The organism is Streptococcus oralis (genome assembly GCF_001983955.1).
Taxonomy (GTDB): Bacteria; Bacillota; Bacilli; order Lactobacillales; family Streptococcaceae; genus Streptococcus; species Streptococcus jiangnanensis.
This window is the reverse complement of record NZ_CP019562.1, coordinates 1094290-1151960: the sequence shown is the minus strand read 5'-3', so window position 1 is coordinate 1151960 and position 57671 is coordinate 1094290. Positions and strand designations below refer to the sequence as shown.

General features: G+C 41.4%; 53 protein-coding genes, 2 tRNA genes and 1 pseudogene (2 of these 56 only partly in view). 48 read left to right on the top strand and 8 right to left on the bottom strand.

What is annotated here, in order from left to right:
* Window positions 1-3145, top strand: partial view of a Cna B-type domain-containing protein gene (locus tag BWR56_RS05590; RefSeq protein WP_076984607.1) — the 3' portion only. It extends 1559 nt beyond the left edge of the window; only the last 3145 of its 4704 coding nucleotides appear in the window; the start codon falls outside the window, past its left edge; it ends in the stop codon at window positions 3143-3145.
* Window positions 3146-3231: 86 nt separating this feature from the next.
* On the opposite strand, the gene BWR56_RS05585 is transcribed toward BWR56_RS05590, so the two are convergent.
* Window positions 3232-3768 (bottom strand): biotin transporter BioY, encoded by a 537-nt coding sequence (locus BWR56_RS05585; RefSeq protein WP_049505579.1) that lies wholly within the window; start codon window positions 3766-3768, stop codon window positions 3232-3234.
* Window positions 3769-3912: 144 nt separating this feature from the next.
* Window positions 3913-5259, bottom strand: coding sequence for a glutathione-disulfide reductase (gene gor, locus BWR56_RS05580; RefSeq protein WP_049505580.1), 1347 nt, complete (start codon window positions 5257-5259; stop codon window positions 3913-3915).
* 266 nt (window positions 5260-5525) lie between these two features.
* Between gor and BWR56_RS05575 the strand changes: the two genes are divergently transcribed.
* The 4 genes from BWR56_RS05575 to metG all read left to right on the top strand — a co-directional run bounded on the left by BWR56_RS05575 (window position 5526) and on the right by metG (window position 10786).
* Window positions 5526-6710, top strand: a complete 1185-nt coding sequence (locus BWR56_RS05575; RefSeq protein WP_049505581.1) for an efflux RND transporter periplasmic adaptor subunit — start codon at window positions 5526-5528, stop codon at window positions 6708-6710.
* Window positions 6694-7392: an ABC transporter ATP-binding protein gene (locus BWR56_RS05570; protein WP_049505582.1), complete on the top strand. Its 699-nt coding sequence runs from the start codon at window positions 6694-6696 to the stop codon at window positions 7390-7392. The genes BWR56_RS05575 and BWR56_RS05570 overlap by 17 nt, the downstream gene beginning before the upstream one ends.
* A complete protein-coding gene (locus BWR56_RS05565; protein WP_049505583.1) occupies window positions 7393-8652 on the top strand; it encodes an ABC transporter permease in 1260 nt (419 codons plus the stop codon).
* Between the two features lie 136 nt (window positions 8653-8788).
* Window positions 8789-10786 (top strand): methionine--tRNA ligase, encoded by a 1998-nt coding sequence (gene metG, locus BWR56_RS05560; protein WP_076984606.1) that lies wholly within the window; start codon window positions 8789-8791, stop codon window positions 10784-10786.
* Between the two features lie 16 nt (window positions 10787-10802).
* Here the strand turns inward: metG and BWR56_RS05555 are convergent, their stop codons facing one another.
* From BWR56_RS05555 to coaA, 3 genes are all read right to left on the bottom strand, one after another.
* Window positions 10803-11336 carry a DNA topology modulation protein gene (locus BWR56_RS05555; protein WP_076984605.1) on the bottom strand — a complete coding sequence of 178 codons (534 nt, stop codon included), beginning with the start codon at window positions 11334-11336 and terminating at the stop codon, window positions 10803-10805.
* Between the two features lie 52 nt (window positions 11337-11388).
* Entirely contained in the window at window positions 11389-11625 is a 237-nt protein-coding gene (gene rpsT / locus BWR56_RS05550; protein WP_001274000.1) for a 30S ribosomal protein S20, read from the bottom strand.
* 67 nt (window positions 11626-11692) lie between these two features.
* The gene (gene coaA, locus BWR56_RS05545) at window positions 11693-12613 is read right to left on the bottom strand and encodes a type I pantothenate kinase (protein WP_000180519.1); all 921 of its coding nucleotides are present in this window, start codon (window positions 12611-12613) and stop codon (window positions 11693-11695) included.
* A 201-nt stretch (window positions 12614-12814) separates the two neighbouring features.
* Between coaA and BWR56_RS05540 the strand changes: the two genes are divergently transcribed.
* The 9 genes from BWR56_RS05540 (at window position 12815) to BWR56_RS05500 (ending at window position 21171) form a co-directional block, all read left to right on the top strand.
* Window positions 12815-13219: a hypothetical protein gene (locus BWR56_RS05540; protein ID WP_049504491.1), complete on the top strand. Its 405-nt coding sequence runs from the start codon at window positions 12815-12817 to the stop codon at window positions 13217-13219.
* A 202-nt stretch (window positions 13220-13421) separates the two neighbouring features.
* Window positions 13422-14012, top strand: a complete 591-nt coding sequence (locus BWR56_RS05535; protein WP_076984604.1) for a class I SAM-dependent methyltransferase — start codon at window positions 13422-13424, stop codon at window positions 14010-14012.
* Window positions 14009-15286, top strand: a complete 1278-nt coding sequence (locus tag BWR56_RS05530) for a pyrimidine-nucleoside phosphorylase (protein ID WP_076984603.1) — start codon at window positions 14009-14011, stop codon at window positions 15284-15286. The genes BWR56_RS05535 and BWR56_RS05530 overlap by 4 nt, the downstream gene beginning before the upstream one ends.
* A 19-nt stretch (window positions 15287-15305) precedes the next feature.
* Complete coding sequence (gene deoC / locus BWR56_RS05525) at window positions 15306-15968, top strand: deoxyribose-phosphate aldolase (protein WP_076984602.1); 663 nt, start codon at window positions 15306-15308, stop codon at window positions 15966-15968.
* Window positions 15955-16344 (top strand): cytidine deaminase, encoded by a 390-nt coding sequence (locus tag BWR56_RS05520; protein WP_000246096.1) that lies wholly within the window; start codon window positions 15955-15957, stop codon window positions 16342-16344. Before deoC ends, BWR56_RS05520 begins: the two co-directional genes overlap by 14 nt.
* Before the next feature lie 89 nt (window positions 16345-16433).
* On the top strand, window positions 16434-17489 hold the full coding sequence (locus BWR56_RS05515) for a BMP family lipoprotein (RefSeq protein ID WP_049504505.1): 1056 nt from the start codon (window positions 16434-16436) through the stop codon (window positions 17487-17489).
* A gap of 136 nt (window positions 17490-17625) precedes the next feature.
* A complete protein-coding gene (locus BWR56_RS05510) occupies window positions 17626-19161 on the top strand; it encodes an ABC transporter ATP-binding protein (RefSeq protein ID WP_049504506.1) in 1536 nt (511 codons plus the stop codon).
* Complete coding sequence (locus BWR56_RS05505) at window positions 19154-20212, top strand: ABC transporter permease (RefSeq protein WP_042902164.1); 1059 nt, start codon at window positions 19154-19156, stop codon at window positions 20210-20212. Before BWR56_RS05510 ends, BWR56_RS05505 begins: the two co-directional genes overlap by 8 nt.
* 2 nt (window positions 20213-20214) lie before the next feature.
* Window positions 20215-21171 (top strand): ABC transporter permease, encoded by a 957-nt coding sequence (locus BWR56_RS05500; RefSeq protein ID WP_000029132.1) that lies wholly within the window; start codon window positions 20215-20217, stop codon window positions 21169-21171.
* Between the two features lie 34 nt (window positions 21172-21205).
* Here the strand turns inward: BWR56_RS05500 and plsY are convergent, their stop codons facing one another.
* Entirely contained in the window at window positions 21206-21847 is a 642-nt protein-coding gene (gene plsY / locus BWR56_RS05495) for a glycerol-3-phosphate 1-O-acyltransferase PlsY (RefSeq protein ID WP_049504512.1), read from the bottom strand.
* 135 nt (window positions 21848-21982) lie between these two features.
* Here plsY and parE point away from each other — a divergent pair, with 135 nt between their 5' ends.
* The 21 genes and pseudogenes from parE to BWR56_RS05385 all read left to right on the top strand — a co-directional run bounded on the left by parE (window position 21983) and on the right by BWR56_RS05385 (window position 41938).
* Window positions 21983-23926 carry a DNA topoisomerase IV subunit B gene (gene parE, locus BWR56_RS05490; protein WP_049504514.1) on the top strand — a complete coding sequence of 648 codons (1944 nt, stop codon included), beginning with the start codon at window positions 21983-21985 and terminating at the stop codon, window positions 23924-23926.
* 33 nt (window positions 23927-23959) lie between these two features.
* Window positions 23960-24367: a YkvA family protein gene (locus BWR56_RS10100; protein WP_049504516.1), complete on the top strand. Its 408-nt coding sequence runs from the start codon at window positions 23960-23962 to the stop codon at window positions 24365-24367.
* 141 nt (window positions 24368-24508) lie between these two features.
* Window positions 24509-24685: pseudogene (locus tag BWR56_RS05480) on the top strand (aminoglycoside 6-adenylyltransferase); the annotation flags it as partial.
* 132 nt (window positions 24686-24817) lie between these two features.
* Complete coding sequence (locus tag BWR56_RS05470; protein ID WP_049504519.1) at window positions 24818-25330, top strand: hypothetical protein; 513 nt, start codon at window positions 24818-24820, stop codon at window positions 25328-25330.
* Window positions 25320-26174 (top strand): aminoglycoside 6-adenylyltransferase, encoded by an 855-nt coding sequence (locus tag BWR56_RS05465; protein ID WP_049504522.1) that lies wholly within the window; start codon window positions 25320-25322, stop codon window positions 26172-26174. Before BWR56_RS05470 ends, BWR56_RS05465 begins: the two co-directional genes overlap by 11 nt.
* 205 nt (window positions 26175-26379) lie before the next feature.
* Complete coding sequence (parC, locus tag BWR56_RS05460; RefSeq protein ID WP_076984601.1) at window positions 26380-28860, top strand: DNA topoisomerase IV subunit A; 2481 nt, start codon at window positions 26380-26382, stop codon at window positions 28858-28860.
* A 130-nt stretch (window positions 28861-28990) separates the two neighbouring features.
* Window positions 28991-30013, top strand: coding sequence for a branched-chain amino acid aminotransferase (locus tag BWR56_RS05455; RefSeq protein ID WP_049490137.1), 1023 nt, complete (start codon window positions 28991-28993; stop codon window positions 30011-30013).
* 112 nt (window positions 30014-30125) lie between these two features.
* A complete protein-coding gene (locus BWR56_RS05450) occupies window positions 30126-30356 on the top strand; it encodes a DUF2969 domain-containing protein (protein ID WP_000037107.1) in 231 nt (76 codons plus the stop codon).
* Between the two features lie 49 nt (window positions 30357-30405).
* Window positions 30406-30486: transfer RNA gene (locus BWR56_RS05445), tRNA-Tyr, on the top strand.
* A gap of 8 nt (window positions 30487-30494) precedes the next feature.
* Window positions 30495-30566 (top strand) — tRNA-Gln (locus tag BWR56_RS05440).
* A 162-nt stretch (window positions 30567-30728) separates the two neighbouring features.
* On the top strand, window positions 30729-31931 hold the full coding sequence (rpsA, locus tag BWR56_RS05435; protein ID WP_001001617.1) for a 30S ribosomal protein S1: 1203 nt from the start codon (window positions 30729-30731) through the stop codon (window positions 31929-31931).
* An 82-nt stretch (window positions 31932-32013) separates the two neighbouring features.
* Window positions 32014-32511 carry a GAF domain-containing protein gene (locus tag BWR56_RS05430; RefSeq protein WP_049505940.1) on the top strand — a complete coding sequence of 166 codons (498 nt, stop codon included), beginning with the start codon at window positions 32014-32016 and terminating at the stop codon, window positions 32509-32511.
* A complete protein-coding gene (dnaX, locus tag BWR56_RS05425) occupies window positions 32511-34169 on the top strand; it encodes a DNA polymerase III subunit gamma/tau (protein ID WP_049505938.1) in 1659 nt (552 codons plus the stop codon). Before BWR56_RS05430 ends, dnaX begins: the two co-directional genes overlap by 1 nt.
* 27 nt (window positions 34170-34196) lie before the next feature.
* A complete protein-coding gene (locus tag BWR56_RS05420) occupies window positions 34197-34391 on the top strand; it encodes a DUF3272 family protein (RefSeq protein ID WP_000198269.1) in 195 nt (64 codons plus the stop codon).
* Between the two features lie 151 nt (window positions 34392-34542).
* Window positions 34543-35313: a Fe-S cluster assembly ATPase SufC gene (gene sufC, locus BWR56_RS05415; protein WP_000114489.1), complete on the top strand. Its 771-nt coding sequence runs from the start codon at window positions 34543-34545 to the stop codon at window positions 35311-35313.
* Window positions 35314-35340: 27 nt separating this feature from the next.
* Window positions 35341-36603 (top strand): Fe-S cluster assembly protein SufD, encoded by a 1263-nt coding sequence (gene sufD / locus BWR56_RS05410; protein WP_049505936.1) that lies wholly within the window; start codon window positions 35341-35343, stop codon window positions 36601-36603.
* Window positions 36604-36613: 10 nt separating this feature from the next.
* Window positions 36614-37840: a cysteine desulfurase gene (locus BWR56_RS05405; protein WP_049505935.1), complete on the top strand. Its 1227-nt coding sequence runs from the start codon at window positions 36614-36616 to the stop codon at window positions 37838-37840.
* Window positions 37827-38267, top strand: coding sequence for a Fe-S cluster assembly sulfur transfer protein SufU (gene sufU / locus BWR56_RS05400; protein WP_001218473.1), 441 nt, complete (start codon window positions 37827-37829; stop codon window positions 38265-38267). The genes BWR56_RS05405 and sufU overlap by 14 nt, the downstream gene beginning before the upstream one ends.
* Window positions 38268-38324: 57 nt before the next feature.
* On the top strand, window positions 38325-39737 hold the full coding sequence (sufB, locus tag BWR56_RS05395; protein WP_076984600.1) for a Fe-S cluster assembly protein SufB: 1413 nt from the start codon (window positions 38325-38327) through the stop codon (window positions 39735-39737).
* Window positions 39738-39756: 19 nt separating this feature from the next.
* Window positions 39757-40326 carry a hypothetical protein gene (locus BWR56_RS05390; RefSeq protein WP_076984599.1) on the top strand — a complete coding sequence of 190 codons (570 nt, stop codon included), beginning with the start codon at window positions 39757-39759 and terminating at the stop codon, window positions 40324-40326.
* 214 nt (window positions 40327-40540) lie between these two features.
* Window positions 40541-41938: an APC family permease gene (locus tag BWR56_RS05385; protein WP_061852397.1), complete on the top strand. Its 1398-nt coding sequence runs from the start codon at window positions 40541-40543 to the stop codon at window positions 41936-41938.
* Window positions 41939-41960: 22 nt separating this feature from the next.
* Here the strand turns inward: BWR56_RS05385 and BWR56_RS05380 are convergent, their stop codons facing one another.
* A complete protein-coding gene (locus tag BWR56_RS05380) occupies window positions 41961-42809 on the bottom strand; it encodes a YitT family protein (RefSeq protein WP_000619787.1) in 849 nt (282 codons plus the stop codon).
* A 141-nt stretch (window positions 42810-42950) separates the two neighbouring features.
* Here BWR56_RS05380 and BWR56_RS05375 point away from each other — a divergent pair, with 141 nt between their 5' ends.
* The gene (locus tag BWR56_RS05375) at window positions 42951-43787 is read left to right on the top strand and encodes a DegV family protein (RefSeq protein WP_076984598.1); all 837 of its coding nucleotides are present in this window, start codon (window positions 42951-42953) and stop codon (window positions 43785-43787) included.
* 107 nt (window positions 43788-43894) lie between these two features.
* Window positions 43895-44170: an HU family DNA-binding protein gene (locus tag BWR56_RS05370; protein WP_001284636.1), complete on the top strand. Its 276-nt coding sequence runs from the start codon at window positions 43895-43897 to the stop codon at window positions 44168-44170.
* 128 nt (window positions 44171-44298) lie between these two features.
* Here the strand turns inward: BWR56_RS05370 and BWR56_RS05365 are convergent, their stop codons facing one another.
* Complete coding sequence (locus tag BWR56_RS05365) at window positions 44299-45285, bottom strand: L-lactate dehydrogenase (RefSeq protein WP_076984597.1); 987 nt, start codon at window positions 45283-45285, stop codon at window positions 44299-44301.
* 193 nt (window positions 45286-45478) lie between these two features.
* Between BWR56_RS05365 and gyrA the strand changes: the two genes are divergently transcribed.
* From gyrA to BWR56_RS05310, 11 genes are all read left to right on the top strand, one after another.
* The gene (gene gyrA / locus BWR56_RS05360) at window positions 45479-47947 is read left to right on the top strand and encodes a DNA gyrase subunit A (protein WP_049505928.1); all 2469 of its coding nucleotides are present in this window, start codon (window positions 45479-45481) and stop codon (window positions 47945-47947) included.
* Window positions 47947-48702: a class A sortase gene (locus BWR56_RS05355; RefSeq protein ID WP_076984596.1), complete on the top strand. Its 756-nt coding sequence runs from the start codon at window positions 47947-47949 to the stop codon at window positions 48700-48702. Before gyrA ends, BWR56_RS05355 begins: the two co-directional genes overlap by 1 nt.
* A 197-nt stretch (window positions 48703-48899) precedes the next feature.
* The gene (locus BWR56_RS05350; RefSeq protein WP_076984595.1) at window positions 48900-49697 is read left to right on the top strand and encodes a formate/nitrite transporter family protein; all 798 of its coding nucleotides are present in this window, start codon (window positions 48900-48902) and stop codon (window positions 49695-49697) included.
* Window positions 49698-49847: 150 nt separating this feature from the next.
* The gene (locus BWR56_RS05345; protein ID WP_000196319.1) at window positions 49848-51128 is read left to right on the top strand and encodes an O-acetylhomoserine aminocarboxypropyltransferase/cysteine synthase family protein; all 1281 of its coding nucleotides are present in this window, start codon (window positions 49848-49850) and stop codon (window positions 51126-51128) included.
* 94 nt (window positions 51129-51222) lie between these two features.
* Window positions 51223-52497 carry a DUF2130 domain-containing protein gene (locus BWR56_RS05340; protein ID WP_076984594.1) on the top strand — a complete coding sequence of 425 codons (1275 nt, stop codon included), beginning with the start codon at window positions 51223-51225 and terminating at the stop codon, window positions 52495-52497.
* A 25-nt stretch (window positions 52498-52522) separates the two neighbouring features.
* The gene (locus BWR56_RS05335) at window positions 52523-53770 is read left to right on the top strand and encodes a glutamyl-tRNA amidotransferase (RefSeq protein WP_076984593.1); all 1248 of its coding nucleotides are present in this window, start codon (window positions 52523-52525) and stop codon (window positions 53768-53770) included.
* Between the two features lie 28 nt (window positions 53771-53798).
* Complete coding sequence (truB, locus tag BWR56_RS05330) at window positions 53799-54677, top strand: tRNA pseudouridine(55) synthase TruB (protein ID WP_076984592.1); 879 nt, start codon at window positions 53799-53801, stop codon at window positions 54675-54677.
* Between the two features lie 114 nt (window positions 54678-54791).
* Window positions 54792-55430, top strand: a complete 639-nt coding sequence (gene udk, locus BWR56_RS05325) for a uridine kinase (protein ID WP_042902181.1) — start codon at window positions 54792-54794, stop codon at window positions 55428-55430.
* A gap of 128 nt (window positions 55431-55558) precedes the next feature.
* On the top strand, window positions 55559-56899 hold the full coding sequence (xseA, locus tag BWR56_RS05320) for an exodeoxyribonuclease VII large subunit (protein ID WP_076984591.1): 1341 nt from the start codon (window positions 55559-55561) through the stop codon (window positions 56897-56899).
* Window positions 56877-57089: an exodeoxyribonuclease VII small subunit gene (locus BWR56_RS05315; RefSeq protein ID WP_076984590.1), complete on the top strand. Its 213-nt coding sequence runs from the start codon at window positions 56877-56879 to the stop codon at window positions 57087-57089. The genes xseA and BWR56_RS05315 overlap by 23 nt, the downstream gene beginning before the upstream one ends.
* Window positions 57086-57671: the 5' portion of a polyprenyl synthetase family protein gene (locus BWR56_RS05310; protein ID WP_076984589.1), read on the top strand. 290 nt of this gene lie beyond the right edge of the window; only the first 586 of its 876 coding nucleotides appear in the window; it begins with the start codon at window positions 57086-57088; its stop codon lies off the right edge, out of view. The genes BWR56_RS05315 and BWR56_RS05310 overlap by 4 nt, the downstream gene beginning before the upstream one ends.

The window sequence follows — 57671 nt, the reverse complement described above, 5'->3', positions numbered from 1 at the left end:
AGACCAATTACCGGAACTTGATACAGATGGCAGCAAATTAGTTTACTCTGTTCGTGAGTTGGAAGACGGAACAGGTATCCCACTTGCTGAAGGTGCTACTATTAATGGTGCTAGTGGTGCAACTTATACTGTTAAGTATAACACTAACGGCAAAGAAATCACTAACGAAGGCCCAACGCCAGTAAATGCTCAAATCCAAGCAATTAAAAAATTGACTGGTCGTGTTATGAAAGCTGGTGAGTTTGAATTTGACTTGTTCGATGACAAGACAGGTAAAGTTGTTGAAACAGTAACAAATGATGTGGATGGTAATATCATTTTTGCCGAATTAACATTTGACAAAGCTGGTACATACAACTACCACATTGTTGAGAAAAAAGCGAACACAACTGAAAAAGGTGTTACTTACGATGCCAACCCTGTTGGCGTAACAGTTACTGTATCAGCAGATGCTGAAGGCAAATTATCTGCAGCTGTCGCATACGAAAACGATGATAAGACTTTTGAAAACACATACGCTCCTAAGAAAACGTCAGCTCCTATTGAAGTAACAAAAGCTCTTTCAGGTCGTACCTTGAAAGCTGATGAGTTTGAGTTTGTCTTGAAGAATGACGCAGATGGTTCAGAAGTTCAAAAAGTGAAGAACACTGCTGACGGTAAGGTCACATTTGCACCAATCGAATACACTAAAGCTGGAACATACAAGTACACTATCGTTGAAACAAACGCTGGACAAACTATTGACGGTGTAACATACGATAGTCTCGAAGTTAAAGTCACAGTAGAAGTAACAGACGATGGTGAAGGAAAACTTACTGCTAACGTAACTTATCCAGCTGACAAAGAGTTCAACAACAGCTACGGAGCTTCAAAAATTCCGGCTACTCTTGCAGTTAAGAAAACACTTACTGGTCGTGAGTTGAAAGCTGATGAGTTTGAATTTACTTTGACAGACCAAGATGGTAACGTGAAAGAAACAGTCAAGAATGACAAAGATGGAAACGTTAAGTTCTCAGCCTTGGAATTCGATAAAGCTGGAACTTTCACTTACAAGATTGCTGAAAAAGCTGGAACTGCTACAGGCATCACGTACGACTCGAAAACAATCACAGCTACAGTTACTGTAGCGGACAATGGTAAAGGTGCCCTTGAAGCAACTGTTACTTACGACGATGAAAAAGCATTTGAGAACACTTACACTCCAGCAGGGGCTACAAGTGTAACTCTTGGAGCTAAGAAAGTTCTTGAAGGTAAAGACCTTGAAGCTGGTAAATACAGCTTTGAATTGAAGAAAGAAGACGGAACTGTTGTTGAAACGGTGAAAAACGCTGCTGATGGAACAGTGACATTCTCACCAATCTCATATGATGAGAGCCAAGTGGGAACTCACAAGTATACCATCTCTGAAGTTGCTGGAACTGAAACAGGCATCACTTACGATAAGACAGTTCAAGAAGTTGAAGTAACTGTTGTGAAAGTAAGTGCAACTGAATTGAAAGCAACTGCTTCAAAAGAAGCTAACGATCTTGTATTTACAAACAAATACACTCCAGCGAAAACTGAAGTTCCTGTGAAGAAAGTATGGAAGGACGCAAACAACCAAGACGGTAAACGTCCAACTTCTATCACAGTTAAATTGCTTGCAGATGGTCAAGATACAGGTAAAACACTTGAATTGACTGAAGCAAACGGTTGGGCAGGAAGCTTCACAAATCTTGATGCTGATAAAGGCGGAACACCTATCCAGTACACTGTAGTAGAAGTAACTGTTACTGGTTACACTTCTGACGTTACTGGTGACGCTGCATCAGGATTCACCATCACAAATAGCTATTCTCCAGAAACAGTTGATGTAAAAGCAACTAAGAACTGGGATGACGCAAACAACCAAGACGGTAAACGTCCAACCAAGATTACAATCAATCTTTTAGCAGACGGTCAGAAAGTTGAATCGAAAGAAGTTCAAGCAGCCGCAGACGGAACTTGGACTGTCGAATTCACGAAATTAGCAAAATATAAAGATGGTAAAGAAATCAAATACACTGTAACAGAAGATGCCGTAGCAGAATACGAATCAACGATTACAGACTTTACGATCACAAACAAATATGCTCCTAAAGCAATCGACTACAAGGTAACAAAAGTATGGAACGATGCGAACAACCAAGACGGCAAACGTCCTGAGTCCGTAACGGTTCAACTTTATAAAAAAGTAGGAGATGCAGATCCAGTAGCTGTTGAAGGTAAGAAATTGACCTTGACAGCTAGGGATAAGACAGACGCTAACACTTGGGTAGCATCCTTCACAAATCTTCCACAATACGAAGCTGGTAAAGAAATCACTTACTCTATCAAGGAAGTAGACGTACCGGCTGGTTATGAATCCTCTGTAACTGGTCAGGTCGTGACAAACACTCACACACCAGAAACAGTCGTTCTTTCAGGAACTAAGGTTTGGAAAGATAACAACAACCAAGACGGCAAACGTGCAGATAAAGTGAAAGTTCAAATTCTTAACGGCGACAAAGTTGTTCAAGAAATTGAAGTTTCAGAAGCAACTGGCTGGAAGTTCGAATCAAAAGCACTTCCTAAGTATGAAAATGGTAAAGAAATCAAGTACACTGTCAAAGAAGTAGCTGTGAAAGAATATACCTCAACAGTTACTACGGACAAAGATGGTAAGTACACAGTTACCAATACACATGCTCCAGAGAAAACATCTGTAAAAGGTCATAAGATCTGGAAAGATGAAGAGAACAAAGACGGTATCCGTCCAGCATCTATCACAGTGAAACTTCTTGCCGATGGTCAAGACACTGGTAAGACTGCGGTAGCCTCAGAAGCAACTGGTTGGACTTATGAGTTCACAGACCTTGATCGTTATAAAGACGGTCAAGCAATCGAATACTCTGTAGTAGAAGTTCCAGTTGAAGGTTATTCATCTAAAGTAGAAGGCTTCAATATCACAAATACACACACTCCAGAAAAACCAACACCAGGTAAACCAAATGAACCAGGAAAACCAGGTCCAAAACCTCAACTTCCTAACACTGGTGAAAAAGCATCTAGCGCAGCAGTAGTTGCAGGACTTGCTTTGATGGCAGTGACTGGTGGATTGTACTTTGTAAGCCGTAAAAATAAATAATCTCTATATTAGAGTTGATTTTCAGTTAGTTCTTAGGAAGTAATTGGAAAGGAAATAGTCCAGAACAATGGTTCTGGACTATTTTTTTATCTTGAAAAATATGGAAGGCTTTTCAATCGTTCGAGTAGGGGACGACTAATGAAACTAATGGCAATAATCTTACCAAGGTCAGGGAGGATAAAGGGAAGGACACCGACAGCGAGTGCCTTATCGAATGGCATCCCGGCAAGGAAGTGGAGGCTGAGAATACCTCCGACAAAGACGAGGGAGTCACCCAAGAGGTTGGCTAGGAAAATGCGAATGTAGCCACTGTTTTGATGGATGAGATAAGATGTAAGTCCAGCATAGACAAGGTCGAACCAAAGATAGCCTGCACTTGGGCCGACTAAAACGTGAAATCCAGCTCCTCCCCCTGCAAAAACAGGTAAACCAATGGCACCCAGCAAGAGATAGAGAGCTACAGATAGAACAGCTTCTCTGGGTCTAAAAACAGTAGCAATCAGACCGATTGCAAAGTTTTGCAAAGTGAAAGGTACAGGACCGATAGGGAGACTGATTTGTGCCAATACGGCGATGAGAGCAGCGCCGATAGCAGGGATAGCATAGATATGAGCTTTTTTCAAAACTGTTAACCTCTTTTCAAAATTATAGTAACTATTATACTAATTCAGAAACAAAAGTCAACCTATTTTTTAATTAAGGGTAACATTTTTTGTAACAGCCGATTTTACATGTAAAAAGAGACCTCTTCAGGTCTCTTGCGATAATTAGCGCATGGTCACAAATTCTTCAGAAGCAGTTGGGTGGATAGCTACTGTAGCGTCAAAGTCTGCCTTGGTCGCTCCCATCTTGATAGCGACTGCAAATCCTTGAATCATCTCATCCACTCCGTATCCTAGTCCGTGAAGACCAACAACTTTTTCATCAGCACCAGCGGTGATGAGTTTGAAGCGTGATTCTTGACGATGGTTTGTAACAGCAGAGTACATAGATGCAAAACTTGACTTGTAGACTTTGATGTTATCTTGGCCGTATTCTTTGATAGCTTGATCCTCGGTTAAACCAACCGTTCCGATTGCTGGGTGTGAGAAGACAACAGTAGGGATAGTCGTGTAGTCCATCTTGGCATTTGTTTTCCCGTTGAAGAGGCGTTCAGATAAGGTACGTCCTGCCTTGATGGCTACTGGGGTCAGTTCCTTCTCACCAGTAACATCTCCAAGAGCATAGATGCCATCTACAACTGTATTTTGATATTCATCCACTTGGATAAATCCACGTTGGTTGAGTGTGACGCCAGCCTTTTCTAACTCCAGACCGTCTACATTTGGACGGCGACCGGTAGCCCAGATTACTTTGCTGGCAGTGTGACTAGAACCGTCTTCGAAATGAATGGTAATACCTTGCTCCGTTTCTTCGAGCTTGACGGGTACCTTGTGTGTGTGTAAAGGTAGACCTGTTTTTTCCATTTCATTGACAAGTCCTTCAACTATGTAGCTGTCAAAACCACGCAAGGGACGATCGCGACGGACAAACAAATCCGTTTTTACTCCTAGCGCGTGGAGAACACCTGCTAATTCAACGGCGATATAACCAGCTCCAAGAATCGCAACGGATTCAGGAAGTTGCTCCCAAGCAAAGACATCGTCTGAGCTACCACCGAGTTCAGCTCCAGGAATAGTTGGGATGCTTGGACGAGCGCCAGTCGCAATCACGATATGCTTGGCACGAATCAATTCACCATTGACGCTAACGGTGTGGGAATCAACAAAATGAGCACGACCTTCAATCAAATCAACACCGTTGCGCTTGAAACTTCCATCATAAGACGAGCGGGCACGATCGATGTAGGCTTCACGATTTTGACGAAGTTTTGCGAAATCAAATTGCACATCTGAACTTGTAAAACCATAGTCAGGGCCGTAGTGGTGGAAGCTTTCAGCGATTTGCGCTCCATACCACATGATTTTTTTAGGAACACAGCCGACATTGACGCAGGTTCCACCTAATTTTTTCTCTTCGATAACAGCAGCTTTAGCACCGTGTTCGCCAGCGCGGTTCATAGTGGCAATGCCGCCGCTTCCTCCACCGATGGCGATGATATCATATTCTCTCATAAAAAACTCCTTATAGCTTTGATAGTCATATTCTATCGTTTTTATTTTTTGAATGCAAAAATCTGCTACGATAAAAAAATTATAAAAACGCTTGCCAAATTCAAAAAGATATTGTATTATATATCTAGCACAATAATCCAATAAACGAATACCGAACGAAATAATGATCCTGAATTGTCATTGTTTCCATCTGAACTGTCATTGTTTGGGCTTGGTGTTTCTGATATAATGGTTTTTGTAAGGCAAAAGATTAAAGGAGTTTAAATATGAAAAGAAATAAGAAGGCAAAAAAATGGCAATTATACACAGCGATTGGTGTTGCCAGTGCTATTGTTATCGGTGCTGCGGGGATTTTGATTTTTAGACAACCTTCCCAGTCAGCAATCAAGGAGGAAACCTCTCATATCGTTACTGCTAAGGAAGGTTCTGTTGCTTCATCGGTTCTCTTGTCAGGTACGGTTACAGCAAAAAATGAACAATACGTTTATTTTGATGCTAGTAAGGGAGATTTAGATGAAATTCTCGTTTCGGTTGGAGACAAGGTCGAAGAAGGGCAAGCTTTGGTCAAATACAGCAGTGCAGATGCTCAAGCTGCCTATGATGCAGCCGATCGTGCAGTTGCAAAGGCAGACCGTCATATTGAGGAGTTAAACAAAGCTCGTGAGAATGCATCAGCTGCACCAGCTTCTCCACAAGTTCCAGCAGAAGCTGGACTCCCAGAACAAGCGCAAGCAGCGACTTCTTCCGTATCCTCTATCGACTCTCAAATCAGTGATGCCAAGGATAACCGTGCAGATGCTGTTGCCCAACTCAACAAGGCTCAAGCTCAGCTAGATGCTGCAACAGTCCTCAGTACACTAGAAGGGACTGTAGTTGAAGTTAATCGTAATGTTTCCAAATCGCCAACAGGTAATAGCCAAGTGGTAGTACATGTCGTAAGTAATGAAAACTTGCAGGTCAAAGGGGAGTTGTCTGAATACAACCTTGCCAACCTCTCTGTAGGGCAAGAAGTTACCTTTACTTCTAAAGTGTATCAAGATAAGAGTTGGACTGGTAAGATTAGCTATATTTCTGATTATCCTAAAAACAATGGAGAAGCAGCAAATGCAGCCCTTGGAGGAAATACTGGCTCTAAGTACCCTTATACTGTTGATGTGACCAGCGATATCGGTGAGTTGAAACAAGGCTTCTCTGTCAGTGTGGAAGTCAAAAACAAGAGTAAAGCCATCCTTGTTCCTTTGGCAAGTGTTGTTACCGAAAATGACAAAAACTATGTCTGGCTCGTTGACGACCAGAAAAAAGCCAAGAAAGTGGAAGTTACTTTGGGGAATGCGGATGCAGACAACCAAGAAATTACTTCAGGTTTGACAGACGGAGCCAAGGTCATCAGTAATCCAACATCTTCCTTGGAAGAAGGAAAAGAGGTGAAGGCTGATGAAGAAACTAATTAGTCTCAAAAATATCTGTAGGAGTTATCGAAATGGTGACCAAGAACTGCAGGTCCTTAAAAATATCAATCTAGAAGTTCATGAAGGTGAGTTTGTTGCCATTATGGGACCTTCTGGTTCTGGTAAGTCTACGTTGATGAATACCATCGGAATGTTGGATACACCAACTAGTGGAGAGTACTATCTTGAAGGTCAAGAAGTGGCAGGTCTTGGAGAGAAACAATTGGCCAAGGTCCGCAACCAGCAAATCGGCTTTGTCTTTCAGCAGTTCTTTCTCTTGTCCAAGCTTAATGCTCTTCAAAATGTCGAATTGCCCTTGATTTACGCTGGTGTTTCGGCTTCAAAACGTCGGAAATTGGCTGAGGAATTTCTGGAAAAGGTTGAACTGACGGAGCGCAGTCATCATTTGCCTTCCGAGTTATCAGGTGGTCAAAAGCAACGTGTAGCGATTGCGCGTGCTTTGGTAAATAATCCTTCTATCATCCTAGCAGACGAACCCACAGGAGCCTTGGATACCAAGACAGGAAATCAAATCATGCAGCTGTTGGTGGAGTTAAACAAGGAAGGGAAAACCATTATCATGGTCACGCACGAGCCTGAGATTGCGGCCTATGCCAAACGCCAAATTGTCATTCGTGATGGGATCATCTCGTCCGACAGTGCCCTAGAAAAGGAGGAAAACTAGATGCAGAATCTGAAATTTGCCTTTTCATCCATCATGGCCCACAAGATGCGTTCCTTCCTCACCATGATTGGGATTATCATCGGAGTTTCGTCTGTCGTCGTCATCATGGCACTGGGAGACTCCATGTCTCGTCAGGTCAATAAAAACATGACCAAATCACAGAAGGATATCCATGTCTTTTTCTCCCCTATCAAAAGCAAGGACGGCTCCTTCACGCAGAAACAATCCGCTTTGACAGTCAGTGGGAAAGAAGAGGATGTTCATGTTGAACCACCAAAACCACTAGAATCCTGGGTCAAGGAGGCTGCTAAACTTAAAGGAGTAGACAGCTACTATGTCACCAACTCGACCAACGTCACCCTATCTTATAAGGATAAGAAAGTTGAACGAGCGACTCTGACAGGCGGAAATAGCACCTACATGAACGCAGTTGAAAATGAAATCGTTGCGGGTAGAAGTCTAAGACCGCAAGACTACAAGGAATTTGCCAGTGTGATTTTGCTGGACGAAGAACTAGCCAAGAGTTTGTTTGATAGTCCAGAAGCTGCGGTTAATCAAATCATCTCTGTTAATGAATTTAGTTACCGTGTGATTGGTGTTTATACTAGTAATGAAGCTAAAACTGCTAAATCCTTTGGGATTGGTGGTCTTCCAATTACGACCAATATTTCTCTCGCAGCCAATTTTAATACTGATGAAATCTCGAACATCGTCTTTCGTGTCAATGATACTAGTCTAACGCAGACCTTGGGACCAGAGTTGGCTCGAAAATTGACTGAGATTGCTGGTCTTCAGCAAGGGGAGTACCAAGTTGCGGATGCAACTGCCGCCTTCCAAGAGGTACAACAACTATTTGGTTTTATGACAACGATCATCAGTGCCATCGCAGGAATCTCTCTCTTTGTCGGGGGAACTGGTGTCATGAATATAATGCTGGTTTCGGTCACAGAACGCACGCGGGAGATTGGTCTACGAAAAGCTCTCGGAGCTACTCGGGCTAATATCTTGGTACAGTTTTTGATTGAATCCATGATCTTAACTTTGCTAGGTGGTGTCATCGGTCTTGGGATTGCTGCTGGAATGACCATGTTAGCTGGAGTATTGCTTCAAAACATGATTGCAGGTATCGAAGTTGGGGTTTCCCTCCCAATCGCTCTCTTTAGCTTGGCTGTGTCAGCCAGCGTTGGGATGATCTTCGGAGTCTTGCCGGCCAATAAAGCCTCTAAGCTCGATCCAATCGAAGCCCTTCGTTATGAATAAGATATAGAACAGAAAAAAACAAGATGGACATTTATCTGTCTTGTTTTTGTATGGATTTTCCTGTCGAAAATCACTAAAAATATGATATAATGAAGTGTTAGAAAAACAGGTTTCATTTGCCTGGAAAGGAAAAATTATGTCTGAAAAGAATTTTTATATTACAACACCGATTTACTATCCATCTGGTAAACTTCATATCGGTTCTGCCTACACAACTATCGCATGCGATGTCTTAGCTCGCTACAAACGCCTCATGGGCTACGATGTCTTTTATCTGACTGGTCTTGATGAGCATGGTCAAAAGATTCAACAAAAAGCAGAAGAAGCTGGTATCACACCTCAAGCCTATGTTGATGGGATGGCGATTGGTGTCAAAGAACTCTGGAAATTACTCGATATCTCATACGATAAATTTATCCGTACAACTGATGATTACCATGAAAAAGTTGTAGCTCAAGTCTTTGAACGCTTGCTTGCTCAAGATGATATCTACTTAGGTGAATACTCTGGCTGGTATTCAGTTTCAGATGAAGAATTCTTTACAGAAAGTCAGCTTGCGGAAGTTTTCCGTGATGAAGCTGGAAATGTGACGGGCGGTATCGCTCCATCAGGTCACGAAGTGGAATGGGTTTCTGAAGAATCTTACTTCCTTCGCCTCAGCAAATACCAAGACCGTTTGGTAGAATTTTTCAAATCTCACCCTGATTTCATCACTCCAGATGGTCGTCTTAATGAAATGTTACGTAACTTTATTGAGCCAGGTTTGGAAGACTTAGCGGTTTCTCGTACAACCTTTACCTGGGGTGTGCCAGTACCATCTAATCCAAAACACGTTGTCTATGTTTGGATTGATGCCCTTCTCAACTATGCGACTGCTCTTGGTTATGGTCAAGACGATCATACTAACTTTGACAAGTTCTGGAACGGAACAGTCTTCCACATGGTCGGAAAAGATATTCTCCGTTTCCACTCAATCTACTGGCCAATCTTGCTCATGATGCTCAATATCAAGTTGCCAGAACGTTTGATTGCCCACGGTTGGTTTGTCATGAAAGACGGCAAGATGTCTAAGTCTAAAGGGAATGTCGTTTACCCTGAAATGCTAGTAGAACGTTATGGACTGGATCCACTTCGTTACTACCTCATGCGTAGCCTTCCAGTTGGTTCAGACGGAACCTTCACTCCTGAAGACTATGTAGGCCGTATCAACTATGAATTGGCCAATGACCTTGGAAACCTCCTCAACCGTACGGTTTCCATGATCAACAAGTACTTTGATGGGCAAATTCCAGCCTATGTAGAAGGTGTGACTGAATTTGACAATGCTCTTGCTCAAGTAGCAGAGCAATCTATCTCTGACTACCATACACACATGGAAGCAGTTGACTACCCACGTGCACTTGAAGCAGTCTGGACTCTTATCTCTCGTACTAACAAATACATCGATGAGACAGCCCCATGGGTCTTGGCCAAGGATGAAGCCCTTCGTGACCAATTGGCAAGTGTCATGAGCCACTTGGCAGCCAGCCTTCGTGTCGTAGCTCACATGATTGAGCCATTTATGATGGAGACAAGTCAGGCAGTCTTGACTCAGCTTGGTCTCGCAGAAGTTTCTAGCCTTGAGAACTTGAGTTTGGCTGACTTCCCAGCAGATGTGACTGTAGTTGCCAAAGGAACACCAATCTTCCCACGTCTGGACATGGAAGAAGAAATTGCCTATATCAAGGAACAAATGGAAGGCAACAAACCAGCTGTCGAAAAAGAGTGGAATCCAGATGAAGTCGAACTCAAACTAAACAAGGATGAAATCAAGTTTGAAGACTTTGACAAGGTTGAAATCCGTGTCGCAGAAGTCAAAGAAGTGTCTAAAGTGGAAGGTTCTGATAAGTTGCTTCAATTCCGCTTAGATGCTGGTGATGGCGAAGACCGTCAAATCCTCTCAGGAATTGCCAAATACTATCCAAATGAGCAAGAATTGGTCGGCAAGAAAGTCCAAATCGTTGCTAACCTTAAACCACGTAAAATGATGAAAAAATATGTCAGTCAAGGTATGATTCTCTCAGCTGAACATGATGGCAAATTAACCCTTCTCACAGTTGATCCAGCTGTACCAAATGGAAGTGTGATTGGGTAAAAGCAAAAAACCAACGTTATACACGTTGGTTTTTCTTGTTATGCGCGAGATTTTCTAAGAAGTGGTCCATCTCCTTTTGATACCGGAGGACAATTACTTTCTCTGGATAGGTTTCTTGAATCTGCTGATAGCGTTCTTTAGCAGTTTTGGTCCGCCCATCCCAGAGAATCCATCTGATAAATTCCCAGTCAAAGCGTTCAGGGCAACCTGCAGCCATACTTTCTCTGACCTTGCCTCGGTATGTGAGATACCGTTTAAAGGCTCGAAAGAGACAAGTCCATGGTGAAAAATTGAGAAAGATGATTTTGTCAGCTTCCAGCATTCTTTCTTCATAGCAACACCAAGAGTAGTTGCCGTCGATGACCCAAGCTTCGTGCTTTGTGAGAAAGTTTTTCATCTCGTCCAGCATCCATTCGCGGTCACTGTCTTGCCAACCAGGTTGAAATTGGAGTGTGTCCATATGCAGTTTGGGGATGGAGTAGTAGTTTGACAACTTTTCAGCTAGAGTTGACTTGCCGGCTCCAGAATATCCTATGATTGCGATTTTCATTTTCTACCTTTTCTGATTAGAGGACAAAAAAACAGCCTCTATGGACTGTTTCTTATTTAGCAAGTTTAGCTGAAAGACGAGCTTTGTCGCGGCTTGCTTTGTTTTTATGAATCAAACCTTTAGTTTCTGCTTTGTCGATAGCTGAGCTAGCAGCACGGAAAAGTTCTTCAGAAGGGTTTGCTTCGAAAGCTTTGATAGCAGTACGCATAGCTGATTTTTGAGCTGAGTTTTTTTCGTTTTGTTTAACGTTCAATTCAGCGCGTTTGATAGCTGATTTAATGTTTGCCAATGTTCTTACCTCCATATTTACTAACTATACCATTATATATGAAAACTTAGGTTTTGACAAGGGGAAATTATTTTTTTAGGTAAATTTCATCGATTTCATGGTTTTTAGTCTTGTGGAGAATGACCTCGGCGCGATTCCTTGTTGGTTCGATATAGTTTTGTAGATTTGTGAGATTAATACTGGTCCAAACCTGATGTGCAAAGGCTTCAACTTCTCCAATTGGCATTTGCGTAAAGCGGTGGTAGTAGCTGTTGGGATCATTTTGGGCAAAGCTGAGGAGTTTTAAGAAACGATCCAGATACCAACTTTCAATGTCCTCAACTGCTGCATCCACATAGATGGAGAAATCAAAGAAATCAGTGATGTAAAGGCGCTCATTTTGAGGGTTTTGAAAGACATTGATGCCCTCGACAATGACAAAATCAGCAGCTTTGACACGTTGCTTCTCTCCAGGAACAATGTCATACACTTCATGAGAATAGACAGGAATATCGACATCTTGCCCATTCTTTAGGCGGTCAAGAAAATTCAGCAAGGTTTCCATATCATAACTTTCAGGAAAACCTTTGCGATTTAAGATATCTTGGTCTATCAAGGTTTGATTGGGATAGAGAAAACCGTCAGTTGTCACCAATTCTACAGTAGCATCTGGGAGAGTGCGTGATAGTAGAATCTGAATCAAGCGACTAGTAGTAGATTTCCCCACAGCAACGCTTCCAGAAACCCCAATGATAAAAGGCTGAGATTTACTTTCGCGTTGAAGAAAAATTCCTTTTGAAAATGCCAAATCATCCTTAGTGCGCTTGTAAATATGGATAAGATGGACAAGGGGAAGATAGACGTCTGTTACGTCCTGCAGACTAATCTGGTCATTGAAACTCTTGATGGATTCTAACTCTTCCTCTGTCAAGGGAGGGGTTGTTTTGCGATGCAATGATTGCCAAGTCTGGCGACTGATTTTTTCAAAATGTAAAAATTCGTTGGTCATTTGTTTTCCCCTAGATATTTTGTTTATCATACCATAAAAAGCTAAAAAGATAAAGCGGTTTCTTGATGGTAGTAAGTCAATATCGTATAATAGAGGTAGATGGAGGTTGAATAATTTAATGATGAGATGGGGAATGGTTTCTGAAGACTTATCAGTTATTAAAAGTGGGCTTTTTAGTTCGCAACTTATAGGAGGTATACAATGAAAATCTTGAGATGTTACATATTGGAACTCTGTTTTATTTTAAGTTTTACACTACCTTTTATAAGGGGAGCGAATGCGGATAATGGTAGACGCTTTGTAGAAACCTATTACGGTTTTACCTTCTTAATGGATCATCTCCTTGTAACAGTTATCTTTATCTGTTCACTCTTGATTGCCTGGCTAGTAAAAAAGCAGTGGACGAAATGGCTTGCTGCTGGTAGTTATCTATTTTTGATTTTGTGGATTGCTACAGAAGGATATCTATTCCGTATGTCACTAGAAGATTTGATACGACTTTGGACAAGTTTGGAAATCTTGACACAAACTTATCAGTTGGGTTTTTATCTAAACATCATATTGGGAATCCTGTTGATAATAAAGTATTTTAAGGTTAAGCAATAGTGATGAAAATGTGCTTGATTACAGGCGATCTGTTTTTTCCTGACTATGATAATTTGTAGTTCCCGATAGATTGTAATGTATTTCTAATAATTGAAAGAGATTGAAGAAAAGGTTTTTTGACTAGGATTCTTCAGTCTTTTTCATTTGATCATCACTTTGTAAACGATTTACAATTCAAGCCAAATTATGGTAAAATAGTTTTATGAGTAAAATGTATTATGCAGAAAATCCTGATGCTGCTCACGACATTCATGAGTTGAGAGTGGAATTGTTGGGAGAAAACATGACCTTTTTGACGGATGCGGGTGTTTTTAGCAAGAAAATGGTTGACTTTGGGAGTCAGCTTTTATTGAAGTGTCTAGAGGTTAACAAAGGAGAAACTGTTCTTGATGTAGGTTGTGGTTATGGGCCATTGGGTTTGTCGTTAGCCAAGGCTTATGGAGTTCAGGCAACCATGGTCGATATCAATAATCGTGCCTTGGACCTAGCGCGACAAAATGCTGAACGTAATAAAGTAGAAGTAACGATTTTCCAATCCAATATCTATGAACAAGTTGAAGGGAAGTTTGACCATGTTATTTCCAATCCGCCTATTCGAGCGGGCAAACAGGTTGTTCATGAGATTATCGAAAAGAGCAGAGATTTCTTGAAAGACAGAGGAGATTTAACCATCGTCATTCAGAAAAAACAAGGGGCTCCAAGTGCTAAAAGTAAGATGGAAGAAGTTTTTGGAAATTGTGAAATCGTAAAGAAAGATAAGGGATATTATATCCTTAGAAGTGTGAAAGAATGAGAGCAGTTGATTTAATCCAAAAGAAACGAGATGGTCAAGAACTGACTTCAAATGAAATCAAATGGTTGGTAGAAGGCTATGTGGCTGGAACTGTTCCAGACTATCAAATGTCTGCCTTTGCTATGGCAGTTTATTTCAAAGGAATGACCACACGTGAGATTTCTGACCTGACGATGAATATGGTTAAGACGGGCCAAGAGTTTGATTTGTCAGCCATAGAGGGTATCAAAGTAGATAAACACTCGACAGGTGGTGTTGGTGATAAGGTGACCTTGATTTTAGCTCCTTTGGTGGCCAGTTTTGGTGTTCCAGTAGCCAAGATGAGTGGTCGTGGACTAGGACACACTGGAGGGACCTTGGATAAGTTAGAAGCAATCAAGGGCTACCAAGTGGAACGTAGTCAAGAGGATTTCATTCGTCAGGTACAGGACATTGGTGTATCTGTCATTGGGCAGTCAGATCAGCTGGTTAAAGCAGACAAACTTCTCTATGCTCTTCGTGATGTGACAGCGACAGTCGACACGATTCCTTTGATTGCTAGTTCTGTCATGAGTAAGAAAATCGCTGCTGGGGCAGATGCCATTTTGCTAGATGTGACTGTCGGTGAGGGTGCCTTTATGAAGACTGTTGAGGAGGCACGCGAATTGGCTCAAACCATGGTTGATCTTGGAAAGGCTGTTGGAAGAAAGACTGTAGCAGTTATTACCGATATGAGTCAGCCCTTGGGTCGAGCTATTGGCAATCGTCTCGAAATTCTAGAAGCAATCGAAATTCTTCAAGGAAAAGGTCGAGAAGATATCAGTCACTTTATCTGTGAACTAGCTCAGATTATGCTTAGTTTAGCAGATGTTGAGAAGACGGTAGAAGAAGTACGTCAACACCTTGAAAATGGGCAAGCCCTTGCCAAATTTGAAGAAATGGTGGCGGCTCAAGGCGGTGATCTAGAAGATCTCTACCGACCAGTAAATGTTGCACATGTAGTGGATATCCCGGCTCAAGAGACAGGTGTCATTTCAGCCCTTCCAGCTATGGATTTTGGCCTATATGCCATGCGATTAGGAGCTGGTCGTGCAGTCAAGTCTGATGACTTGGACTATGAAACAGGGATTGTTTTTGAAAAGAAAGTTGGTGACTCAGTTCAAAAAGGAGAAATTGTTGCAAAAGTTTATACAAATGGAAAAATTTCTTCTGAACTAGTTACAGAATTTCAAAAATATGTTAAAATAAATGATGGAGTGCAAAGTTTACGAGAAATTATAGAAATTATCTCATAAAACTAGGGAGAATCCGAATATGAAATTAAATAAATACATTGATCATACGCTTTTAAAACAAGATGCAAGTCAAGAACAAATTGATCGTTTGCTATCTGAAGCGCGTGAGTATGATTTCGCCAGTGTCTGTGTTAACCCGACTTGGGTTGCTTATTCAAAGGCGGGGCTTGAAGGTTCAGATGTAAAGGTTTGTACAGTAGTTGGTTTTCCTTTGGGAGCAACAACTTCAGCTGTCAAAGCTTTTGAGACCAAGGAAGCCATCCAAAATGGAGCAGATGAGATTGATATGGTTATCAACGTCGGAGCTCTCAAATCAGGAAATCTTGATTTAGTTGAATCAGACATTCGTGCTGTTGTAGAAGCAAGTGGCGACAAGCTAGTGAAAGTTATTATTGAAGCTTGCTTATTGACTGACGAAGAAAAGGTTGTGGCCTGCCAACTCTCTCAAAAAGCGGGAGCAGACTTTGTTAAAACATCTACTGGTTTCTCAACTGGAGGAGCAACTCTGCCAGATGTCAAGTTAATGCGTCAAACAGTGGGACCTGATATGGGTGTTAAGGCTGCTGGTGGAGCGCGTTCTTACGCAGACGCTCTTGCCTTTGTGGAGGCAGGTGCTACCCGTATCGGAACATCTGCTGGTGTAGCAATCTTAAAAGGAGAATTGGCAGATGGCAACTACTGAGTTGATTGAACTAGCAATTGAAACTAGCAAGAAAGCTTATGTGCCTTATTCTCACTTTCCTATCGGAGCTGTTTTAGTTGCCAAGGATGGTAGCATTTATACGGGTGTGAACATCGAGAATGCTAGTTATCCCTTGACTAATTGTGGAGAACGTACTGCTATTTTTAAAGCAGTTTCGGAGGGGCAACGGGAGTTTTCAGAATTGATTGTCTACGGACAAACTGAAAAACCTATCTCGCCATGTGGTGCTTGCCGCCAGGTCATGGTTGAATTTTTTGAACAAGATCTAAAAGTGACTTTAGTCGCTAAAGATAAATCGACGGTCGAGATGACGGTCGGGGAGTTACTTCCATACTCATTTACAGACTTAAATTAGTCTGAGTCACTCTCTGAGTGACGCGGTCCTTGTGGCCAACCAATCCATACTTGCAACATCGTTGCACATCTTATTTAGGAGGTTCAGTAATGAACAAGAAACAATGGCTAGGCCTTGGTCTAGTTGCAGTAGCAGCAGTTGGACTTGCTGCATGTGGTAACCGCTCTTCTCGTAACGCCGCTTCATCTTCATCAGAAATGAAGACCAAAGCAGCAATCGTAACAGATACTGGTGGTGTTGATGATAAATCATTTAACCAATCAGCTTGGGAAGGTTTGCAAGACTGGGGTAAAGAACACAATCTTTCTAAAGATAAAGGTTACACTTACTTCCAATCAACAAGCGAAGCAGACTATGCTAACAACTTGCAACAAGCGGCTGGAAGTTACAACCTGATCTTCGGTGTTGGTTTTGCCCTTCACAATGCAGTTGAGGAAGCAGCAAAAGACCACTCTGACCTAAACTATGTCTTGATTGATGATGTGATTGAAGGTCAAAAGAATGTTGCGAGCGTAAGATTTGCGGATAACGAAGCAGCTTACCTTGCTGGTGTTGCAGCAGCGAAAACTACGAAAACAAAACAAGTTGGTTTTGTAGGTGGTATTGAATCTGAAGTTATTTCACGTTTTGCAGCTGGATTCAAAGCTGGTGTTGAATCAGTAGACCCATCTATCAAAGTCCAAGTTGACTATGCTGGTTCATTTGGTGATGCTGCTAAAGGTAAAACAATTGCAGCAGCTCAATATGCTGCCGGTGCAGACGTTGTCTACCAAGCAGCTGGTGGTACAGGTGCTGGTGTCTTTGCTGAAGCAAAATCATTGAACGAAAACAAAAATGAAAACGAAAAAGTTTGGGTTATCGGTGTAGACCGTGACCAAGCAGCAGAAGGTAAATACACTTCTAAAGATGGTAAAGAATCTAACTTCGTTCTTGTATCTACATTGAAACAAGTTGGTACAACTGTAAAAGATATTGCCAACAAAACAGAAAATGGTGAATTCCCTGGTGGACAAGTGATTGTTTACTCATTGAAAGATAAAGGGGTTGAGCTAGCAGTAACAAACCTTTCAGAAGAAGGTAAAAAAGCTGTTGAAGATGCAAAAGCTAAAATCCTTGACGGAAGCGTAAAAGTTCCTGAAAAATAATGGATAAAAGTCATTTCTTAGGAAGCGGCCATTGGTCGCTTCTTTAAGAATTGAGGCAATTTTTGTCTCAATAGAGCTTGTTAATGTGATTAGCAGGTTTTATTGAAATAAAATAAACCTCTGAAAGGAAGAGCATATGGCACACGAAAATGTCATTGAGATGCGGGATATTACCAAGGTGTTTGGTGAATTTGTAGCAAACGACAAAATCAACTTGCAACTGCGAAAAGGTGAAATCCATGCACTTTTAGGAGAAAATGGAGCGGGTAAATCCACTCTGATGAATATGCTGGCAGGACTTCTTGAACCAACGAGTGGTGAAATTGTGGTGAATGGTCAGGTTGTAAAACTAGACTCACCATCTAAAGCCGCTGGTCTTGGAATTGGGATGGTTCATCAACATTTTATGTTGGTTGAAGCTTTTACAGTAGCTGAGAATATCATTTTAGGGAGTGAAATCACTAAAAATGGTGTTCTAGATATAGCTGGTGCTACTAAAGAAATCAAGGCTCTTTCTGAACGTTATGGTTTGGCAGTGGATCCAGCTGCTAAGGTGGCGGATATTTCCGTTGGTGCCCAACAACGTGTAGAGATCTTGAAAACACTCTATCGTGGTGCTGATATCCTTATCTTTGACGAACCTACAGCCGTATTGACTCCTTCAGAGATTGATGAGTTGATGGCAATCATGAAAAACCTTGTCAAAGAAGGGAAGTCCATTATTTTGATTACCCATAAACTGGATGAGATTCGTGCGGTATCGAATCGAGTGACGGTTATCCGTCGTGGGAAATCAATCCAGACAGTTGAAATCGCAGGGGCAACAAATGCGGACTTGGCAGAAATGATGGTTGGACGCTCAGTCTCCTTTAAAACGGAAAAACAAGCACCACAACCCAAAGAAGTGGTCTTGTCTATCAAAGACTTGGTTGTCAATGAAAACCGCGGTGTACCAGCTGTGAAGAATCTTTCTTTGGATGTTCGTGCTGGTGAAATTGTCGGTATTGCAGGTATTGATGGCAATGGTCAGTCTGAACTCATTCAAGCCATTACTGGTCTTCGTAAGATTGAGTCAGGTAGCGTTGAATTAAAAGGCGAATCAATCGTGGGAATGCATCCTCGACAAATTACAGAACTAAGCGTGGGGCACGTTCCTGAGGATCGTCACCGGGATGGCTTGATTTTGGAGATGATGATTTCAGAAAATATTGCTCTTCAAACCTACTACAAAGAACCACTCAGCAAGAATGGTATCTTGAACTATGCCAATATCACTTCACATGCCAAGAAATTGATGGAAGAATTTGATGTTCGTGCGGCAAGTGAATTTGTTCCAGCAGCAGCTCTTTCAGGAGGAAATCAACAAAAAGCGATTATCGCTCGTGAGATTGATCGTGATCCTGATCTCCTTATCGTCAGCCAGCCAACTCGTGGTTTGGATGTCGGTGCCATTGAATATATCCACAAACGTTTGATTGAAGAACGTGATAACGGGAAGGCTGTCCTTGTTGTCAGCTTTGAATTGGATGAGATTTTAAATGTCTCAGACCGAATTGCTGTTATTCACGATGGTAAGATTCAAGGTATTGTATCGCCAGAAACGACTAACAAACAAGAACTTGGTGTCTTGATGGCAGGTGGAAACTTGGGAAAGGAGAAGAGTGATGTCTAAAAAATTACAACAAATTTCGGTTCCCTTGATTTCCGTATTTTTAGGAATCTTGCTCGGAGCCATTGTCATGTGGATCTTCGGATATGATGCTATCTGGGGTTATGAGGAGTTGTTCTATACAGCTTTTGGTAGCCTCCGTGGAATTGGAGAAATTTTCCGTGCCATGGGTCCTCTTGTCTTGATAGGTCTTGGTTTCGCAGTTGCCAGTAGAGCAGGTTTCTTTAACGTTGGACTTCCTGGTCAAGCACTTGCAGGCTGGATTCTCAGTGGTTGGTTTGCCTTGTCAAATCCAGATATGCCTCGTCTCGTTTTGATTCCATTGACAGTGATCATTGCTTTGATCGCAGGTGGAATTGTTGGAGCAATTCCAGGTATTCTCAGAGCCTATCTCGGTACGTCAGAGGTCATTGTGACCATCATGATGAACTACATTGTATTGTATGTGGGAAATGCCTTTATTCATGCCTTTCCTAAAGATATTATGCAAAGTACAGATTCAACGATTCGTGTTAGTGCCAACGCTACATACCAGACACCATGGTTATCGGAGTTGACTGGAAATTCCCGTATGAATATCGGAATCTTCTTTGCAATCATTGCTGTTGGCGTGATTTGGTTCTTGCTCAAGAAAACGACTCTCGGTTTTGAAATTCGTGCAGTTGGTCTCAATCCCCATGCTTCAGAGTACGCTGGTATTTCAGCAAAACGTACAATCATTCTATCAATGATTATCTCTGGTGCTCTGGCTGGTCTTGGTGGAGCGGTCGAAGGTCTTGGTACCTTCCAAAACGTTTACGTTCAGGGATCATCATTAGCTGTCGGATTTAACGGGATGGCAGTTAGTTTGCTTGCTGGAAATTCACCAATTGGAATTCTCTTTGCAGCCTTCTTATTTGGAGTTTTGCAAGTAGGAGCACCGGGTATGAACGCAGCGCAAGTTCCGTCTGAGCTTGTTAGCATTGTAACAGCGTCTATTATCTTCTTTGTCAGCGTTCACTACATTATCGAACGCTTTGTCAAACCTAAAAAACAAGTTAAAGGAGGTAAGTAAGGATGTCTATTACAACATTACTCACCCTCTTGGTCTCTTCTATGCTGATTTACTCAGCACCACTTATTTTTACGAGTATTGGAGGAGTCTTCTCTGAACGTGGTGGTGTCGTTAACGTCGGTCTTGAAGGAATTATGGTTATGGGAGCCTTTTCTGGGGTTGTCTTTAACCTTGAGTTTGCAGAACAACTTGGAGCAGCTACTCCTTGGATTTCCTTGTTAGTTGCTGGTATCGTGGGAGCTATTTTCTCTCTCATCCATGCAGTCGCTACAGTTCATTTCCGTGCGGACCATGTTGTCAGTGGTACAGTATTGAACTTGATGGCTCCTGCCCTAGCGGTTTTCTTGGTTAAAGTTCTTTATAACAAAGGACAAACGGATAACTTAAGCCAAACTTTTGGACGTTTTGATTTCCCAGTTTTGGCTGATATCCCAGTGATTGGAGATATCTTCTTCAAGTCAACCAGTCTACTAGGTTATATCGCGATTGCCTTCTCTTTCCTTGCTTGGTTTATCCTCTTCAAGACCCGCTTTGGTCTTCGCCTTCGCTCTGTTGGTGAACACCCTCAGGCAGCGGATACCTTGGGGATCAATGTCTACAAAATGCGATATCTTGGGGTTGTTATTTCAGGTTTCCTTGGTGGAATTGGGGGAGCGATTTATGCTCAATCAATCTCAGTTAACTTCTCAGTGACAACTATTGTCGGTCCTGGATTTATCGCCCTTGCTGCAATGATCTTTGGTAAATGGAACCCAATCGGTGCTATGCTTTCTAGTCTTTTCTTTGGACTTTCACAAAGTTTGGCTGTTATCGGTTCTCAATTGCCTTTCTTACAAGGAGTACCAGCGGTTTACCTTCAAATCGCGCCTTATGTCTTGACCATTCTTGTCTTGGCAGCCTTCTTTGGAAAAGCAGTTGCACCTAAGGCAGACGGTATCAACTACATCAAGTCAAAATAAGCATACAAAAAAACGTCAGTTTCAAACTGGCGTTTTATTTTTTTGGATTTTGATGGGTTAGGTTCAATCCCCAAGGAACGAGATTTTCAGTTTTATTTTTGATACGTGTGATATTATCTTTGTGACGAATGATAATCAAGCTAGCAAGTGCTAGGATAATCAAAATGAAGAGAGGGTCATAGTTGTTCAGGATAAATCCAAATAGTGGAAATAGGAGAACTCCAATAACGGCTGCAATAGCAGCAGTAACGCTAGACAGTGAAATCATACTACCTAGATAGAGGCTTCCAAAGAATACGATTGCTAGATAGAGACAGAAAACAGGCGCAAATCCGAAAATCACTCCAGCACTGGTTGCGACAGCCTTACCACCTTTAAATCCTGCAAAGATAGGAAAGGTATGTCCAATTACGGCCAAAAGTCCAAATACAAGAGGTGATACACCTTGAAGTTGGAAAAGGATTGGAAGGAGAGTGGCCAAGGTTCCTTTAAAGAAGTCAATCACAAAGGTTGCCATACCCGCTTTCTTACCTAAAATTCGGAAAGTATTGGTTGTTCCGGTGTTTCCAGAACCATGTTCACGCAGATTTGTTTGAAAGAAGATTTGTCCAATCCAAAGACCAGATGGAATCGAACCTAGCAGATAAGCTAAAATTAATAATACAAATGTCATCATAGACCTATTATACCATGAAATGGTATAGAAAGTCAGAGAATATCCTGTGAAATTGTGACGGCTGAAAGGGAAAAGCTTTGCAAAATCGCTAGAAAACCTGTAAAATAGAAAAGATGAACAAATAGGAGGTTCCTTGTGTCAAAAAAGGAAATCAATATTAATAACTACAATGATGACGCCATTCAGGTGCTAGAAGGGTTGGATGCGGTCCGTAAACGTCCAGGGATGTATATTGGATCGACCGACGGAGCAGGTCTCCATCACTTAGTCTGGGAAATTGTGGACAATGCAGTCGATGAAGCCTTGTCTGGATTTGGTGATCGCATTGATGTGACCATCAATAAAGACGGCAGTCTAACGGTTCAAGACCATGGTCGAGGGATGCCGACTGGGATGCATGCCATGGGAATTCCAACCGTTGAGGTTATCTTTACCATTCTCCACGCTGGAGGGAAATTCGGTCAAGGGGGTTATAAGACATCTGGTGGTCTCCACGGAGTGGGATCTTCAGTCGTTAATGCCCTATCAAGTTGGCTAGAAGTGGAAATTACCCGTGATGGAACGGTTTATAAACAACGTTTTGAAAATGGTGGAAAACCCGTTACAACCTTGAAGAAAATTGGTACAGCACCCAAGTCTAAGACAGGTACCAAAGTCACTTTCATGCCGGATGCTAGTATCTTTTCTACGACAGATTTCAAGTACAATACCATTTCAGAGCGCCTTAATGAGTCAGCCTTTCTCTTAAAAAATGTGACCTTGTCTTTGACAGATAAGCGAACAGATGAAGCAATCGAATTCCATTATGAGAACGGGGTACAAGACTTTGTTTCTTACCTCAATGAAGACAAGGAAACCTTGACGCCAGTCCTATACTTTGAAGGCGAAGACAATGGTTTTCAAGTAGAAGTAGCCCTCCAATATAATGATGGATTTTCAGATAACATCTTGTCCTTTGTTAACAACGTTCGTACCAAGGACGGTGGAACGCATGAGACAGGACTCAAGTCTGCCATTACCAAAGTAATGAACGACTATGCGCGAAAAACTGGACTTCTCAAAGAAAAAGATAAAAACCTAGAAGGTTCCGATTACCGTGAAGGGTTAGCGGCAGTTCTTTCCATCCTTGTTCCTGAAGAACACCTCCAGTTTGAAGGTCAGACCAAGGATAAACTAGGGAGTCCTCTGGCTCGTCCAGTTGTAGATGGGATTGTGGCTGATAAGTTAACCTTCTTCCTCATGGAAAATGGGGAACTGGCTTCCAATCTGATTCGTAAAGCTATCAAGGCGCGTGATGCTCGTGAGGCGGCTCGCAAAGCGCGTGATGAGAGCCGAAATGGTAAGAAAAACAAGAAAGACAAGGGCTTGTTGTCTGGAAAATTGACCCCAGCCCAGTCTAAGAATCCTGCAAAAAATGAACTCTACCTGGTTGAGGGGGACTCTGCCGGTGGTTCTGCCAAGCAAGGCCGTGACCGTAAATTCCAAGCTATCCTACCTCTTCGTGGTAAGGTGATTAATACAGCCAAGGCCAAGATGGCAGATATTCTCAAAAATGAAGAAATCAACACTATGATTTATACCATTGGTGCGGGTGTCGGAGCAGACTTCTCCCTTAAAGATGCCAATTATGACAAGATCATTATCATGACCGATGCCGACACCGACGGTGCCCATATCCAAACTCTTCTTTTAACATTCTTCTACCGTTATATGCGTCCGCTAGTTGAGGCAGGACATGTCTATATCGCCCTTCCGCCTCTTTACAAGATGTCCAAAGGAAAAGGCAAGAAAGAAGAAGTGGCTTACGCATGGACGGACGGGGAGCTAGAAGAACTCCGCAAGCAGTTTGGTAAAGGTGCAACCCTCCAACGCTACAAGGGACTTGGTGAGATGAATGCGGACCAGCTCTGGGAAACAACCATGAACCCAGAAACGCGTACCCTCATCCGTGTCACCATCGAAGACCTAGCACGCGCCGAACGCCGCGTCAATGTCCTTATGGGAGACAAGGTCGAACCACGCCGTAAGTGGATTGAGGATAATGTCAAGTTTACGCTGGAAGAAGCGACTGTGTTTTAAAAACTATAAAGAAATACAAATGGAGGACAAAATATGTCTGAAAATCTTAGTGAAGAGCAAGTAAAGGAAGCTCTCGAAAGTGGCTATGCCCAGTCTGAGGCATTATTAAATGATAAGGACGAATTAGATAATTTTTTGTATCATTTAGAGCAAAAAATTAAGGAAATACCAAATGTTGGTGAACAATTATCGATGGTTCCAGTTATGATTTCCTTAGTGAAGAATTATGTTCAAGGTAAATATACGACTGTTCCTTATGGAACTATTTTGGCTATTTTAAGTGCATTAATTTATCTTTTATCTCAGATAGATTTGATTCCAGATTTCTTACCAGGTATAGGCTACTTGGATGATATCGCAGTAGTTGGATTTTGTATAACAATGGTTAAAGCGGATATCGATTCTTATGATGTATGGCGTCAAGCTCAAGGGTTAATTTAAGACAATAAATTAGATTATTAACAGTCAATTCCGTATAAACAGGAATTATCAAATCATTTTAAATCATCACTTATAGACAATACTTAATTTTATTATCTGATACCTTATTTCATTTTTATAATAAACAAAGAAGTGATAAACATGAGAACTGAAACCGAAATGCTTGATTTAATATTACAAATCGCAAAAAGTCTAAAAGTCGAGGCTGTCGCTATGTCCGGTTCACGAACTGATACAAAAGCACCAAAAGACGAGTTTCAAGATTATGATGTAGTCTATGTCGTGGACGATTTAGATAATCTGACGGATGACCTTACTCAGACCCGTTTCTTTAAGGGTATAACCTATACCAGACAGGGGAGTTGTAAAGTTCAAGTAAAGGTGATGATTATCTTTTTTAGGTAAACAATCGCTAAAACTATTGGAGGTGCTGGATTGATTACGTTATTAATGATGCCTTTTTTCCTTGTTCTCTTGGCCATTTTTGGAATTATATATGATTTAATGACCAATAAAGGTAGAAAAGAGTGTGCTCGCACAGTATCTTTGTTTATAATGAACATCCTCACTGTTGGTATCTGTCTATTAGATCTACCAATTGAAAGTAAACCATACTCAGGAATAGGGTTTATCTTATTTTATGCACTTGCCTTCACACCTTTGATGATTGTTTTCTCACTATATACCCTCTATCGGATTGGAAAACATTATAGGTATTTTAAGAGTAAGTTTGCTATAACACTCCTATTCAATGCTATTTTACTTTTCCTTCTTTCATTAGTAAATACTTTTGTATTATGGAGAAGCTTTCAAATATATCATAGAAACGATATGAATTTGTTTTATTTTATTTTAATCGTTTCGGGGATTTGTTCAACTATCCAATTAATCGTAGGCGAACTTGAGATGAAAAGAATACGAGGCATCCAAAAACAAGAGGAGCAAGACGGCAATGAAAAATAATTCTATAAAAGATATGTGCAGACAACATAGAAGTGAAGCGCAAATGCTGAGATTGATTTTACAAACAGCTAAAACTTTACAAGTTGAAGCTGTCGCCATGTCTGGTTCACGGACAAATCCAAAAGCTCCAAAAGATGAGTTTCAAGATTACGACGTGGTCTATGTTGTGGAGGATTTAGATAATCTGACGAGTGACCTTTCTTGGTTGGATCGGTTTGGCAAACGCTTGATTGAACAGTATAATGTACTGGGACACCGTCGCCTTTATCTCATGCTCTTTGAAGATGGCAATCGGATTGATTTGACCCTCTGCCCCAAAGAGCACATGCAAGAGTGGGTGGATAGTGAGGCAGGATTCACCATTTTAGAAGATCCTAATGGTTTGTTTGAACCTTATTCACCGAGTCCTCAACGTTACTGGACGAGCCCAGCTAGCCCGATTGATTTTGAAAAAGCCTGCAATGAATTTTGGTGGGTGTCAGCCTACGTAGTCAAAGGAATCTGTCGTAAACAACTACTCTATGCCATTGATCATCTTTATGGTATTTGTCAACAAGAACTCTTGAAGGTCTTAGCTTGGCAGGTAGCCAGTGATAGGGGAAGAGTCGATATCGGCAAGAACTATAAGTATCTCTTTAACTATTTACCTGCTGAGAAAGAGAAGCAATTCTCAAATCTGCTTGATTTATCCAGTTTAGAAAAAATCACTCAGTCTTTATTTGCAACAATGAAACTTTTCCACCAAGAGGCTCAATCTTTTGCTAACAAGATAGGCCTTGACTATGATAAGGCAGTGGCGGAGAGGATGATTGAGTATGCTGAGGAGAGACTTTCGAATCACTAACTAAATAAAGTATATAATTTAAAAGATTAAACTACAGAAAAGATAGTTTTGTTATATATAGTAACTGAACACGGGACTAATTTCTGTAAATTATCCCTTATTCTATAAAACCCCACTCTACATTCTTTGAAAGGAGTTGAACACGCCCTAAATACTGTGTGAAAAAGATAAATTTCCTTTGCATTTTACGGGCTTTGTATCCTATATGAGTAACATTCAAAACATGTCCCTTGAGGACATCATGGGAGAGCGCTTTGGTCGCTACTCCAAGTACATCATTCAAGACCGGGCTTTGCCAGATATTCGTGATGGATTGAAGCCTGTGCAACGTCGTATTCTTTATTCGATGAATAAGGATGGCAATACCTTTGACAAGAGCTACCGTAAGTCGGCCAAGTCTGTCGGTAACATCATGGGGAATTTTCACCCACACGGGGATTCTTCTATCTATGATGCTATGGTTCGTATGTCTCAGGACTGGAAAAACCGTGAGATTCTGGTTGAAATGCACGGTAATAACGGTTCCATGGACGGGGATCCACCTGCTGCTATGCGTTATACAGAGGCTCGTTTGTCTGAGATTGCAGGCTACCTTCTTCAAGATATCGAGAAAAAGACCGTTCCTTTTGCATGGAACTTTGACGATACCGAGAAAGAGCCGACAGTCCTGCCAGCAGCATTTCCAAACCTCTTGGTCAATGGTTCGACTGGGATTTCGGCTGGTTATGCCACAGACATTCCTCCCCATAATTTAGCTGATGTTATTGATGCCACGGTTTACATGATTGATCACCCAACGGCCAAAGTTGAAAAACTCATGGAATTCTTGCCTGGACCAGACTTCCCTACAGGGGCTATCATTCAAGGGAGTGATGAAATCAAGAAAGCCTATGAAACTGGGAAGGGGCGCGTGGTTGTTCGTTCTAAGACGGAGATTGAAAAGTTAAAAGGTGGTAAGGAACAAATCGTTATCACTGAGATTCCTTATGAAATCAATAAGGCTAATCTCGTCAAGAAAATCGATGATGTTCGTGTCAATAACAAGGTGGCTGGTATTGCTGAGGTTCGTGATGAGTCTGACCGTGACGGTCTTCGTATCGCTATTGAACTTAAGAAAGATGCGAATACCGAGCTGGTTCTTAACTATCTCTTCAAATACACTGACTTGCAAATCAACTACAACTTCAACATGGTTGCGATTGACAATTTCACCCCTCGTCAGGTTGGCATTGTGCCTATATTGTCTAGCTATATTGCCCACCGTCGTGAAGTGATCTTGGCGCGTTCTCGCTTTGACAAGGAAAAGGCCGAAAAACGTCTCCATATCGTGGAAGGTTTGATTCGCGTTATCTCGATTTTGGATGAAGTCATTGCCCTTATCCGTGCTTCTGAGAATAAGGCTGACGCCAAGGAAAACCTCAAGGTCAGCTATGAGTTTACTGAGGAGCAGGCTGAGGCCATCGTTACCTTGCAACTTTACCGTTTGACCAATACAGACGTGGTTGTCTTGCAGGAAGAAGAAGCAGAATTGCGTGAAAAGATTGCCATGCTTGCGGCTATCATTGGTGATGAACGGACTATGTACAATCTCATGAAGAAAGAACTTCGTGAGGTTAAAAAGAAATTTGCGACACCACGTTTGAGTACTTTGGAAGATACTGCGAAAGCAATCGAGATTGATACAGCTAGTTTGATTGCCGAGGAAGATACTTATGTCAGCGTGACTAAGGCAGGCTATATCAAGCGTACTAGCCCACGTTCCTTTGCAGCTTCTACGCTGGAAGAAATTGGCAAACGTGATGATGATCGTTTGATCTTTGTGCAAACTGCCAAGACAACCCAGCACCTCTTGATGTTCACTACTCTTGGAAATGTCATTTATCGACCAATCCATGAATTGGCAGATATTCGCTGGAAGGATATCGGAGAGCATCTGAGCCAGACCATTACAAACTTTGAAACGAACGAAGAAATACTCTATGCAGAAGTAGTAGATCAGTTTGATGATGCGACAACTTATTTTGCAGCAACTCGCCTCGGCCAAATCAAGCGTGTAGAACGCAAAGAGTTCTCTCCATGGCGGACCTACAAGTCTAAATCTGTCAAGTACGCTAAACTTAAAGACGAGACAGACCAAATTGTAGCAGTGGCTTCAATTAAACTAGATGATGTTCTTTTGATTAGTCAAAACGGTTATGCCCTTCGTTTCAATATCGAAGAGGTTCCGGTTGTTGGTGCCAAGGCTGCAGGTGTCAAGGCTATGAACCTGAAAGAAGATGATGTCCTCCAGGCAGCCTTCATCTGTAACACCTCATCCTTCTACCTCTTGACCCAACGTGGAAGCTTGAAACGTGTTTCCATTGAGGAAATTCCAGCGACCAGCCGTGCTAAACGAGGTCTACAAGTCTTGCGTGAGTTGAAAAACAAACCGCACCGAGTCTTCTTGGCTGGAGCAGTTGCAGAGCAAGGTTTCGTTGGTGATCTCTTTAGTACAGAAGTTGAAGAAAACGACCAAACGCTGCTTGTCCAATCTAACAAGGGAACAATCTATGAAAGCCGATTGCAAGACCTCAACTTGTCAGAACGTACTAGCAATGGAAGCTTTATTTCAGACACGATTTCAGATGAGGAAGTTTTCGATGCTTACCTCAAAGAAGTCTTTAAAGAAGATAAAGCAAATTCTTAAAAAGAATCAGTCCAGAGGGCTGATTTCTTTATGTTGAAAAAATTTTCAGAAAATTACAAATAATACTTGAAATTTCACTAGAAAAGTGTAGAATAGAACACATAGTTTGATTAGTATAAAGGAGAAACACATGACAGTTGCAATTGATTGGGAAAACCTTGGATTTGCTTATATGAAATTACCTTACCGTTATATCGCTCACTACAAAAATGGTCAATGGGATCAAGGAGAATTGACAGAGGATGCAACCTTGCATATTTCAGAGTCTTCTCCAAGTCTCCACTATGGACAGCAAGCATTTGAGGGATTGAAAGCCTATCGTACCAAGGACGGCAGTGTTCAATTGTTCCGTCCTGACGAAAATGCTAAGCGTTTGCAACGTACTTGTGACCGTCTTTTGATGCCACAAGTTCCAACAGAAATGTTTGTAGAAGCTTGTAAAGCAGTTGTGCGTGCAAATGAAGAATACGTCCCACCATATGGAACAGGTGGAACCCTTTATCTTCGTCCACTTTTGATTGGTGTTGGGGATATTATTGGGGTTAAACCAGCAGAAGAATATATTTTCACCATCTTTGCTATGCCAGTAGGTAACTATTTTAAAGGTGGTTTAGTCCCAACTAACTTCTTGATTCAGGATGAATACGACCGTGCAGCTCCAAATGGTACGGGTGCGGCTAAGGTTGGAGGTAACTATGCTGCTAGTCTCCTCCCAGGTAAAATGGCCAAGTCACGCCAATTTTCAGATGTTATCTACCTAGATCCATCTACACATACAAAGATTGAAGAAGTCGGATCAGCTAACTTCTTTGGAATTACAGCTGACAATGAATTTGTAACACCATTGAGTCCATCCATCTTGCCATCCATTACCAAGTACTCTTTGCTTTACTTGGCAGAACACCGCTTGGGATTGACTCCGATTGAAGGCGATGTTCCAATCGATAATTTGGAGCGTTTTGTAGAGGCAGGTGCTTGTGGAACAGCAGCGGTCATTTCTCCAATTGGGGGAATCCAACATGGCGATGATTTCCATGTTTTCTATAGTGAAACAGAAGTAGGTCCTGTTACACGTAAACTCTATGACGAATTGACCGGTATCCAATTTGGTGATGTAGAAGCGCCTGAAGGATGGATTGTCAAAGTGGACTAAAAGACATGAAGTAAAGAAGAACTCCGTAGCAGTTGTAATGGCTGAAATGGAGTTTTTTCTTGCTAGTTTGAACATTTTCTTGTACAATAGAAAAAGTGAAAAGAGGTACAGTATGAGTAAAAAAGATAAGAAAATTGAAATCCAATTAACGGATGCAAAAGTGACTGTTGGAAAAGACAGCTATGAAGGATACGTTTTGACGATCGGGAAAAAGGTTATTGGGGAAATTGCCGAATTAGATAGCCAATTTGCCATCATAAAGAATGGAAATGTCGATAGTTTTTATAAAAAACTTGAAAAAGCTGTGGAAATTTTGATTGAAAACTATAATTTGACAAAATAATACTTGTTTTATTGAAAATTTCATGATATAATAGTTCTCGTTAAACATTGGAGAGATAGCGAAGAGGCTAAACGCGGCGGACTGTAAATCCGCTCCTTCGGGTTCGGGGGTTCGAATCCCTCTCTCTCCATTCATCAATGGGGTATAGCCAAGCGGTAAGGCAAGGGACTTTGACTCCCTCATGCGTTGGTTCGAATCCAGCTACCCCAGTTCTTAGGTAATAAATTCAAGATAAAAAGAAAAATATCTTAGGGTATTTTATTTTTATAATTGAAAGACGTGAACGATATGAACATGTCTTTGCGGGTGCTTAGGAAAAAAATTATAAGTATGTCAAGTTTGGAAAAACTTGATTGTTGGAGGATTTTTTAGATGAACGAATTTGAAGATTTGCTAAATAGCGTTAGCCAAGTTGAGCCTGGTGATGTTGTTAGTGCTGAAGTATTGACAGTTGATGCGACTCAAGCTAACGTTGCAATCTCTGGGACTGGTGTTGAAGGTGTCTTGACTCTTCGCGAATTGACAAACGATCGCGATGCAGATATCAATGACTTTGTTAAAGTAGGAGAAGTATTGGATGTTCTTGTACTTCGTCAAGTAGTTGGTAAAGATACTGATACAGTTACATACCTTGTATCTAAAAAACGCCTTGAAGCTCGCAAAGCATGGGACAAACTTGTAGGACGCGAAGAAGAAGTTGTTACTGTTAAAGGAACTCGTGCCGTTAAAGGTGGACTTTCAGTAGAATTTGAAGGTGTTCGTGGATTTATCCCAGCTTCAATGTTGGATACTCGTTTCGTACGTAACACTGAGCGTTTCGTAGGTCAAGAATTTGATGCTAAAATCAAGGAAGTTGATCCTAAAGAAAACCGTTTCATCCTTTCACGTCGTGAAGTTGTTGAAGCAGCTACTGCAGCAGCTCGTGCTGAAGTATTCGGTAAATTGGCTGTTGGTGATGTCGTAACTGGTAAAGTTGCTCGTATCACTAGCTTTGGTGCTTTCATCGACCTTGGTGGAGTTGACGGATTGGTTCACTTGACTGAATTGTCACACGAACGTAACGTATCACCTAAATCAGTTGTAACTGTTGGTGAAGAAATCGAAGTGAAGATCCTTGATCTTAACGAAGAAGAAGGTCGCGTATCACTTTCACTTAAAGCAACAACACCTGGACCATGGGATGGCGTTGAGCAAAAATTGGCTAAAGGTGATGTAGTAGAAGGAACAGTTAAACGTTTGACTGACTTTGGTGCATTTGTTGAGGTATTGCCAGGTATCGATGGACTTGTTCACGTATCACAAATTTCACACAAACGTATCGAAAATCCAAAAGAAGCTCTTACTGTTGGTCAAGAAGTTACTGTTAAAGTCCTTGATGTTAACGCTGACGCAGAACGTGTATCACTTTCTATCAAAGCTCTTGAAGAACGTCCAGCTCAAGAAGAAGGACAAAAAGAAGAAAAACGTGCTGCTCGTCCACGTCGTCCAAAACGTCAAGAAAAACGTGATTTCGAACTTCCAGAAACACAAACAGGATTCTCAATGGCTGACTTGTTCGGTGATATCGAACTTTAATCAAATTGATAATCACAAAATCCTTTGTTTAAAACAAGGGATTTTTCTTTTGTCTCTTTCTCATTTTTGATATAATAGTTCTATGTTAGATTCAGAAAAACAATCACAATATCAATTGTTAAATGAGGAACTTTCTTATTTACTTGAAGGTGAGACCAATGTTCTTGCCAATCTTTCGAATGCTAGTGCCCTCCTAAAATCTCGCTTTCCGAATACTGTATTTGCAGGGTTTTATCTGTTTGATGGTAACGAGTTGATTTTAGGGCCTTTTCAGGGCGGCGTTTCGTGCATTCGCATTCCGCTTGGGAAAGGCGTGTGTGGAGAAGCTGCTGAGTTTCAAGAGACTGTTTTAGTTGGGGATGTGAGCACCTATCCAAACTACATTTCTTGTGATAGTATGGCCAAGAGTGAAATCGTGGTTCCCATGCTCAAGAATGGTCAATTGCTGGGTGTCTTAGACCTGGATTCTTCACTTATTGATGATTACAATGCCATTGACCGCGATTACTTGGAACAATTTGTCGCTATTTTGCTTGAGAAGACAGAATGGGACTTTACGATGTTTGAGGAGAAAGCCTAATGTATCAAGCACTTTATCGAAAATATAGAAGCCAGACTTTTTCACAACTAGTAGGTCAAGAAGTCGTGGCTAAAACCCTAAAACAAGCGGTCGAGCAGGAAAAGATTAGTCATGCCTATCTTTTCTCAGGCCCTCGTGGGACTGGGAAGACCAGCGTAGCCAAGATTTTTGCCAAGGCTATGAACTGCCCGAACCAAGTGGACGGAGAACCATGTAATAACTGCTATATCTGCCAAGCAGTGACAGAAGGTAGCTTAGAAGATGTTATCGAAATGGATGCGGCTTCGAATAACGGAGTTGATGAAATCCGAGAAATTCGTGATAAATCCACCTATGCTCCTAGTTTGGCACGTTATAAGGTCTATATCATAGACGAGGTTCATATGCTGTCTACAGGAGCTTTTAATGCGCTTTTAAAGACGTTAGAAGAACCAACTCAAAATGTTGTCTTTATCTTGGCGACTACCGAATTGCACAAGATTCCAGCAACTATTTTATCGCGTGTCCAACGTTTTGAGTTTAAATCGATTCGAAAGCAAGATATCACGGCACATATTCATCATATTTTAGAAAAAGAAAATATCAGTTCTGAACCAGATGCTGTGGAAATCATTGCCAGACGAGCTGAAGGTGGAATGCGGGATGCCTTGTCTATTCTGGACCAAGCCTTGAGTTTGACACAGGGAAATGAGCTCACGACTGCTATCTCTGAGGAGATTACAGGCACCATTAGTCTATCAGCACTTGATGACTATGTAGCTGCCTTGTCTCAGCAGGATGTTCCAAAAGCGCTTGATTCTTTGAATCTTTTGTTTGAAAATGGCAAGAGCATGACTCGTTTTGTGACGGATCTCTTGCAGTATTTGCGTGATCTACTAGTTGTTCAGACAGGTGGCGAAAATACTCATCACAGTCCAGTTTTTATGGACAATCTAGCTCTTTCTCAGGAAAGTCTCTTTGAAATGATTCGAATAGCGACTGTGAGCTTGGCGGATATGAAAGCTAGCCTGCAACCTAAGATTTATGCTGAGATGATGACCATTCGTTTAGCGGAGATTAAGCCTGAACCAATGTTTTCAGAAGCTGTCGAAGGTGAGATTTCTGCACTGAGACAGGAAGTCGCTCGTCTCAAACAAGAACTTGCTAATGTTGGAACGGTGCCTAAACAAGTGGCGCCAGTCCCTAGCCGTCCAGCCACTTCCAAGACAGTCTATCGAGTAGACCGTAATAAGGTTCAGGCTATCCTACAAGAAGCTGTTGAACATCCTGAATTGGCACGGCAAAACTTGATTCGCCTACAGAATGCGTGGGGAGAAGTGATTGAGAGTTTAGCTGGACCTGATAAGGCTCTTCTCGTAGGTTCTCAACCAGTTGCGGCCAACGAACACCATGCGATTTTAGCTTTTGAATCCAATTTCAATGCAGGACAAACCATGAAACGGGATAACCTCAATACCATGTTTGGCAATATTCTCAGCCAGGCGGCTGGATTTTCACCTGAAATCCTGGCAATTTCCCTAGAGGAATGGAAAGAGGTTCGTGCAGCATTTTCAGCTAAAAACAAGTCTTCTCAGGCAGATCAAGAGGTAGAAGAAGAGAGCCTGATTCCAGAGGGATTTGAATTTCTGGCTGATAAAGTCATGGTCGAAGAAGACTAAAAGTGGATTTCATGGTACAATAATCCTATGACTAGACAACAATTTATCGTGATAGCACTATTTACTGCTGCTGAGACTTATTTTTTCAATGAAGCTTGGATGACTGGTCGCTATTTCATGGCAGCCTTTTGGGCCATTCTACTTTTTCGAAATTTTAGATTAAGTTATGTAATGGGGAAAATAGTAGATGCCATTGATCAGCACCTAAACCGCAAGGATTAGTCACTAGCTTCTAAACAAAATCAAAGCCTTTTAGGCTTTTTTTTGTTATACTAGTAGAGTATATTTATGGACCTTTTCTTGTATTTTTTGAGAAATGTAAGTGATTTCTCTAAGGATAAAGGGAGTAGGCTAGAAAAAGAAAGGAACTATCATGTCAGTATTAGAGATCAAAGATCTTCACGTTGAGATTGAAGGAAAAGAAATTTTGAAAGGAGTCAATCTGACTCTGAAAACAGGAGAAATCGCAGCTATCATGGGACCAAATGGTACTGGTAAATCGACTCTTTCTGCCGCTATCATGGGGAACCCTAACTATGAAGTTACTAAAGGTGAGGTCTTGTTTGATGGCGTAAATATCCTTGAGTTGGAAGTGGACGAGCGTGCGCGTATGGGACTTTTCCTTGCTATGCAATACCCATCTGAAATTCCTGGAATTACCAATGCAGAGTTTCTTCGTGCAGCCATGAATGCTGGTAAAGAAGATGATGAAAAGATTTCGGTTCGTGAGTTCATCACTAAACTAGACGAGAAAATGGAATTGCTCAACATGAAAGAAGAAATGGCAGAGCGTTACCTAAACGAAGGTTTCTCTGGTGGTGAGAAAAAACGTAATGAAATTCTTCAACTCTTGATGTTGGAACCAACTTTTGCCCTTTTGGATGAGATTGACTCAGGTCTTGATATTGACGCCCTTAAAGTTGTATCGAAAGGTGTCAATGCCATGCGTGGTGAAGGCTTTGGTGCTATGATTATCACACACTACCAACGTCTTTTGAACTACATCACACCTGATGTGGTCCACGTGATGATGGAAGGTCGTGTGGTCCTTTCTGGTGGTCCAGAATTGGCTGCCCGTTTGGAACGTGAAGGATACGCAAAACTAGCTGAAGAACTTGGCTACGACTACAAGGAAGAATTGTAATTCCCTCGTATCTTTTAGGAGAAGTAAATGACTAAAGAGAATATTAAACTTTTTTCAGAAATGCACGCTGAACCAAGCTGGTTGGCTGACCTCCGTCAAAAAGCTTTTGATAAGATTGAGAGTTTGGAATTACCAGTTATTGAGCGTGTCAAATTTCACCGCTGGAATCTGGGAGATGGAACCATCACAGAAAGTGAACCTTCAGCAAATGTTGCAGACTTCACAGCTCTAGATAATCACTTGAAGTTGGTTCAAGTAGGAACGCAGACTGTTTTTGAACAAACTCCAGTTGAATTGGCTGAACAAGGAGTAATCTTTACAGACTTCCACTCAGCTTTAGAAGAAATTCCAGAACTTATTGAGGAATTCTTCATGTCATCAGTTAAGTATGATGACGACAAGTTGGCAGCCTACCACACAGCTTATTTTAACAGTGGTGCTGTTCTCTACATTCCAGATAACGTAGAAATTACAGAGCCAATCGAAGGTATTTTCTACCAAGACAGCGATAGTGATGTGCCATTTAACAAGCATATCCTTATCATTGCTGGTAAAAACAGTAAGATAAGCTATCTTGAACGTCTAGAGTCACGTGGTGGAGGTAGTGCAAAAGCAACTGCCAATATCACAGTTGAAGTGATTGCACGTTCTGGTGCGCAAGTGAAATTTGCTGCTATTGACCGTTTAGGTGAAAATGTCACTGCCTACATTAGCCGCCGTGGTAAACTAGGCAACGATGCAAGCATTGACTGGGCGATTGGTGTCATGAATGAAGGAAATGTCGTTGCGGACTTTGATAGCGACTTGATTGGAAATGGTAGCCATGCTGACCTTAAAGTCGTAGCTCTTTCAAGTGGCCGTCAGGTTCAAGGGATTGATACTCGAGTGACTAACTACGGTTGCAACTCTATCGGAAATATCCTCCAACATGGGGTTATCCTTGAAAAAGCAACTTTGACCTTCAACGGTATCGGTCACATCATCAAAGGCGCTAAGGGAGCAGATGCCCAACAAGAAAGTCGAGTTCTCATGCTTTCAGACCAAGCGCGTTCCGATGCCAACCCAATTCTTTTGATTGATGAAAATGACGTAACTGCAGGTCACGCGGCTTCTATCGGTCAGGTGGATCCAGAAGATATGTACTACCTCATGAGCCGTGGCTTGGATAAGGCAACTGCTGAACGCTTGGTTGTTCTTGGTTTTCTTGGCTCCGTAATTGTTGAGATTCCAGTCAAGGAAGTTCGTGATGAAATGATTGCAACGATCGAAGAAAAATTGTCAAAACGCTAAGGGGAAGCCTATGTTAGATGTAGAAGCGATTCGCAAGGATTTTCCAATTTTAGACCAGATTGTCAACGATGAACCTCTGGTCTATCTGGACAATGCCGCGACGACACAAAAACCACTAGCAGTTCTGGAAACAATCAACCGCTACTATGAGCAGGACAATGCCAATGTTCACCGTGGTGTTCATACCTTGGCTGAGCGGGCGACAGCTTCCTATGAGGCGGCTCGTGAGACCATTCGTAAGTTTATCAATGCAGGCTCTACAAAGGAAGTTCTCTTCACCAGAGGAACGACAACCAGCCTTAACTGGGTGGCATACTTCGCTGAGGAAATCCTGACTGAGGGAGACCAGGTCTTGATTTCTGTCATGGAACACCATTCCAATATCATTCCTTGGCAGGAGGTCTGCCGCAAGACTGGGGCAGAGCTTGTCTATGTTTATCTCAAGAATGGAGCTCTGGATATGGATGACTTGCGAGCTAAATTGACTGATAAAGTCAAGTTTGTCTCCCTAGCTCACGCCTCAAATGTTCTTGGTGTGGTCAATCCGATCAAGGAAATCACTCAATTGGCCCACCAAGTTGGAGCTATTATGGTGGTGGATGGTGCTCAATCTACGCCCCATATGAAGATTGATGTCCAGAACTTGGATGTGGACTTCTTTGCTTTTTCAGGTCACAAGATGGCTGGACCAACTGGTATTGGTGTTCTTTACGGTAAAGAAAAGTATCTGGAACAAATGTCACCAGTTGAGTTTGGTGGCGAGATGATTGATTTCGTCTACGAACAATCTGCTAGTTGGAAGGAATTGCCTTGGAAATTTGAGGCTGGGACTCCCAATATGGCAGGTGCTATCGGACTTGCTGCAGCAGTGGATTATCTGGAAAAGATTGGTATGGATGCCATTGAATCTCATGAACAGGAATTGATTGCATACGTCTTTCCAAAATTGCAGGAAATTGAAGGGTTAACCATTTATGGTTCGCAAGACCTGGCTAAACGTTCAGGTGTCATTGCCTTTAATCTAGGTGACCTTCATCCCCACGACCTCGCGACAGCTCTGGATTATGAAGGAGTAGCGGTTCGTGCCGGTCACCATTGCGCCCAACCTTTGCTTCAGTATTTGGAAGTTCCAGCAACAGCTCGTGCAAGTTTTTATATCTACAATACCAAGGCAGATTGTGACAAGCTAGTCGATGCCCTACAAAAGACAAAGGAGTTTTTCAATGGCACTTTCTAAACTAGATAGCCTTTATATGGCAGTGGTGGCAGACCATTCGAAAAATCCACATCACCAAGGGAAGCTGGAAGATGCTGAGCAAATCAGCCTCAATAATCCAACCTGTGGGGATGTCATCAACCTCTCTGTCAAGTTTGACGCAGAGGACCGTTTGGAAGATATTGCTTTTCTAAATTCAGGATGCACGATTTCAACTGCCTCTGCTAGTATGATGACAGATGCAGTTTTAGGCAAGACCAAACAAGAAATTTTAGAGCTTGCGACCATTTTTTCAGAAATGGTTCAAGGTCAAAAAGATGACCGCCAAGACCAACTTGGCGATGCAGCTTTCTTATCAGGTGTTGCCAAATTCCCACAACGGATTAAGTGTGCAACTCTAGCTTGGAATGCACTTAAGAAAACAATTGAAGATCAAGAAAAACAGTAAGACAAGTTTCTTTTGTCTTATGAATCAGTAGAAATGAAGAATGAAAGAAAGGATATTATGGCTGAAGAAAGAGTAGAACCAAAACCAATTGACCTTGGTGAATATAAATTTGGTTTCCATGACGATGTAGAGCCTGTCCTATCGACAGGAAAAGGATTGAACGAAGAAGTCATTCGCGAATTATCAGCTGCCAAGGGTGAGCCTGAGTGGATGTTGGAGTTCCGTTTGAAGTCTTATGAAACCTTCAAAAAAATGCCCATGCAAACCTGGGGAGCAGACTTGTCAGAGATTGACTTTGATGACTTGATCTACTACCAAAAACCATCTGATAAACCAGCCCGTTCTTGGGATGATGTACCTGAAAAGATTAAAGAAACCTTTGAACGTATCGGTATTCCAGAAGCTGAGCGTGCTTATTTAGCAGGTGCCTCTGCCCAGTACGAGTCAGAAGTGGTTTACCACAACATGAAGGAAGAGTTCCAGAAATTGGGGATTATCTTTACAGATACAGATTCTGCCCTCAAGGAATACCCAGACTTGTTTAAACAATACTTTGCGAAGTTGGTACCACCGACAGATAACAAGTTGGCAGCCCTCAACTCTGCAGTATGGTCTGGTGGAACCTTTATCTATGTACCAAAAGGTGTTAAGGTAGATATTCCACTTCAAACCTACTTCCGTATCAACAACGAAAATACAGGTCAGTTTGAACGTACCTTGATTATCGTTGATGAGGGAGCAAGTGTACACTATGTCGAAGGATGTACAGCACCGACTTACTCAAGCAACAGCTTGCATGCAGCCATTGTAGAAATCTTTGCTTTGGACGGAGCCTACATGCGTTATACAACCATCCAAAACTGGTCTGATAACGTCTATAACTTGGTAACCAAACGTGCTAAAGCTTTGAAAGATGCGACTGTTGAGTGGATTGATGGTAACTTGGGTGCTAAAACAACCATGAAATACCCATCTGTTTATCTGGATGGAGAAGGAGCCCGTGGTACCATGCTCTCTATCGCCTTTGCCAATTCAGGGCAACACCAAGACACAGGTGCTAAGATGATCCACAACGCTCCACACACAAGCTCGTCTATCGTGTCTAAATCCATCGCTAAAGGCGGAGGAAAGGTGGACTACCGTGGACAAGTAACCTTTAACAAGAACTCTAAGAAATCTGTTTCTCACATCGAGTGTGATACCATTATCATGGATGACTTGTCAGCGTCAGATACCATCCCATTCAATGAAATTCACAACTCGCAAGTTGCATTGGAACACGAAGCCAAGGTATCTAAGATTTCAGAGGAACAACTATACTACCTCATGAGTCGTGGTTTGTCAGAATCTGAAGCTACTGAGATGATTGTCATGGGATTTGTCGAACCCTTCACTAAAGAGCTTCCAATGGAATATGCAGTTGAGCTGAATCGCTTGATTAGCTATGAAATGGAAGGTTCAGTCGGATAAATCCAAAATGGAGAAGCAAATGGGATTTTTAAAAAAATTATTTGGTAATGTTGAAAAAGCGAATAAAGGTGAAATTCCTGTCGAGGAAATTGTTCCACCGTTTACAAATGATCTAGCAGAAGAAGCAGATGATTATTGGCGACAAATGGAACAAAACCTCTTGATAAACGCTGTAAAAGCTGCTGGTGGTCCTGAGTCGGTAGAACGTGCTTTTGTTCTTGCTAATTTTAAGGAAAATCAAGAAACCTTTGAGCTCTTTTATCAGGTAAATGGTCAACTTCTTTCATGGAGAGAGATGGATGCGACTGTTGTCGATAAAATCAGCAATCAACTCCTTCCACAAGCACTAGGTGTGGCACGTGCAGTAAATGAGAATTATGAAGAGGCAAATGTACCAGTAATCGAGTACGCCATGCTTCAGTTTGAGACTGCAACCATGGCTTGGTTTGGACGGAAGCTGACAACGGCTTCTCCAGAAGCACAACTGACTTTTGAAGAATTGGTAACAGGTTGGTGCGCTATTTTGGAACAAGAAGTTCCAAATCGTCCTTTAGATAGTGACCGTCCGTTCCCTTACTTTGAAGTTTAAAAAATCTCAAATCCCCAAAAAACTTTCAATGGAGTATACTGTTGAGCCTACTCGCTTGATAAGTAACAAATTGAAAGAATCAGTGGGTAAAAATGCAAATTCTGAACAGGAATCCCTTCTGTTCAGAATTTTTTTCAAAAAATAACCTAATAAATATTCACAAAAATACTTTTATATGGTAAAATAAAACAATTACATTTAGTGGAGATGAAGTATGAATATTTTTAGAACCAAGGATGTTAGTCTGAGACAGACAGAGATGCATCGCCATTTGAAATTATGGGATTTGATTTTACTAGGAATTGGGGCCATGGTGGGAACGGGAATTTTCACCATTACTGGAACAGCAGCGGCTACACTAGCTGGTCCATCACTAGTGATTTCCATTGTGATTTCTGCTCTGTGTGTTTCTCTATCAGCCCTCTTCTTCGCAGAATTTGCCTCTCGTGTGCCTGCAACTGGTGGTGCTTATAGTTACCTCTATGCGATTTTAGGAGAATTGCCAGCCTGGATTGCTGGCTGGTTGACCATCATGGAATTCATGACGGCTGTTTCAGGTGTGGCGTCTGGCTGGGCAGCTTACTTTAAGGGATTGCTCAGTAATTATGGTATCTCCATGCCCCAAGCCTTAAATGGAACCTTTAATCCTGAACAGGGAACCTATATCGATCTTCTGCCTATTTTAGTACTTACCTTGGTAACGGGATTGGTTTTATTAAATTCTAAGGCAGCTTTGCGCTTTAATTCGCTTTTAGTGGTCTTGAAATTCTCAGCTCTCGCCTTATTTATCCTAGTTGGTATTTGGTACATCAAGCCAGAAAATTGGACGAATTTTGCTCCATTTGGTTTTGGTCAACTATATGGTGGAAGTACTGGGATTATGGCGGGAGCCTCTTTGATGTTCTTTGGTTTTCTCGGTTTTGAGTCGATTTCCATGGCAGTTGATGAAATTCAAAGTCCGCAAAAGAATATTCCTCGCGGAATAGTGCTTTCTCTGACAATCGTCACCATTCTCTATGCTTTGGTAACCTTAGTATTGACAGGGATTGTTCACTACAGTAAGCTCAATGTGGACGATGCAGTAGCATTTTCATTACGGAGTATAGGTATCGGCTGGGCGGCAAATTATGTTTCGCTTGTAGCCATTCTAACCCTGATAACCGTATGTATCTCCATGACTTATGCTTTGTCTCGGATGATTTATAGCTTAGCTCGTGATGGACTTTTACCTCAAAGTTTTAAACAATTAAGCAAGACTAGTCGCGTTCCTAAAAATGCGACTCTCTTAACAGGAGTTGCTTCAGCCATTGCTGCAGGAGTGTTTCCTCTAGCCAGTATTGCAGCCTTCTTAAATATCTGTACGCTAGCTTATCTCATTTTGCTAGCCTATGGAATAATAAAACTCAGAAAGGATAAGGGTATGCCAAAAGAGGGAGAGTTTAAAACTCCCTTGGTGCCACTTTTGCCAATTCTTTCCATTTTTATCTGTGTTTCCTTTATGCTTCAATATAGTCTAGATACCTGGATTGCCTTTGGCATTGCTCTTCTAGTTGGTCTAGTCATTTACTTTACTTACGGGTTCCGCCATTCAACCCTCGCAGAAGAAGAATAAAAGCTGGGAATTCCCAGCTTTTTTAATCTTTCACATAAGTAAATCCTTCACCCAGAATTTCATGAGCCTCAGTGATGGTGATAAAGGCTTGAGGATCAATTTTGTGAATCATATCTTTCATTTTAACGATTTCATTTCGACCGACGATACAGTAGATAATTTTTAAGTCCTTTTTGCTGTAGTAGCCTTGACCAGATATAAAGGTAACGCCACGTCCGAGTTCATCGTTAATCTCTTTGGCCAATTGATCAGGATATTGGGTAATAATCATAAATCCTTTACCAGCATAACCTCCTTCGCCTATCAAGTCGATAACACGAGCGATGATAAAGTCAAATAAGAGGGTATAGGTAACTAGACGAAGATCCTGGAAGATAATCAAAATCAACATTAGGATAAAAAAGTCAATCCCAAAGAGCAATTTACCAATCGAAATATTGGTGTATTTGTTGAGGATACGGGCAACGATATCAGAGCCACCAGTGGTTCCACCAGCATTAAAGATAATTCCTAAACCAACCCCCAGTAAGACTCCTGAGACTAAAGCGACAATGATGAGATCCCCTTGCAAGTCGATGTGCAAAGGAATACGCTCAAAAATTGCTAGCCAAACGGAAAGTGAAATAGATCCTAGAAGGCTGGAGTAGAGGGTCTTAGGTCCAAATATTTTCCAAGCCAGGATAAATAAAGGGATATTAATCAAGAGGTTCATCAATGAGACAGGAATCTTAAAGAGATAGTAGGTAATCAGGGTAATACCTGTCGCCCCTCCCTCAAATAAATGATAAGGAACAACAAAGTAGGTAAGACCGAAGGCATAGATAGCAGCTCCAAGAATAATGGTGATAATCGGTTGAAGTTTTCGAATCATGGCTATTCCTCACTTTTCTATAGATAGATTATACCAAAAATTCAGTTCTTTTCATCGGATCACTTATGATTTTTTATCATTTTTTTGATATAATAAAGAAGAAAATCCCAATCCTATCGAGAAGAATAGAAAGATTGAATTATGACACAAGTAAAAATTGTAACGGACTCTTCTGTTACTATCGAACCAGAAGTAGTTAAAGAATTAAATATCACAGTTGTCCCTCTATCAGTTATGATTGATAGTGTGCTTTATTCGGATGCAGATTTGAAAGAGGGAGAATTCCTTCATCTTATGCAACAAAGTAAGAATCTGCCTAAAACAAGCCAGCCCCCTGTGGGAGTCTTTGCTGAGGTCTTTGAAGAACTAAGTAAAGACGGCAGTCAAATTATCGCGATTCACATGTCCCATGCCTTGTCTGGAACTGTTGAAGCTGCTCGCCAAGGGGCAAGTCTCTCAACTGCTGATGTAACGGTTATTGATAGTTCCTTTACAGATCAAGCGATGAAGTTCCAAGTTGTTGAAGCCGCAAAACTTGCTAAAGAAGGTAAAGACTTAGAAACGATCTTAGCTCATGTAGAGGACGTTAAAAATAATACAGAACTTTATATCGGTGTTTCGACGCTAGAAAACTTAGTTAAGGGTGGTCGTATTGGACGTGTGACAGGATTACTAAGCTCACTCTTGAATATTCGTGTAGTAATGCAGATGAAAAACCACGAACTCCAACCAATCGCCAAAGGACGTGGAGCGAAAACGTTCAAAAAGTGGCTTGAGGAATTAACCGAGACTCTTTCCAAAAAATCAGTTGCAGAAATTGGAATTTCCTATGCTGGAACGAACGAATGGGCGAATGAGATGAAGGCATTATTGCAACCTTATGTCGAGAAGCCAATCTCTGTATTGGAAACTGGCTCTATTATTCAAACTCATACTGGAGAGAATGCTTGGGCGATTCTAATTCGCTACAATTCCTAAAAAAATAGAGAAAAAATGGTCAAAATAGTGTTTTTGACTTGACCTATAGCCGATTTTAGGATATGATTATATTTGTTAATTAGAAATTATTTGGAGGATTTGTTAACATGGCAAACAAACAAGATTTGATCGCTAAAGTAGCAGAAGCTACAGAATTGACTAAGAAAGATTCAGCAGCAGCAGTTGACGCTGTATTTGCAGCAGTAACTGAATACCTTGCAGCTGGTGAAAAAGTTCAATTGATCGGTTTCGGTAACTTTGAAGTTCGTGAGCGTGCTGCACGTAAAGGTCGCAACCCACAAACTGGTAAAGAAATCAAAATCGCAGCTTCTAAAGTTCCAGCATTCAAAGCTGGTAAAGCTCTTAAAGACGCTGTTAAATAATGAATTTTCAAAAAGCCTGTCATATCAAGTATTTGAGCTTGTGCGACAGGCTTTTTTTATTTGAGAAGTTGAGTTATGATTCTGTGCAAAAAGAAAAAAGGTTCCCATGTTTGGGAACCTTCTTTTCATTAGTTTTTAGAAGCTGCTTGGAATTCAGGGTTTTTCCATGCTTCATCAATGATAGCTTGCAATTCTTTAGCAGATGCTTGCATTTTTTGAGTTTCAGCATCGTTCAAGGGGATGTTTACTGGACGAACGATACCGTGTGCACCAACAACAGCTGGTTGACCGATAAAGACGTTTTTAACACCGTATTGACCTTCTTGGAAGACTGAAAGTGGAAGTACTGCATTTTCGTCATCAAGGATTGCTTTTGTAATACGAGCAAGTGCTACAGCGATACCGTAGTATGTAGCTCCTTTTTTGTTGATGATTGTGTAGGCAGCGTCACGAACACCTTCGAACAATTCAATCAATTCAGATTCTTGAACGTTTTGAGTGTCTTTAAGGAATTCTTCAAGGTTTACACCAGCGATGTTAGCGTGTGACCAAACCGCAAACTCAGAATCTCCGTGTTCACCCATGATGTAGGCGTGAACTGAACGAGCATCGACATCCAATTTTTCAGCAAGTGCTTGACGGAAACGTGCTGAGTCAAGTGAAGTACCTGAACCGATAACACGTTCTTTAGGGAATCCAGAGAATTTCCAAGTTGAGTAAGTCAAAACATCAACTGGGTTAGCTGCAACAAGGAAGATACCATCGAAACCTGATTCAACAACTTGTGTTACGATTGATTTGTTGATAGCCAAGTTTTTACCTACAAGGTCAAGACGAGTTTCGCCTGGTTTTTGAGGAGCACCTGCAGTGATAACAACAAGGTCAGCGTCTGCACAGTCAGAGTATTGAGCAGCGTAGATTTTTTTAGGTGAAGTGAAGGCAAGGGCGTGGCTAAGGTCAAGCGCATCACCAACAGCTTTTTCGTGTAATTGTGGAATTTCGATAATTCCAAGCTCTTGTGCAATTCCTTGGTTAACAAGTGCGAAAGCGTAAGATGAACCTACGGCACCGTCACCAACAAGGATCACTTTTTTGTGTTGTTTAGTTGAAGTCATTATCTAAACATCTCCTTCATTTTTTTTAGGGGAATCCCCAGACACTTTCATTCTATCACTTTTAAAAAGCTTTGTCACGAATATTCTATTCGGTTATTGATGTAAACGTTTTAGTGGTTTCAGAAGGCTGAAATGAAGGACAAATTATGGTATAATATATCTAATTACTAATAGTGAAATGAGGCATTTATTAATGCAGGATAAAAACTTAGTGAATGTTAATCTGACAAAGGAGATGAAGACCAGCTTTATCGACTACGCCATGAGTGTTATCGTAGCGCGTGCTCTTCCTGATGTTCGAGATGGCTTAAAACCAGTTCACCGTCGTATTCTTTACGGAATGAATGAACTAGGTGTTACTCCAGACAAACCCCATAAAAAATCAGCCCGTATTACAGGGGATGTCATGGGTAAATACCACCCTCACGGAGACTCGTCTATTTATGAGGCTATGGTTCGTATGGCCCAGTGGTGGAGCTATCGTTACATGCTCGTTGATGGACATGGAAACTTTGGCTCTATGGACGGGGACGGTGCTGCCGCACAGCGTTATACTGAGGCACGTATGAGCAAGATTGCTCTGGAAATGCTTCGTGACATCAATAAAAACACAGTTGATTTCGTAGACAACTACGATGCTAACGAACGTGAACCCTTGGTTTTGCCTGCTCGTTTTCCAAACCTTTTGGTCAATGGAGCAACGGGTATCGCTGTTGGGATGGCAACCAATATTCCACCTCACAACTTGGGTGAAACCATTGATGCAGTGAAGTTGGTTATGGATAATCCTGAAGTGACGACTAAGGACTTGATGGAAGTCTTGCCTGGTCCAGATTTTCCGACTGGCGCTCTTGTCATGGGGAAATCAGGTATTCATAAGGCTTATGAGACTGGTAAAGGTTCCATTGTCCTTCGTTCTCGTACAGAGATTGAAACCACTAAGACGGGTCGTGAGCGCATCGTTGTAACAGAATTCCCTTATATGGTTAATAAAACCAAGGTACATGAGCATATTGTTCGCTTGGTTCAGGAAAAGCGAATTGAGGGCATTACAGCCGTACGTGATGAGTCCAACCGTGAAGGCGTTCGCTTTGTAATCGAGGTTAAACGCGACGCGTCTGCCAACGTTATCCTTAACAACCTCTTCAAGATGACACAGATGCAAACCAACTTTGGTTTCAACATGTTGGCGATTCAAAATGGCGTACCAAAAATCTTGTCCCTTCGTCAAATTTTGGATGCTTATATCGAGCACCAAAAAGAAGTGGTTGTTCGCCGTACTCGTTTTGACAAGGAAAAGGCGGAGGCGCGTGCGCACATCTTAGAAGGTCTTTTAATTGCACTTGACCATATCGACGAAGTGATTCGTATCATTCGTGCCAGTGAAACAGATGCGGAAGCGCAAGCTGAGTTGATGAGCAAGTTCAAGCTTTCTGAACGTCAAAGTCAAGCTATCCTTGATATGCGTCTTCGTCGTTTGACAGGATTGGAACGTGATAAAATTCAGTCTGAATATGATGAATTGATTGCCTTGATTGCAGATTTGGCTGATATTCTTGCCAAACCTGAGCGCGTGGCGCAAATTATCAAAGAGGAATTGGACGAAGTCAAACGCAAGTTTGGAGACAAGCGTCGTACGGAGTTGATGATTGGAGAAGTCTTAACTCTTGAAGATGAAGATTTGATTGAAGAAACGGATGTCTTGATTACCCTATCTAACAAGGGCTATATCAAACGTTTGGACCAAGGTGAGTTCACTGCTCAAAAACGTGGTGGCCGTGGAGTTCAAGGTACGGGAGTTAAGGATGATGACTTTGTGCGTGAGTTGGTTTCAACCAGCACCCATGATCATTTACTCTTCTTTACCAATAAAGGACGCGTATACCGACTAAAAGGTTATGAAATCCCTGAATACGGCCGTACTGCTAAGGGCTTGCCAGTTGTCAATCTATTGAAGTTGGACGAAGGTGAGAGTATTCAGACCATCATCAACGTTGAGTCTGAACGTAGTGATGATGCCTATCTCTTCTTTACAACTCGTCACGGTATTGTGAAGAGAACCAGTGTCAAAGAGTTCGCTAATATTCGTCAAAATGGACTGAAAGCCTTGAATCTCAAGGATGAAGACGAATTGATTAATGTCTTGCTGACAGAAGAAGATACGGATATTATCATTGGTACCAAGTTTGGTTATGCCGTTCGCTTTAATCAATCAGCTGTTCGTGGCATGAGCCGTATCGCGACAGGTGTCCGAGGAGTCAATCTTCGTGAGGGTGACACAGTAGTTGGTGCTAGCGTGATTACGAACCAAGATGAGGTTCTTATTATCACTGAAAAAGGATACGGTAAACGTACACTTGCTACTGAATATCCTACTAAAGGCCGTGGTGGTAAAGGGATGAAGACAGCCAATGTTGCTGAGAAAAATGGTCCTCTGGCAGGTCTCCTCACTGTTAAGGGGGATGAAGACCTGATGATTATCACAGATACAGGTGTCATGATCCGTACAAATGTTGCCAATATTTCACAAACTGGACGCTCAACTATGGGAGTTAAGGTGATGCGTCTAGATCAGGATGCTAAGATTGTGACCTTTACAACGGTTGCTGCGGCAGAAAAAGAAGAAGTTGGGACTGAAATTGAAACAGAAGGTGAAGCATAATGTCTCATAAAAAAACGAAAAATAAAAAGAGTAAGAAAAATAAGCGCAGAAATCTATTTATCAATATTTTAGCGGGTTTCTTAATTCTTTTATCGCTAGCTTTAATTTTTAATTCAAAGATTCGCGATATCTTTTTGGTATGGAATACCAATAAATACCAAGTCAATCAAGTCACTAAGGAAAATATAGATGAAAATCTAAAAACTGAAGGGAATTTTGATTTTGACTCTGTTAAGTCTATTTCATCCGAAGCTGTATTGGCTTCACAATGGGATGCTCAGAAACTTCCCGTTATTGGAGGTATTGCTATTCCCGAAGTGGAGATTAACCTCCCTATTTTCAAAGGGTTGGATAATGTAAACTTGTTCTACGGAGCAGGGACCATGAAACCAGACCAAAAAATGGGAGAAGGCAACTATTCTCTAGCCAGTCACCATATCTTTACTGCTGAAAATGCCAGTCAAATGCTCTTCTCGCCTTTGGTCAATGCCAAAGCAGGTATGAAAATTTATCTGACTGATAAGGATAAAGTTTATACTTATGAGATTACAGAAGTAAAACGTGTTACACCAGACCGTGTAGATGAAATCGATGATCGTATTGGTGTGCAGGAGATTACTTTGGTTACTTGTGTTGATTATAATGCGACTGAGCGTATAATCGTCAAAGGAATCTTTAAAGAATCAAAAGCTTATTCTGAGACTTCTGAGGATATTTTGAAGGCCTTTAATCAACCGTATAGACAACGTTATTAAGAATGAATGAACCAGTGAAGTGCTATTTCACTGGTTTTTTTGTCAACAAATAGAATCAAAATAGTTCGTATGAAAAAGGATAAGAAGGCTTAGGATAAAGATTTTTAAGATAAATATTTTAGAATTTTACAGAAAACGCTTTCTAGAAAACAAGAATTATGTTATAATTATCACAAATTAAAGTTTAGGAGTTTTTTATGGTCTCTTCAGAATTTATTTCAAAGATTGAATTTGCTTGCAAGAAGAAAGAAAGTCTTTATAGCCAAAGTAAGTTTAAGTATGCGATTCGTTCCATGTTTGCAGGTGCCTTTTTAACATTTAGCACGGCTGCGGGTGCAGTTGGGGCTGACTTGATAAATAAAATCGCACCAGGTAGTGGTCGCTTCCTTTTCCCATTCGTTTTTGCTTGGGGATTGGCCTACATTGTTTTTTTTAATGCTGAACTGGTAACTTCAAACATGATGTTCTTGACAGCTGGTAGTTTCTTGAAAAAAATCTCTTGGAGAAAAACAACTGAGATTTTACTTTACTGTACCTTGTTCAACCTTATCGGTGCTTTGATAGCAGGTTGGGGCTTTGCTCATTCGGCAGCCTATGCACATCTGACTCACGATAGTTTCATTTCAGGGGTTGTAGAGATGAAGTTAGGCCGTTCAAATGAGCTGATTTTGCTTGAGGCTATTTTAGCCAATGTCTTCGTAAACATTGCTATTCTTTCCTTTATTTTGGTCAAGGATAGTGCAGCTAAGCTATGGCTCGTTTTATCAGCTATTTACATGTTTGTATTCTTAACAAACGAACACATCGCAGCCAACTTTGCTTCATTTGCGATTGTAAAATTCAGTGTTGCAGCTGATTCTATTGCAAACTTTGACATTCCTAATATTCTTCGTCACTGGGGTGTGACCTTTATTGGGAACTTCATTGGGGGCGGTCTCTTGATAGGATTACCATACGCCTTCCTCAATAAAAACGAAGATACTTATGTAGATTAAAGAAAAAAGCACGAGTCAATCGTGCTTTTTTGTTTGATGTGTATGACTAGTCATAGTTGTTCCTTATATCAAAATATAGAAAATCAGTATTGGAAAAGACTAGCACAAGATGATACAATATCCCTAATGAAGCTATTTGGAGGTCGTCTTATGACTCGTGATTTTAAATTTGAAACTCTACAATTACATGCTGGGCAAGTAGTTGATCCGGCAACCAAGTCTCGTGCAGTACCGATTTATCAAACAACATCCTTCGTTTTTGATGACACGCAAGAAGGTGCTGATTTGTTTGCCTTGAGAAAACCAGGGAACATTTATACTCGTATCACAAACCCTACAACAGCGGCATTTGAAGAAAGAATCGCTGCACTTGAAGGTGGTGTTGGAGCACTAGCGACCGCATCAGGTATGGCTGCTGTAACCTACACTATTTTGGCGCTTGCTCACGCAGGTGACCATGTGGTGGCTGCGTCAACTATTTACGGTGGGACCTTCAACCTCTTGAAGGAAACCCTTCCTCGTTATGGGATTACAACAACCTTTGTCGATGTGGATAATTTAGAGGAAGTGGAAGCAGCTATCAATGACAATACCAAGCTTGTCTTGATTGAAACCTTGGGGAATCCCTTGATTAACATTCCTGACTTGGAAAAATTGGCTGAGATTGCGCATAAACACCAGATTCCTCTCGTTTCGGACAATACTTTTGCCACACCATATTTGATTAACGTCTTCTCTCACGGTGTAGATATTGCCATTCACTCAGCAACTAAGTTTATTGGTGGACATGGTACGACTATTGGCGGTGTCATCGTGGACAGTGGTCGTTTTGATTGGGCAGCTTCAGGGAAATTTCCTCAATTTGTTGAGGAAGATCCTAGCTACCACAACTTGAGCTATACTCGTGATGTGGGTGCAGCAGCCTTTATTATCGCTGTTCGTGTTCAATTGCTCCGTGATACAGGTGCGGCCTTGTCGCCATTTAACGCCTTTCTCTTGCTCCAGGGACTTGAAACTCTCTCTCTTCGTGTGGAACGCCATGTGCAAAATGCAGAGAAAATTGTTGATTTCCTTGTCAACCATCCTAAGGTAGAGAAGGTAAATTATCCAAAACTAGCTGACAGTCCATATCATGCCTTGGCTGAGAAATATTTGCCAAAAGGTGTGGGTTCAATCTTTACCTTCCATGTCAAAGGTGGAGAGGCAGAAGCTCGCAAGGTTATTGATAATTTGGAAATCTTCTCTGACCTTGCAAACGTGGCAGATGCCAAATCTCTTGTTGTCCATCCTGCGACAACCACTCACGGTCAGTTGTCAGAAAAAGATCTAGAAGCAGCAGGTGTAACACCAAACCAAATCCGCTTGTCGATCGGTCTTGAAAATGTAGAGGATTTGATTGAAGATTTGCGTTTGGCCTTGGAAAAAATTTAAAGTAACAGATATAAACAGTGGGTTTCGACTCACTGTTTTTGATTTTCCCTCAGGCATGATATAATGGTTACAGAAGTCTAGAAAGAGGAACGTTATGAACGAAATTAAATGTCCTAATTGTGGAGAAGTATTTACAGTAAATGAAAGCCAGTATGCCGAACTCATATCTCAAGTGAGAACGACAGAGTTTGACAAGGAATTGCATGATCGCATGAAGCAGGAACTGGCTCTAGCTGAGCAAAAGGCTATGAATGAGCAACAATCTAAACTAGCTCAAAAAGACCAAGAAATCGCTCAATTACAGAGTCAAATCCAAAACTTTGATACAGAGAAAGAGCTGGCTAAGAAAGAGGTTGAACAGTCAAGTCATGAGGCTTTATTGGCAAAGGATAAGGAAGTACAGGCCTTGGAAAATCAATTGGCTACCTTGCGTTTAGAGCATGAAAATCAACTGCAAAAGACCCTCACTGACCTAGAAAAAGAACGAGATCAGGTTAAAAATCAACTTCTTTTACAAGAAAAAGAAAATGAGTTGTCTTTGGCTTCTGTTAAGCAGAATTACGAAGCCCAGCTCAAGGCTGCTAGTGAACAAGTAGAATTTTACAAGAATTTCAAAGCTCAACAATCAACCAAAGCTATCGGGGAAAGTCTAGAACACTATGCGGAGAGTGAATTCAATAAGGTTCGCAGTTTTGCCTTTCCAAATGCCTACTTTGAGAAGGATAACAAGGTTTCTACGCGTGGGTCTAAAGGCGACTTTATCTTCCGTGAATGTGATGAAAATGGGGTGGAAATCATTTCCATTATGTTTGAAATGAAAAATGAAGCGGACGGAACAGAGAAGAAGCACAAGAATTCGGACTTCTACAAGGAGTTGGATAAAGACCGTCGGGAGAAGAACTGTGAGTATGCAGTTTTAGTAAGTATGCTTGAAGCTGATGACGACTCCTTTAATACAGGCATTGTCGATGTTAGCCATGTGTATGAGAAGATGTATGTGGTTCGTCCCCAGTTCTTTATCCAGTTGATTGGTCTCCTGCGAAATGCGGCTCTTAATTCTTTGAAATACAAGCAAGAGTTGGCCTTAGTCCGGGAGCAAAATATTGATATTACGCATTTTGAGGAAGATTTGGATGCCTTTAAACTAGCCTTTGCCAAGAACTACAACTCTGCTTCGACCAACTTTGGTAAAGCAATTGATGAAATCGACAAAGCCATCAAACGCATGGAAGAGGTCAAGAAGTTCCTAACCACATCTGAAAACCAACTCCGCCTCGCTAACAACAAATTGGAAGATGTTTCGGTTAAAAAATTGACTCGTAAAAATCCAACTATGAAAGCGAAATTTGAAGCGCTGAGGGGGGAGTGAGATTACCTTAAAAACAGGAGTTACTATGAAAAAATCTTTGAAATTCTCGGAAATTTATATTGCTTATTTACCATTAATTGTATTTTTTCTTAATCTCCTATATGGTCTTTTAAATATTGAAGGCGTAGGCGATACTGACTCAAGATATAATTTATTCTTTGCTATTTTTGGATTTATTCCAACTATATTCGGTTATGGAATTAGTTTTTTGGCTAATCTTCTGGTGGGGATATCTTATGTGCGAAAAGCAAAAAATGAATCGAAACGCATCATTGCTTTTCTATTGATTGGAAATATTTTTTTAGCAATTTTTCTGATGTTTTTGCTAAGATTTAAAATGATCGTTTCCTTTGACTTTATAAAAGATATTGACCTTTGGAGTTTCATTTTTTCATTATTTTTATTTCCGTATTTAGATTGGATTTATCAAAAGGAAAACTATAATCCAAAATTAAGTCGTAAGTTACTTATTCTATTTTTGATTGGTATTTTTTCTCCATTTGTAGGAAGTAGAATTCAAATCCACTTTAGAAATAATGCTAAAGTTCAACAATTAAAAGAGTTTTATTCTTCTAGGGGAATGAATTTTGATGTCGCTCTTAAAAGCGTAGAAATAGATAGCAACGTTTCAGATATTAGTATTTTTGATGTATCGGATAATGGGATAACGATTCAAGTAGGTGCTAAGTACATTCGTCAAAAATTAACAGAGGTCAGTTTCATTAATGAGAATTATGGTCTTAAAGAATTCTTGAAGCTCTCTGTATCAAGCCAAGAAGCGCAGACAGTTCTGAATGATTTTAAATTAGCTGTAGAAAGTGCAATACAAAAGAAAGGATATGATTTAGTAGTTATTGATGATAAAGAACAGCCATTAGCTAGCCCTGGTTTTAAAATATCAAATTCATATAGGATAACTCCTTTAATAAAAGAAAAGGCTCTTCAAAATCAAAATTCATTCAGTAAAGAAAAACAAGCTTTTAGAGGATATGCGACTCTTTCTGTTAAAGACTTTATGAAGGAGGGAGCACTTTGCTTGCATTTAACACTTAGCAAAAGCAACCTATTGGAACTAGGAGATATTGATTTTTCAAGCTTTCCAGATGGATATTACAACATAAATGCTGACTACTTTTCGGTTGTTAATGGAAAATATAAACAGCTTGAAAAGGATGATAATTTTGAATATATTTTACCAATTGAGTCGGGTAAACCATTTTACTCTGAGGATTTATATGATATTAAAAAAATTGATTTAAACAATGAGGAATAGAAGTGAAAGGGAAACTAGAAAGCAACACATGAACGGTATTATCAATTTAAAAAAAGAAGCGGGGATGACTTCGCATGACGCGGTTTTTAAGCTGCGTAAGATTTTGGGAACCAAGAAAATTGGTCATGGTGGGACCTTGGATCCGGATGTAGTGGGTGTTTTGCCTATTGCGGTGGGCAAGGCAACCCGCATGGTCGAGTTTATGCAGGATGAGGGCAAGGTCTATGAGGGGGAAATCACTCTCGGCTATTCAACGACGACCGAGGATGCTAGTGGGGAAGTGGTCGCAGAGACACCTGTTTTGTCGCCCTTGGATGAAATCATTGTCGATAAAGCCATTGCGAGCCTGACTGGGCCTATTACTCAGATTCCGCCTATGTACTCGGCTGTCAAGGTTAATGGTCGCAAACTCTATGAGTATGCGCGTGCTGGTCAGGAAGTGGAGCGTCCAGAACGTCAGGTGACCATTTATCAATTTGAGCGGACAAGTCCGATTTCTTATGAGGGCGAACTTGCGCGTTTTACCTTTCGTGTGAAATGTAGTAAGGGGACTTATATCCGTACCTTGTCTGTTGACTTGGGAGAGAAGCTGGGTTATGCGGCCCATATGTCCCATTTGACTCGGACGAGTGCAGCAGGTTTACAACTGGAGGATGCTCTTACCTTGGACGAAATTGCTGAAAAAGTGGAGGCTGGTCAACTGGACTTTCTCCATCCTCTAGAGATTGGTACAGGGGACCTTGTCAAAGTTATCCTAACTCCAGAAGAGGCTACAGAAGTGCGGTTTGGTCGTTTTATCGAGCTAGACCAAACAGACCAAGAACTGGCTGCCTTTGAGGGAGATACATTGCTAGCCATTCTAGAAAAAAGGGGCAATTTCTACAAACCAAGGAAGGTTTTTAGCTAGTTTCACTAGATTGTGGGGATAGATTGATGTTTCCCCTAGACTATCCAAAATCAGACTATAAATTTTGCAAAAAATGTGATAGAATAGACGACGGATAAAAAAACGGAGGATAGCATGCAAAATAGACCAATCATTATCGGAGTGACAGGTGGTTCTGGTGGTGGTAAGACCAGTGTTTCAAGAGCCATTTTATCTCATTTTCCTGATGAAAAGATTTCCATGATTGAGCATGATTCATACTACAAGGATCAGTCTCACTTGACCTTTGAAGAGCGTGTCAAAACCAACTACGACCATCCTTTTGCCTTTGATACAGACTTGATGATCGAGCAGATTAAGGAATTGTTGGCAGGGCGCCCAGTAGACATTCCAACTTATGACTATACAGCGCATACACGGAGTAGCAAGACCTATCGTCAGGAGCCTCAGGATGTCTTTATCGTTGAGGGGATTTTGGTCTTGGAGGACAAGCGCTTGCGTGATTTGATGGATATCAAGATTTTTGTGGATACTGACGATGATGTGCGCATTATTCGTCGGATCAAGCGTGATATGGAAGAGCGTGGCCGTAGTCTGGATAGCGTGATTGACCAATATCTAGGTGTGGTAAAACCCATGTACCACCAGTTTATCGAGCCGACTAAGCGTTATGCGGATCTCGTCATTCCTGAAGGGGTCAGCAATACCGTTGCTATCGACCTTTTGACCACTAAGATTGCAAAGATTTTGGAAGAAGCGCGAAACAGCAAATAATCAGATGAGGAGGCCTAGCCTCCTTTTTCTATTTTTCCTTTAGTTTCAGTAGGAAAAAGGTGATTTTTAAGCATGTTTTTGGTATAATAATACCCATGGAAAAGCAAGAAAATGAATAGTAGGTGGAGATGGAAAAGTATTTATCGGTAACAACTTTGACCAAGTATCTGAAAATGAAATTCGATAAAGACCCTTACTTGGAACGGGTCTATTTAACTGGTCAAGTTTCCAACTTTCGTAAACGACCTACTCACCAATATTTCTCCTTAAAAGATGATCATGCAGTCATTCAAGCGACCATCTGGTCTGGGATTTATCAAAAATTAGGTTTCGACTTGGAAGAGGGAATGAAAATCAATGTGATTGGGCGTGTGCAGGTCTATGAACCAAGCGGTAGCTACTCTATCATCATTGAAAAAGCTGAGCCTGATGGGGTTGGGGCGCTAGCGATTCAGTTTGAACAACTTAAGAACAAATTGACGGAAGAAGGTCTATTTCAAGAGAGATTCAAGCAACCTCTTCCCCAGTTTGCTAAGCGAATCGGTGTGGTAACCAGTCGCAGTGGAGCTGTTATTCGAGATATTATCACGACCGTCAGCAGACGCTTTCCAGGTGTTGGCATTCTTCTCTATCCGACCAAGGTGCAAGGTGATGGAGCTGCGGAGGAAATTGCTCGAAATATTGCGCGTGCCAATCAACGTGAGGACCTAGATGTTCTCATCATTGGTCGTGGTGGGGGTTCCATCGAGGATCTCTGGGCTTTTAACGAAGAAATTGTGGTACGGGCTATTTTTGAATCTCGTTTGCCCATCATCTCTAGTGTTGGTCATGAGACGGATGTGACCTTGGCGGATTTTGTGGCAGATAGACGGGCTGCAACGCCAACAGCTGCAGCTGAACTGGCAACACCTGTAACCAAGTTGGATCTATTGACGCATTTGCAAAATCAAGAAAAGCGGATGGCAACGGCTGTTCAGAATGTCCTGTCAAGGAAAAAGGAAGTTCTGAAAAAATGCAGTCAGTCTGTTATCTTTAGACAACCAGAGCGTTTGTATGATGGTTATTTGCAACGGTTAGATCAACTGCAACTGCGATTAAAACAAAGTTTGCGAACACGGATTTCTGATAATAAACAGCTAGTCCAAGCAAGGACTCATCAACTGGTGCAATTATCACCTGTTACCAAAATTCAACGCTATCAGGACCGGCTTACTCAGTTGGACAAGCTCCTTCGTAGCCAAATGGCTCTGGTTTATGATGCCAAGGTTGCTGAGGTCAAGCGACTTTCGGAAGCCTTGCTGATGTTGGATACTAGCCGAATTGTGGCGCGTGGCTATGCTATTGTCAAAAAAGAAGAGACAGTTGTGGATTCGGTTGAGAAGTTGAAGAAAAAAGACCAAGTGACGCTTTTGATGCGAGATGGTCAGGTAGAATTAGAGGTTAAAGATGTCAAAACAAAAGAAATTTGAGGAAAATCTAGCAGAACTAGAGACCATTGTCCAAAGTTTGGAAAATGGTGAAATTGCTCTAGAAGATGCGATTGCTGCCTTTCAAAAGGGCATGATCTTGTCAAAAGAACTCCAAGCGACGCTGGACAAGGCTGAAAAGACCTTGGTCAAGGTCATGCAAGAAGATGAAACAGAAAGTGATTTTGAATGAAGAAGCAAGAAAAATTAGCTCTTGTGGAGTCGGCTTTGGAAGACTTTTATGGAGATCAGCAGTTTGCTTCTAGTTTACGAGAGTCTGTTCTCTATTCTATTCATGCTGGCGGCAAGCGTATTCGTCCTTTTCTCTTGTTAGAAGTTCTGGAATCCCTGCAAGTAGTTATCCAACCAGCACATGCTCAAGTGGCAGCGGCCTTGGAAATGATTCATACAGGGAGCTTGATTCACGATGACCTTCCTGCTATGGATGATGACGATTACCGTCGAGGGCGTTTAACCAATCATAAGAAATTTGGCGAAGCGATGGCAATATTGGCAGGTGATGCCTTGTTCCTAGATCCCTATGCCTTAATAGCGCAGGCAGATTTCTCAAGTCAGATCAAGGTGGACTTGATTGCCAACTTATCCCTTGCATCAGGTAGTCTAGGCATGGTAGCAGGGCAGGTTCTGGACATGGAAGGCGAACACCAGCATTTGTCCTTGGAAGAACTTCAGACCATTCATGCCAATAAGACTGGAAAATTACTAGCCTATCCTTTCCAAGCCGCCGCTATCATAGCAGAATTAGCGCCTGAAA

What these genes read in the sequence shown, in the direction of transcription:
- BWR56_RS05465 (WP_049504522.1), top strand. Translation starts at nt 25,320, where the DNA reads ATGAAAAATAATTCTATAAAAGATATGTGCAGACAACATAGAAGTGAA.
- BWR56_RS05535 (WP_076984604.1), top strand. Translation starts at nt 13,422, where the DNA reads ATGAGTAAAATGTATTATGCAGAAAATCCTGATGCTGCTCACGACATT.
- BWR56_RS05565 (WP_049505583.1), top strand. Translation starts at nt 7,393, where the DNA reads ATGCAGAATCTGAAATTTGCCTTTTCATCCATCATGGCCCACAAGATG.
- BWR56_RS05365 (WP_076984597.1), bottom strand. Translation starts at nt 45,285, where the DNA reads ATGACTTCAACTAAACAACACAAAAAAGTGATCCTTGTTGGTGACGGT.
- BWR56_RS05530 (WP_076984603.1), top strand. Translation starts at nt 14,009, where the DNA reads ATGAGAGCAGTTGATTTAATCCAAAAGAAACGAGATGGTCAAGAACTG.
- BWR56_RS05390 (WP_076984599.1), top strand. Translation starts at nt 39,757, where the DNA reads ATGGGATTTTTAAAAAAATTATTTGGTAATGTTGAAAAAGCGAATAAA.
- BWR56_RS05340 (WP_076984594.1), top strand. Translation starts at nt 51,223, where the DNA reads ATGAACGAAATTAAATGTCCTAATTGTGGAGAAGTATTTACAGTAAAT.
- BWR56_RS05450 (WP_000037107.1), top strand. Translation starts at nt 30,126, where the DNA reads ATGAGTAAAAAAGATAAGAAAATTGAAATCCAATTAACGGATGCAAAA.
- dnaX (WP_049505938.1), top strand. Translation starts at nt 32,511, where the DNA reads ATGTATCAAGCACTTTATCGAAAATATAGAAGCCAGACTTTTTCACAA.
- BWR56_RS05570 (WP_049505582.1), top strand. Translation starts at nt 6,694, where the DNA reads ATGAAGAAACTAATTAGTCTCAAAAATATCTGTAGGAGTTATCGAAAT.
- truB (WP_076984592.1), top strand. Translation starts at nt 53,799, where the DNA reads ATGAACGGTATTATCAATTTAAAAAAAGAAGCGGGGATGACTTCGCAT.
- sufD (WP_049505936.1), top strand. Translation starts at nt 35,341, where the DNA reads ATGACTAAAGAGAATATTAAACTTTTTTCAGAAATGCACGCTGAACCA.
- BWR56_RS05430 (WP_049505940.1), top strand. Translation starts at nt 32,014, where the DNA reads ATGTTAGATTCAGAAAAACAATCACAATATCAATTGTTAAATGAGGAA.
- BWR56_RS05540 (WP_049504491.1), top strand. Translation starts at nt 12,815, where the DNA reads ATGAAAATCTTGAGATGTTACATATTGGAACTCTGTTTTATTTTAAGT.
- BWR56_RS05405 (WP_049505935.1), top strand. Translation starts at nt 36,614, where the DNA reads ATGTTAGATGTAGAAGCGATTCGCAAGGATTTTCCAATTTTAGACCAG.
- BWR56_RS10100 (WP_049504516.1), top strand. Translation starts at nt 23,960, where the DNA reads ATGTCTGAAAATCTTAGTGAAGAGCAAGTAAAGGAAGCTCTCGAAAGT.
- BWR56_RS05385 (WP_061852397.1), top strand. Translation starts at nt 40,541, where the DNA reads ATGAATATTTTTAGAACCAAGGATGTTAGTCTGAGACAGACAGAGATG.
- rpsA (WP_001001617.1), top strand. Translation starts at nt 30,729, where the DNA reads ATGAACGAATTTGAAGATTTGCTAAATAGCGTTAGCCAAGTTGAGCCT.
- BWR56_RS05380 (WP_000619787.1), bottom strand. Translation starts at nt 42,809, where the DNA reads ATGATTCGAAAACTTCAACCGATTATCACCATTATTCTTGGAGCTGCT.
- BWR56_RS05520 (WP_000246096.1), top strand. Translation starts at nt 15,955, where the DNA reads ATGGCAACTACTGAGTTGATTGAACTAGCAATTGAAACTAGCAAGAAA.
- BWR56_RS05505 (WP_042902164.1), top strand. Translation starts at nt 19,154, where the DNA reads ATGTCTAAAAAATTACAACAAATTTCGGTTCCCTTGATTTCCGTATTT.
- coaA (WP_000180519.1), bottom strand. Translation starts at nt 12,613, where the DNA reads ATGACCAACGAATTTTTACATTTTGAAAAAATCAGTCGCCAGACTTGG.
- sufU (WP_001218473.1), top strand. Translation starts at nt 37,827, where the DNA reads ATGGCACTTTCTAAACTAGATAGCCTTTATATGGCAGTGGTGGCAGAC.
- parC (WP_076984601.1), top strand. Translation starts at nt 26,380, where the DNA reads ATGAGTAACATTCAAAACATGTCCCTTGAGGACATCATGGGAGAGCGC.
- BWR56_RS05355 (WP_076984596.1), top strand. Translation starts at nt 47,947, where the DNA reads ATGTCTCATAAAAAAACGAAAAATAAAAAGAGTAAGAAAAATAAGCGC.
- BWR56_RS05375 (WP_076984598.1), top strand. Translation starts at nt 42,951, where the DNA reads ATGACACAAGTAAAAATTGTAACGGACTCTTCTGTTACTATCGAACCA.
- BWR56_RS05455 (WP_049490137.1), top strand. Translation starts at nt 28,991, where the DNA reads ATGACAGTTGCAATTGATTGGGAAAACCTTGGATTTGCTTATATGAAA.
- BWR56_RS05555 (WP_076984605.1), bottom strand. Translation starts at nt 11,336, where the DNA reads ATGAAAATCGCAATCATAGGATATTCTGGAGCCGGCAAGTCAACTCTA.
- BWR56_RS05335 (WP_076984593.1), top strand. Translation starts at nt 52,523, where the DNA reads ATGAAAAAATCTTTGAAATTCTCGGAAATTTATATTGCTTATTTACCA.
- BWR56_RS05500 (WP_000029132.1), top strand. Translation starts at nt 20,215, where the DNA reads ATGTCTATTACAACATTACTCACCCTCTTGGTCTCTTCTATGCTGATT.
- sufC (WP_000114489.1), top strand. Translation starts at nt 34,543, where the DNA reads ATGTCAGTATTAGAGATCAAAGATCTTCACGTTGAGATTGAAGGAAAA.
- BWR56_RS05315 (WP_076984590.1), top strand. Translation starts at nt 56,877, where the DNA reads ATGTCAAAACAAAAGAAATTTGAGGAAAATCTAGCAGAACTAGAGACC.
- deoC (WP_076984602.1), top strand. Translation starts at nt 15,306, where the DNA reads ATGAAATTAAATAAATACATTGATCATACGCTTTTAAAACAAGATGCA.
- metG (WP_076984606.1), top strand. Translation starts at nt 8,789, where the DNA reads ATGTCTGAAAAGAATTTTTATATTACAACACCGATTTACTATCCATCT.
- BWR56_RS05515 (WP_049504505.1), top strand. Translation starts at nt 16,434, where the DNA reads ATGAACAAGAAACAATGGCTAGGCCTTGGTCTAGTTGCAGTAGCAGCA.
- gyrA (WP_049505928.1), top strand. Translation starts at nt 45,479, where the DNA reads ATGCAGGATAAAAACTTAGTGAATGTTAATCTGACAAAGGAGATGAAG.
- xseA (WP_076984591.1), top strand. Translation starts at nt 55,559, where the DNA reads ATGGAAAAGTATTTATCGGTAACAACTTTGACCAAGTATCTGAAAATG.
- gor (WP_049505580.1), bottom strand. Translation starts at nt 5,259, where the DNA reads ATGAGAGAATATGATATCATCGCCATCGGTGGAGGAAGCGGCGGCATT.
- BWR56_RS05370 (WP_001284636.1), top strand. Translation starts at nt 43,895, where the DNA reads ATGGCAAACAAACAAGATTTGATCGCTAAAGTAGCAGAAGCTACAGAA.
- BWR56_RS05420 (WP_000198269.1), top strand. Translation starts at nt 34,197, where the DNA reads ATGACTAGACAACAATTTATCGTGATAGCACTATTTACTGCTGCTGAG.
- BWR56_RS05575 (WP_049505581.1), top strand. Translation starts at nt 5,526, where the DNA reads ATGAAAAGAAATAAGAAGGCAAAAAAATGGCAATTATACACAGCGATT.
- BWR56_RS05470 (WP_049504519.1), top strand. Translation starts at nt 24,818, where the DNA reads ATGATGCCTTTTTTCCTTGTTCTCTTGGCCATTTTTGGAATTATATAT.
- udk (WP_042902181.1), top strand. Translation starts at nt 54,792, where the DNA reads ATGCAAAATAGACCAATCATTATCGGAGTGACAGGTGGTTCTGGTGGT.
- plsY (WP_049504512.1), bottom strand. Translation starts at nt 21,847, where the DNA reads ATGATGACATTTGTATTATTAATTTTAGCTTATCTGCTAGGTTCGATT.
- BWR56_RS05350 (WP_076984595.1), top strand. Translation starts at nt 48,900, where the DNA reads ATGGTCTCTTCAGAATTTATTTCAAAGATTGAATTTGCTTGCAAGAAG.
- BWR56_RS05345 (WP_000196319.1), top strand. Translation starts at nt 49,848, where the DNA reads ATGACTCGTGATTTTAAATTTGAAACTCTACAATTACATGCTGGGCAA.
- sufB (WP_076984600.1), top strand. Translation starts at nt 38,325, where the DNA reads ATGGCTGAAGAAAGAGTAGAACCAAAACCAATTGACCTTGGTGAATAT.
- BWR56_RS05510 (WP_049504506.1), top strand. Translation starts at nt 17,626, where the DNA reads ATGGCACACGAAAATGTCATTGAGATGCGGGATATTACCAAGGTGTTT.